Below are 57,671 nucleotides of genomic sequence, written 5' to 3'. Positions count from 1 at the left end.
TCAACTGGTTCCAGCGCGACGCCGAGAGTGGCGCGTACCTCTGGCCCGGGTACCGCGAGAACCTGCGCGCGCTCCTCTGGCTGCTCCGGCACCACGACGGCGCGGCCGATGGCCAGCGCACCCCAGTGGGCACTGTTCCCCTGCCCGAGGAGCTCGATCTCACGGGCCTCGCGCTCCCGGAGGGCGTGCTCGATCGGCTGCTCGCCGTCGATGTCGACCGGTGGCAGGAGGAGATGGGCTTCCGCGCGGCGCACCTCGCGCAGTTCGCGCGGGTGCCGGAGGAGATCTGGGCCGCGCACCGCCGGGTCGCCGGGGCGCTCGCGTCCGCGGACTGAATATTCCGCACGCGGCATGCGCGCACCCGGCGAATGCACACCGGTGCGCTGCTAGCGTGGGGGCCGCCGCGCCGGTGCTCGGCGGCCCCGCGAGCGAGCGGGCCCCCGAGCGCGTACGCGCTCCGCGTCGCGGCGTCGTCCGTCCGCCTCCCGGGGAGTGAACATGCTGTCGTTCGAAGGCGCGCCGCAGGGCGCCCACGCCCGCCTCGAAGCGCTCGGCCTCGCCGATCTCGTCGGCTTCGAGCCGGCGGTCGCCTCCCCGCTCGCCTGGCTCGCGATCCCCGTGCTGGCCGCCTACCTGCTCGGCGTGCTGCGCCTTCGCGCGCAGGGGCGGCGCTGGCCCGTGATGCGCTCGATCTCGTTCGCCCTCGGCTGCCTCGTCTGGTTCCTCGCGTGCGGGCTCGCGGTCAACGGCGCGGCCGCGGAGCTCGTCTCCGCACTGCTCTTCCAGCAGATCACGCTCATGGTGGTCGTGCCGCCCCTGCTCCTCATGGGCGGCCCAGGAAGCCTGGTGCTCCGGGCGACCCCGCATCGCGGCCCGGGCCGCTGGCTGCTGCGCGCCGCGCTCGGCGGGGCGCGCTCCCGCACCGCCCGGGTGCTGCTGCACCCGGCGACGGCGATCGTCATCGCCCTGCTCGCCTTTCCCGCGCTCTACTTCAGCGATGCGATCAGCGCCCTGCTCGCGGTGCCCGGCGGCCACACAATCGCGCTCGCGGTCTTCCTCGGCGCCGGCATCGTGGCGGCAGGACCGCTCTGGGCGATCGACCCGCTGCCGCGGACGCCCTCGTACGTCGTGCGCCTCATCGACGTGCTGATCGAGATCCAGGTCCACGCCATCTTCGGGCTCATCCTCTTGCTCAGCACGGGGCCGATGTTCCGCTGGTTCGCCGCGGATCCCGGTGCGTGGGGGATCACGCGAGCGCTCGACCAGGCGATCGCCGGAGGCCTGATCTGGTCGTACGGCGAGCTTCCGTTGCTCCTCGTGCTGATCGTCACCCTCTCGAAGTGGCGCCGCTCGGATCAGCTCCGCTCGAAGCGGCGCCGTGCGGAGGAGGACGCCGAACTCGACGCGTACAACGCGGTTCTTGCGGAGCGCTTCGGCGGCGGGGACGCGGGAGCCGCGGGCGCGGGCGGGGGAACGGCCGCCGCCGGAGGAGCGTGCGGCAGCGACAGCCGCGGCTGAGGGTGATCCTGGGGGTGAAACCCGCGCCTGCGAATCAGAGTAACCCCTGATCAGGTAGATCAAACGCGGAATTCGCGCGCCGGGCGACGCGCCCGGGAAGTCGGACAACTCGAGGGCCTGCGTGCTACTGTCGAACGGGGCAATTGCGCCCGTGTGCCAGCTCTCGGCCACGCGATGGGGATCGCGAGGCCACGGCTCGGGGGATCGAGTCGCGCTGCACACACTTGACAGGGGTATTCGGTGTGCCCGCCCACTCTGGCGCGCCGAAACACAGTATTTGGGGGATACATGCCGACGGCATATCCGGGTGCGTTCGTCGCGCCCAAACGGGGCTGGAGGGGGCTTTCGGCTCTGCTCGCCGGCCTGCTGACCGCGCTGCTCGTCGTGACGGGGCTGAACGCCGCTCCCGCGATGGCCGCGCCGACCGGGACGGTGGACGTGCAGTTCCCGACCGGTTCCGGGAGCTGGAACGGGACGCCCGTCTTCGAAGAGGGCCAGTCCTACCTGATGCGCGTGAAGTACGACAACTCGAAGGTGCCCGGCGGCCACGAGGCCGTCATCGTGGTGCCCCAGGGCTTCACGATCGGCAGCATCCCCGCCGAGAACAAGGCGGTCGAGTCGTTCACGCTGGAGAACGGCGAGCTGCGGATCAAGTTCAAGGACCCCATCACGGTCGCGCAGGGCGTGATCGACGTGAACTTCACCGTGGACACGCTCACCGAGTCCACCGAGAAGGAGATCAGCTGGGGCGTCAAGGGCCAGGAGCAGACGACGACGATCGTCGTCAAGCAGGGCGGCGACAACTTCACGACCGTGACCCCGGCCACCTCGAAGACCTCCACCGGGTCCACGCTGCCGCAGGCGCGGATCGTCGACGGCCAGGTCGTGCTCGGTGATGAGTTCCTGGACGCGACCATCAGCTACCAGATCACGGTCGACAGCGGCGCCGCGCGCACCGTCTCGATCGCGGATCAGCTCGGCGAGCACCTCACCCTCGTTCCCGGATCCTTCGGGCTCCAGAAGACGGTCTGGGACGCGAAGGGCATGAACGAGACCGGCCCGACTGCCGAGACCGTCGAGCAGTTCACGGGCACCGGCTTCTCCTTCGACCTCGACGCAGATGCGAACTCGAAGTACGTGCTCACCTACCAGGCGAAGATCGCGGATGCGCAGGCGCTCGCGAAGCTCCGCGCGAAGCTGCAGGCCGAGTACGAGGCCGTGGAGGCCGAGGAGGGCGCCTTCTACGGCGTGACCCTCGGCAACTCCGCAACCGTCGCGGGCGAGACCCACACCACGGGCACCTGGCTCGGCGGCTACACCCCGGTCGACCCCAAGCCGAACGTGGGCTCCGCCTTCACCAAGAAGAGCACGGTCGGCTCGACCCGTGTCGAGCTCGAGGCCGACGGCGTGACCCTCGTCGAGCCGAAGGACGTGATCTACACGCTGCAGGCCGACCTCCGCGAGTTCAACGCCTTCGCGGGCGGCAAGTACGCCCTCACCAGCAACGTCGTCATCACGGATATCCTCCCGGCGCAGCTGCGCTGGCTCGGGTCCGAGGCCGACTTCCTGGACCCGACGTTTGAGCAGGTCACCGGGGTGAGCGCGGCTGACTTCGGCGGCGACGCCTACGTCGGCAAGTACCAGCTCGACGGCCAGACCCTGCGGATCAACGTCGGCAAGGACACCACGCAGAAGTTCGAGATCAAGGTACGCGCGCAGCTCTTCTCCGTCGCGGGTCTCACGAAGGTCGCCAACTCGTCGAACCAGTACGCGGAGATCGAGTTCTCGAAGATCACGAACCGCGCCACCTTCGCCTACGGCGATGGCCTCACGAAGGACGCGGAGACGAGCCACACCCCCTTCACCCCGAAGGATCCGGGCAGCGTCATCGACGACGGCAACCGCTTCGACAAGCGGGCCGAGCGCAACGTGATCGAGCTCGAGAAGGGCAAGGATGTCGCGCAGGTGCCCTTCACGTTCACCGTGGGCAAGGGCCTCGGCGACGCGGCGAAGTCGCGAGTGGTCGACGTGATCGATCACACGGCGCTCAACGTCACCGAGGACACGCTCGCGGACATCGCACAGACCCTCACCGGGCGGAGCGACAGCGGCGTGAAGCTCGACGGCACGATGTTCGATCTGTCGCTGAACGCCGACGAGCACCTCGTGTTCCAGCCGAACGCGGCCTTCCCGGCTGAGATCGGCAAGGACGGCTACCACTTCACGGTGACGATCCCGACGCACAAGATCACGGGCAACACCGCGCTCGTGGTGAAGAACTCGGCCTCCTACTCGGGCGACGACATCGAGTACGAGTACACCTCGACCACGCAGTCGAAGGCCGGCGTCGCGGGTAGCGAGATCCAGATCACGAAGACCGTCTACGACCCCAAGCGTGACGGCTACACGACGAACCTCCGCGCGGAGGTCGACGAGGACACCAAGGAGCTCATCCAGGACGAGTTCGTCTACCGGGTGCAGCTGCTCCCCACGATGAGCTTCACCGAGCTCCTCTACGACGTGAGCGATCAGCTCGACTCGAAGCTCGAGTTCCTCGGCTTCGTCGAGAAGTCCGACATCCAGAACGGCACGGCGACGCCGGCCGACAGCTACACGATTCCGGGCACGCAGATCGTCGTGACCTACAACGCTGCGGGGAACACGCTCAACATCGTCTCGGGCCAGCCGGTTCCCGGCGGTGAGAAGATCGAGCTCTTCTTCAAGGTGAAGGTCAAGGACTACACCTACGGCGAGGGCGTCGAGAACGTGATCGGCTCCTCCAAGGTGACGATCACGCCGACGAACGAGTTCCCGCTCGACATCTCGAAGCTCGACGCGATCGTTCCCGAGGGCCCCGCGATCACCGATCGGGACGCGCGCTTCGAGCTGCGCAACGCCGCGGGCGACGTGGTGCTCAGCGACCTCTACGTCGTGGGCGGCAAGCTCCGACTGGCGGGCCCGAACGGCACGGACCTCGTGCCGACCGTGAAGACTGCCGGGACCTACACGATCCACGAGCTGCGCGCCCCCGCCGGGTACGTGCGCAACAACGAGCCCGTGGAGCTCGTCGTCGACAGCGAGGGCAACTCGCCGGAGACGAAGTTCTTCAACACCCCGATGAGCGCGGTCAAGAAGGTGTCGGTGGGCGATTACGTCTGGCTCGACGTCGACCGCGACGGCATCCAGGGCACGAGCCCCGACGAGCGGCCGATCGAGGGCGTGAAGCTCGTGCTCACCGGTCCCGACGGGAAGCCCGTCACGGACATCAACGGCGACCCCGTTGCACCCGTGTGGACCGATGCGAACGGCTTCTACGAGTTCACCCTCCTGCCCGCACTCCAGGACGGCGAGACGTACACGGTCTCGATCGACCGCACGGATGACCGCACGAAGCAGGCGCTCACGGGCCTCACGCCGACGGAGGAGCACGCGGGCACCGACCGCGAGCAGGATTCCTCCTCGTGGACGGCCGTCTCGCGCGACGACCTCGTGAACGACGGCGACCGCGACCCCTCGCTCGACTTCGGCTTCTTCGCGAAGCAGGTGTCGGTGGGCGACTACGTGTGGCTCGACGTCGACCGCGACGGCATCCAGGGCACGAGCCCCGACGAGCGGCCGATCGAGGGCGTGAAGCTCGTGCTCACCGGTCCCGACGGGAAGCCCGTCACGGACATCAACGGCGACCCCGTCGAGCCCGTGTGGACCGATGCGAGCGGCTTCTACGAGTTCACGCAGCTGCCCGCCCTCGAGCCCGGCCAGAAGTACACGGTGTCGATCGACCGCGAGGACCCGCGCACGCAGGAGGCCCTCACGGGCCTCACCCCCACGAAGGAGCACGCGGGCGATGACCGCGCGCAGGATTCCTCCTCGTGGACCGCGAACTCGGGCGATCTCGTCAACGACGGCGACCGCGATCCCACGCTCGACTTCGGCTTCCAGGTGAAGTCGTACGCGATCGGCGATGTCGTGTGGATCGATACGAACAAGGACGGCCTCCAGGACGACAGCGAGTACACCCTCGCCGACGTCATCGTGCGGCTGTACCAGGAGGTCGTGAACGACAACGGTGAGACCGAGGCGGTGCTGGTCGGCGAGACCACCACCAACGAGTACGGACTGTACGTCTTCGACGAGCTGCCCGCGGGCACGTACCGGGTGCAGTTCGAGCTGACCCCGGCGCAGGCGAAGATCTACGCGTTCACGAAGGTCACGGCCGGCAAGACCGCGCTCGACTCGAACGCCGGCGAGAACGGCTTCAGCGAGTGGTTCGTGCTCGACGACACCAACACGGATCTCACGACGGACTACCCGTACAGCGATCTCGTCGGCGGTGTGCGCGCGACGCAGGGCATCGATCCCACGTGGGATGCCGGCGTCATCGTGCTGAAGCCCGTGAACCCGGGCCCCGGCCCGGGTCCCGTGGATCCCACGAAGCCGGTGAAGCCGACGCCCGGCACGCCTGAGGCGCCGCACGGCGGAACGACCCTGGGCGGCCTCGCCGTCACGGGCGGATCGTCGGCCTGGGGCTTCGTCGCGGGCGGAGCCGCGCTGCTCCTGCTCGGCGCCGGAGCGCTGCTCCTCAGCCGCCGTCGCGCGGCGCGTCACGGCTGACGCCGTGAGCTCCGGGTGACCTCGCCCGGAGCGCCGTGACCGAGGGGCCCGCATCGATTGATGCGGGCCCCTCGTGCGTGTGCGGGGAGCGCTCTCGGAGCGGCCCGTGTCCGCGCCGGGTGTACGCGGGGCCCAACTTCGCATACGCTGATGCTCGAATCGTCTTCCGCAACGGCTGCGGAGGGCAGACCGGACGATGGGGGCATTGTGGGGCGGATTCAGAGATTCAGGCGACGCTGCGCGACGGTCGTGGCGCTCGCGCTCGGCACGGCGCTGACACTGGGGATGGCGGTCGCCGCGCCGCAGGCCGCGCTCGCGGCCGAGCAGACGGCGGCGCTCGAGGTGCAGAAGTCCGCCTCGAAGGCGGAGATCGCACCGGGCGAGACGATGGAGTACCGGATCGAGATCGGCTGCTCGTCGATCACCGATCTCGGCTGCCGCGACGCGGTGCTCTCCGACCTGATCCCCGCGGAGTTCGAGATCATCCCCGGGTCGATCTCGGTGTCGAACGCGCACGCGAACGATCCCGCGGTCAACGGCAACCGGGTGACCGTGGAGTTCATCGACGAGCTCGGCGACGGCACGATCGGGCTCGTCGAGAACACCGACGTCGTCGTCACGATCCAGGTGCGCCTGCGCGACGACCTCCCCTTCGAGGCGAGCGGCGTGCCGATCGTGAACACGGCGAGCGTCAGCGCGGACAACGCGACGGAGGTCTCCGATCAGGCCACCGTGACGCCGACCATCCCGCTCGCGCTCGGCACCGAGGTGTCGAAGGGCTACGAGCCCGAGCTGGGGCAGGCCGAGCCGGGCACTGCGACGCAGCTCTCCGTCACCGCGGGGAACCGCTCGAACGCGGGTGTCGATGCGCTCGTCATCACCGATCCGGTGGATCCCGAAGCGGCGCCGAACCCCTTCGAGCTGCTCGAGATCACGGGCGTCTCCGAACTCGACTTCCCCGCGGGCGCCGCGGGCGCGACGGTGGAGTACTTCATCGGGGGCGTCTGGGTCGCCGTGGAGGTTGCGCCCGGCGCCCTGCCGCCCGCCCCGAACGGCGATGCTCGCGGGGTGCGTGTCACCTTCACGGCAGCGGACGGGAGCGCGATCCCCGCCGGGGCCGAGGGCGGTTTCGTCCTCGACCTCGTGCAGCGCCCCGAGGTGGCCGATCTCGACGCGACCACGGTCGTGCACAACACGGTCGAGAGCGCGGTGACCCTCGGCGACGCGCGCGAGGAGGCGACGAACGACGCCGACTACACGCTCGTCACCGAGCTGATCGCCGTTTCCGCGACGAAGAGCTTCGAACCCGACCTCCTCGTCGAGGGGCAGAGCACCGAGGTGACCCTCACCGGGACGAACGACAGCCTCGTCCCGCTCGATTCGCTCTCGATCCGAGAGCCCGAGAGCGGCGACTTCGCGGAGGAACTCGACTTCACGGGCTTCACGGGGCCCGTGCAGTTCCCCGCCGGCGCGACGGGCGGCTCCCTCACGCTCGTCTACTTCGACTCGGCGGGCATCGAGCGCACCTTCGGCCCCGTGCCGCTCACGGCGGACGGCGACTACCCCGATCTGCCGAGCGACTTCGGCAGTCTCCGCTCCTTCACGGTCGACTTCGCCGGCCCGATCACGCCGGGCGGCGCCACGGAGATCTCCTTCGGCGCCACCGCGAACGAGCGGATCCACGACGACGACGGCGCGCTCGTGCCCGGCGTCACGAACGTCGTCGGCGTGACGGGCGAGAAGGCCGGCGAGGAGCCCGCACACGGCACCGCGACCGACGAGGTCTCCTTCGAGGAGAAGACGCTCGAGATCGTCACCGAGAAGCACATCACCCCGGATCAGATCTGGGGCGTCGCCGGGGAGGGCGTGCTCGTCCAGCTGCCCACGACCGTGGTGAAGCCCGGCTCGAACGTGCCGGCGACGGAGATCGTCGTGACCGATCCCGAGCTGAGCGATCCGAGCGACCCCGAGAGCGCGCCGCTTCCCTCCGCATTCTGGGACGCCGTGACGCCGAGTGCCGTGACCCACACGGACGTGCCCGCGGGCGCGACGCTTACCGTGCGCTACTGGGACACGACGCTTCGCGCGTGGGTCGTGGTGCCGGGCTTCGACGGCCTCACGGGCACTGTCAACCAGGACCTCCCCCCGGAGATCCTCGACCACATCGGCGGCCTGCAGTTCATCTTCACGAACCCGGACCCGGGCTTCGAGCCGCACGAGGCGGGCGAATTCAACGTCAACCCGAACTTCACCGCGACGCTCGACGAGAGCCGGCCCGAAGGGGCCGAGCCCCTCGACCTCGCGAACTGCGCCTCCTCGGCCGGCACCGCGGTCTCCCGCGGCGCCGTGATCGCCGAGGACACGAGCGAGGCCGCCTGCGACGAGGTGACCGTCATCGCGCCGACGCCGGGCGAGTACGACCTCTTCTCGAAGGAGTGGATCGACGCGGGCAACCCCGCGCAGCTCGTGCAGCGCACGGGCGACCACACGACCACACGCCTCCACTGGTCGACCGAGAACCTGAGCCTCACGAGCATGACGCTCGCGGAGACGCGCCTCGGCGCCGATCCCGAGGCGGGCCCGGCGGATCCGGTGGCGCAGACCACCTTCGAGGCGTTCGACCTCGTCTCGGTGCACGCCGTCACGGAGGATCTCGGCTTCACCTCCGGCTGGGACCGCATCGCGGCGATCGAACTCTGGATCGGCGGGGCCTGGGTCCCCGCGAGCCAGGCCACCGGCCTGCCCTATACGCGCACCATGAGCGACATCCCGCTCACTTCGGACGAGCAGCGCGACGCGACCGGCGTCCGCGTGGTCTTCGAGGAGAACCTCGCCGGGCGCACGGGGGCCGACGCGCCGCCCGTCGGCAGCGGACTCACGAAGTCGACGGGGCGCGACCGCCAGCTCGACCTCGAGTGGGAGCTCCGCGACGTGCGCCGGAGCGACCCGGGCCTCGCGGTCATCGCCTCCGAGATCTACAACGTTCCCGGCCAGGAGGGCCTCGTGCGGAACTGGGGCAGCGCGACGGGCACGCAGCCCGGCGGCGGCACCGAGCGCGACCAGGACGACGACGACCTGACGATCGTGCCGCGTCCCCTCGCGGTCGCGGTCTCGAAGGGCTGGAGCGGCGGACCGATCGGCGTCCCGCCGGGCGACGTCCCCGAGTCCTCGTTCCCGACGAGCCGGGTGACGATCACGGCGACGAACGAGTCCGTGCAGCGCGTGGACCGGCTCTCGATCCTCGACCCCGGCTCCGCTGCCGGGAGCCCCTTCGAGATCTTCACGCTCCGCAAGATCGTCTCCGTCGGGAACGCCGTTCCCGGCGCGGACCCCGCGCAGACCCTCGTCGTCCTGCGCGACACGAGCGGCGCGGTGATCGACCGGACCGGCACGGGCGGCGTGACCCCCGCGCAGGCGACCGCGCTCACCCCGGCGGAGCTCGCCGACATCGTCTCGGTCGAGGTGCAGTACGCGGGCCGGATCGCTTCGCAGGCCTCCGCGGCCGTGCAGTTCGATCTGCAACTGCGGAAGACGCACCGGAGCGATCCCGCGAAGCTCGTGAGCGTCGTCGATTCGCCCGTGAAGAACGTCACGACCGCGACCGTCACGGACCTCGCGGGCCTCGAGCAGGAGCACTCGGTCGATCAGAGCAGCAGCGCCCAGATCAAGATCGACACCTTCGAGCTCGGCGTCTCCACGACGAAGAAGTTCACCCCCGACACCCAGCGGGTTGAGTGGCTCGACAGCGACCCCGAGTACGCGGCCGAGGAGTGGGATCCGATCCGGATGGAGCTCACCGCGCGCCCGACCGGAACCGCGCGCGCCGACCGCCTGATCGTGACCGACTCGGGTGAGAACCGCACGCCGGGGACGCCCTCCGCCACGAGCTTCTGGAACTCGTTCCGCTTCGTCGGCTTCTCGGGCGACTCGCTCGCGGTGCCCGCGCCGATCAACCGGGTGACCGCGGAGGTGCTCTACGGTGACTTCGACGCGCAGAGCGCGAACCGGCTGAACTTCACCCCCGATGCGAGCACGCCCGCCGGCGACGGCTGGGTGCCCGGCACCGCGGCGCCCGTCGCGGTGACCGGCGGCCGCGTCGACAACGCGGCGGCGACGCTTCTCGCGAGCATCCCTGCAGGGGACTACGACCGCATCCGCGGCATCCGCTTCGTCTTCGAGCGCGTCGACGCCGACGGGGCCGCCGCCGCGTTCGAGAACCCCGCGAACCCGCAGGTGAAGATCGCACTCGACGTGAAGCGCCGGGCCTACCTCGTGTCCGATCCGAACGAGCCGGTGCCCTCATCGGCCGCGCCCGTGAGCGCCCCGGGCGAGCCGGTGCGCGCGCCCGGCGGCCAGTTCACGAACACGGTCGACGCCGACGCCGAGAGCCACGTGAAGTTCCCCGTGGCCGGCTCCGACGAGCGCTTCCCGCTCGTCGCATCCGACGACGCGACGGATCAGGCGTTCTACCTCGAGGGCGGGATCGAGGTCGCCGTGCGCAAGACCCCGGTCGGCGCGCAGGATCCCGGCGTCGTCATCCCGTTCAAGTTGCAGACGACGAACACGAGCAAGGTGAGCGCCGACCCGCACGAGAACACCGAGCGCGCGATTGTCGATCCCGTGATCATCGACTACCTGCCGGTGCAGGACGGGAAGCCGCAGCTCATCTTCGACCCGGACATGGATCCCGCGCAGCGCTTCAGTTACACGCTCGAGAACCCGCTGGCCGGGACGGCCCACCCCATCACGGTGGATCCCGCGCTCGTGCAGGTGAGCTACCTCGATGAGCTGATGGCGGAGATCCCCGCGGGGTCCGCGATCGAGCCGAGCGCGATCAAGTTCACGTTCCCCGAGTCGATGAGCCTCTACCCGGGCGAGGTGTACACCGTGACCGCCAACATGATGTTCCGGCCGGGCGTGCTCGCAGGCGCGGAGAACGCCCTCACGAACCGATTCTTCGTGAACTCCGAGCAGCGGTGGTTCACGGGCTGCAACTTCGAGTACACCGAGGACAGCCCCGTGCCCGACTGTGGCACGAGCACCGAGGTCTACCCGACCGAGCAGGGCGCGCTCCGCGGCAAGAAGTACGTGCGCGCGAACGATCCCGAGCTCGGCCTCGCCGACGTGCCGAACCCGAGCGCGGGCCGCAGCTGCGTGCCCCAGTTCGGCGACGCCGGGCCCGCGTACTCGGTGAGCAATTGCGTGCCGATCACGAAGCCGCTCGGCGTCGAGACCTGGCGCGAGGAGCTCCAGAACACGGGCACCTTGCCGATGGACACCGTCGTGACGATCGACTCGCTCCCGCGCGTCGGCGATCAGGGCTCCGTGGTGCTCCTCCCGCGCGGCTCCGAGTGGGCCCCGAGCTGGGTGGGCAACACCCGGCTCGTGACGGCGACGGGACCGGACGGCGCGGCCTACCGTGACGACGTGACCCCGACGCTGTTCTTCTCGAGCTCGGACGCCGCTGCCTGCGTCGCCGACCTGAAGCCCACCGGGCCGCAGTGCGACGGCTTCTGGCAGCCGCTCACGGAGGCAGTCGATCCCGCGAGCGTGCGGCATGTCAAGCTCGTCTTCGACTTCTCCGCGCAGCCGCTCGCCCCGGGTGAGCGCCTGGCCTACACCTTCGAGACGCGCACGCCCGCGCAGGCGGAGCGGATGACCGCCGACACCGTGGCGTGGAACACCGTCGCGGTTGGCGCGAGCACGCTCGACTCGGGCGGAGCACGCGCGAGCGTGCTGCCGACCGAGGGCATCCGCGTGGGCGTCGCGCTCGCGTCGGGACCGCTCGCGGTCGAGAAGCGCGTCGATGGCCCCGGGGCGGCATTCGCCCCCGACGAGTTCACACTCGAGGTCGTCTGCGTGGTGCCCGAGCGCGAGGGCTCGGGCGGCGGCGCGCAGACCCTCGACCCGGTGCTCGTCACCGTGCCGAAGAACCAGCAGGTGACGCTTGCCGAGCAGTTCCCGTGGGGTGCCGAGTGCACCGTGCGCGACCGGAGCGGGGCGAACGGCGAGACCTCGTCCTCCGAGAGCAACCTCGTGACGATCGGCCGCGCCGAGGATCCCGTGCCCGTCCTGCGCCTCACGAACACCTACGAGCTCGGCGCATTCGCGGTCGAGAAGCAGGTGGCGGGCGCGACGGACGCGGAGGGCACGGCCGTCGACTACGGCGAGTTCCCGGTGGCGGTCTCGTGCACCTTCCTCGGGGAGCCGCTCGCGATCGACCCGGCGGAGACCACGCTCAGCGCCGACGGCCCCGCCTGGCTCGTCGACGGCCTGCCCGTCGGCGCCGAGTGCACCCTCACCGAGCGGGACGCCCGCGGTGCGACCGCGGAGCTCCTCCTCGGCGGCGCCCCGCTCCAGCCGAACGCGGACGGGTCCTGGACCTTCACGGTGCCGGCGGGCGAGCGCCCCCTCGCGCTCGTCCTGGTGAACGAGTTCGAGCTCGGCGCGATCGAGATCGAGAAGCTCGTCGAGGGCCCCGCGGCCGCGGCGGTCGCCGACGACACGGTCTTCAGCTTTGCCGTGAGCTGCTCGCTCGACGGGGCGCCCGTCTACACGGGCACCGTCGAGCTCACGAAGCGCGCAGCCGCGGCGGGCGAGCGCATCGTGATCGACACGCTCCCCGCCGGCGCCGCGTGCACCGTCACCGAGTCGGGGACGGGCGGCGCGACGAGCACCGTGCTCGTGCCGGATCCCGCCGACGGGCCCGTGCTCGTCGGCGCCGTGGACGAGCCCGTGCGCTTCACCGCGACGAACCGCTACGAGTCGGGCGGCCTGGTCGTCACGAAGGAGTTCGCCGGCGCGGGCGCCGAAGCGTGGAGCATACTGGGGCCGATCGAGGTGACCCTCAGCTGCACGCTCGACGGCGCGGAGCTCACGATCCCGGGCGGCGGCGCCCGCGAGGTGAGCGCGCAGACCGGCTTCGTCGTGAGCTACGACGACCTCCCGATCGGCGCGCGCTGCGAGCTCGCCGAGACCCGCACCGGCGCGGCGACCTCCTCCGAGATCGTCGACGCCGCGGGTGAGCCGATCACGGGGCCGTTCGAGATCACGACAGGCGACGCGTTCGCGCTCCGGGTCATCAACACCTATGAGGTGGGCGGTATCACGGTGACGAAGCGGATCTCCGGGGCGGGCGCAGCCCTCGCCGAGGATCGCGTCTTCACGGTCGCGCTCGCCTGCGTCTTCGAGCGCGATGGCGTGCGCCACGAGCTCGCGGTGCCCGGCGGCGCCGAGCGCAAGCTGTCGCTGCGCGACGGCCTCACCGCGGAGTACGCCGGGATCATCGCGGGCGCCGAGTGCGAGCTGCGCGAGACCGGGCGCGGCGGCGCAGCTGCCGTGACGATCACGCCGAATCGCGGCGACGCCTCGGTCGGCGTCGTGACCGTCGCGCCCGGGGCCGCCGCGGCCCTCACGGTCGTGAACGAGTTCGACGCACCGCCCGTGACGCCGCCGACCGGGCCGGGCACCACGCCGGGCGGGCTGCCGATCACGGGCGGCGACGGCAACGTCGGCTGGCTCATCGGCGGCGGTGCGCTGCTGATCGTCGGGGCGGTGCTCATCGCCCTGCGCCTCCGCCGTCGCGGCGCGGACGCTGAGGAGCGCCCGGGCTCCGCCGAGTCGAGCGGACCGGGCGAACCGGGCGGCGGGAGCGGCGTGTAGCGCACGCGCGCACGGCGGGGCGGCACCGGGTCTCCGGTGCCGCCCCGCCGTGCGTTCGGGGACCCGGCCGTGAGGAAACCGTAAGGATTCGGGGTCGAATCGCGCCCCGCCGTTCGGATCCCGTGAGGGGGCGCCGCGCAGACCCCCGCGCCGTGCTGCACTGGCTGCGGCGCCCCGTTCGGGGGCCCCGCGGGCGGCAGCCGCTCCGCGGTCGTTCTTTGATCGGAGCTCCTCGTGCTCGACGTCGTCTACATCCTCGGCGCGCTCGTCCTCTTCGCGATCGTCGCGGTGGTCGGGAAGGCGGTGGCGAAGCTGTGATCGTGTTCGAAGCGCTCGCCGCGGCCCTCGGCCTCGCGGCCATCGTGTTCCTCGTCATCGCCCTCGTGAAGCCGGAGCGGTTCTGATGGCCTGGCTCTCATTCGCGGCCACGCTCGCGACCGTCATCCTCGTGCTCGTTGTCACGCACCGCCCGCTCGGCGACTACATGGCGCACGTCTATTCGAGCCGGAAGGACTGGGCCGTGGAGCGCGGCATCTACCGGGTGATCGGGGTCGATCCGCGCGCCGGCCAGTCCTGGCAGGCCTACCTCCGCGCCGTGCTCGCCTTCTCGCTGCTCGGCGTGCTGTTCCTGTATCTCCTGCAGCGCACGCAGCACCTCCTCCCGTACGCGCTCGGCCTGCCGCCCGTTCCCGAGGGGATCGCCTTCAACACGGCCATCTCCTTCGTGGCGAACACGAACTGGCAGGCGTACTCGCCCGAGGCGACCGTGGGCTACACGGTGCAGCTCGCCGGTCTCGCCGTGCAGAACTTCGTCTCGGCCGCGACGGGGATGGCCGTCGCGATCGCGCTCGTGCGCGGCTTCGCCGCCCGCCGCTCCGGCACGCTCGGCAACTTCTGGGTCGACCTCGTGCGCGGCTGCCTCCGGATCCTCCTCCCCATCTCGGTCCTCGGCGCGCTCGTGCTCCTCGCGGGCGGCGTCGTGCAGAACTTCTCGGGCTTCACCGAGGTGGGCACGCTCGCGGGCGGCGCTCAGCAGATCCCGGGCGGCCCGGTCGCCTCGCAGGAGGTCATCAAGCTGCTCGGCACGAACGGCGGCGGCTTCTTCAACGCGAACTCCTCGCACCCGTTCGAGAACCCCACCCCGTGGACGAACGCCGTGCAGGTGATCCTGATCCTGCTCATCCCGTTCGCGCTGCCGCGCACGCTCGGCACGATGATCGGCGATCGCCGGCAGGGCCGCGCCGTGGCCGCCGTGATGGCGCTCCTCGCGCTCCTGTCGACGACCGCGCTCACGGCGCTCGAGCTCGCCGGCCGTGGCACGGCGCCGATGCTCGCAGGCGGCGCGCTCGAAGGGAAGGAGCTCCGCTTCGACGTGGTCGGCTCCGCGCTCTTCGGCTCGGCGTCCACGCTCACCTCGACGGGCGCCGTGAACTCGATGCACGACTCCTACACCGCGATCGGCGGCATGGTCCCCATGCTCAACATGATGCTCGGCGAGATCGCACCCGGCGGGGTCGGCTCCGGCCTCTACGGGATGCTCGTCATCGCGATCATCGCGGTCTTCCTCGCCGGCCTCCTTGTGGGGCGCACCCCCGAGTACCTCGGCAAGAAGATCGGCCCGCGCGAGATGAAGCTCGCGAGCCTCACGATCCTCGTCATGCCGCTGCTCGTGCTCACGGGCGTCGCACTGAGCTTCGCCGTGCCGGGCATCCGCGAGAGCGTGATCGGGGAGTCGATCGCGAACCCCGGCGTGCACGGCCTGTCCGAGGTGATCTACGCCTTCGCCTCGGGCGCGAACAACAACGGCTCCGCGTTCGCCGGCCTCACGGCGAGCACGCCGTGGTTCACCGCCGCGATCGGCGTGGCGATGCTGCTCGGCCGCTTCCTCCCCATCGCGCTCGTGCTGGCGCTCGCCGGCGCCCTCGCGGCGCAGGATCCGGTGCCCGAGACCGCGGGCACGCTGCAGACGCACCGCCCGCTCTTCATCGGGCTCATGGCGGGCACCGCGGTGCTCGTCACGGCCCTCGTGTTCTTCCCGATTCTCACGCTGGGACCCCTAGCGGAAGGGCTGATCTAAGCCATGTCCACCCTCACCCACACTCCCGCAGAGGCGGCCGCCCAGGCCGCCGAACGGGCCGCGGCGGCGAAGGCCGCCCGCGCCCCGAAGACCCTCACGCTCGCGCAGGTGCGCGCAGCCCTGCCCGGGGCGCTGCGCAAGCTCCACCCGCGCGCGCAGTGGCGCAACCCGGTCATGCTCATCGTCTGGGTCGGCGCCGTGCTCACGACCGCGCTCGCCGTCGCCGAGCCGTTCCTCGGCGGCCCAGAGCCCTCGGGTGGCTCGCCCGTGCCCGCGCCCTTCACGGCGATTATCGCGGCGTGGCTCTGGCTCACGGTGCTGTTCGCGAACCTCGCCGAGTCGATCGCCGAGGGGCGCGGCAAGGCGCAGGCCGACTCGCTCCGGCAGACCCGCGCGAGCACCGCGGCGCACCGCATCGAGCGCTACGACGCGGCGGCCGATCCCGCGGCCGAGCGCGCCGAGCTCGTCGAGGTGTCCTCCGCGGAGCTCGGGCTCGGCGACCTCGTCGTCGTCTCGGCGGGCGAGGCGATCCCGGGCGACGGCGACATCGTGTGGGGCATCGCCTCCGTCGACGAGTCGGCGATCACGGGGGAGTCGGCGCCCGTCGTCCGCGAATCGGGCGGCGACCGCTCGGCCGTGACGGGCGGCACTCGCGTGCTCTCCGACCGGATCGTGGTGCGCATCACGGCGCGGCCGGGCGAGACGTTCGTCGACCGCATGATCGCGCTCGTCGAGGGCGCGGCGCGGCAGCGCACCCCGAACGAGGTCGCGCTGAACATCCTGCTCGCGGCCCTGTCGATCGTCTTCGTGACGGTCGCGCTCACGCTCGGGCCGATCGCCTCGTACGCGGCGGCGCCCGTGAGCATCACCGTGCTCGTGGCGCTCCTCGTCTGCCTCATCCCCACGACGATCGGCGCGCTGCTCTCGGCGATCGGCATCGCGGGGATGGACCGCCTCGTGCAGCGGAACGTGCTCGCGATGTCGGGCCGGGCCGTCGAGGCCGCGGGCGACGTGACCACCCTGCTGCTCGACAAGACGGGGACGATCACCTACGGCAATCGCCGCGCGAGCGCGTTCGTGCGGATGGGCGGGGTCGGCGAGCAGGAGTTCGTGCGCGCGGCGGCGAGCTCCTCGCTCGCGGACCCCACGCCGGAGGGCACGTCGATCGTCGACCTCGCCCGCCTGCAGGGCTGCGACGTCGAGGCGGATCCCGCCGCCGTGGTCGTGCCGTTCACCGCGCAGACGCGCATGTCCGGCCTCGACCTCCCCGACGGCACCGAGCTGCGGAAGGGTGCGGGCTCGGCCGTCGCCGCCTGGCTCGAGGCGGCCGGCCGCGCGCTGTCTGCGGGGGAGTCCGCCGAGCTGCGGGCCGTGGTCGAGCGCATTTCGGAGTCGGGCGGCACCCCGCTCGTCGTCGCGGAGAAGTCCGCGGCGGGCGGCGCGCGCGTCCTCGGCGTGATCCACCTGAAGGACGTCGTGAAGGAGGGGCTCACCGAGCGCTTCCGCGAGCTTCGCGCCATGGGGATCCGCACCGTCATGGTGACGGGCGACAACCCGCTCACGGCGGCTGCGATCGCCCGCGAGGCGGGCGTCGACGACTTCCTCGCCGAGGCGACGCCGGAGGACAAGCTCGCCTACATCCGGCGCGAGCAGGAGGGCGGCCGGCTCGTCGCGATGACGGGCGACGGCACGAACGACGCGCCCGCGCTCGCGCAGGCCGACGTCGGGGTCGCGATGAACACGGGCACCTCCGCGGCGAAGGAAGCGGGCAACATGGTCGACCTCGACTCGGACCCGACGAAGCTCATCGACATCGTCGCGATCGGGAAGCAGCTGCTCATCACGCGCGGCGCGCTCACGACCTTCTCGATCGCGAACGACATCGCGAAGTACTTTGCCATCATCCCCGCGCTGTTCATGGGGGTGTTCCCCGGCCTCCAGGTGCTGAACCTCATGGGGCTCCACTCGCCCGCCTCGGCGGTGCTCTCGGCCGTCATCTTCAACGCGATCGTGATCGTGTTCCTCGTGCCGCTCGCGCTCCGCGGCGTGCGGTACCGGCCGGCGAGCGCGGCGCAGCTCCTCGGCCGCAACCTCGCCGTGTACGGCCTCGGCGGCATCGTCACCCCCTTCATCGGGATCTGGGCGATCGACCAGCTCGTCCGGCTGATCCCCGGTTTCTGACCCGCACTGCAAGAGAAAGAACGCATCATGAACGCACGATCCCGGGCAACCGGACAGACGCTCTGGGTCGCGGCGCGCACCCTCCTCGTGTGCACGCTCGCGCTCGGCGTCGGCTACACCGCCCTCGTCACGGGTCTCGGGCAGCTGCTGCTGCCCGCGCAGGCGAACGGCTCGCTCGTCGCCGGGCCGGGCGGCGCGGCGACCGTCGGCTCCGCGCTGCTTGGCCAGCGCTTCGTCGACGCGGCGGGCGAGCCGCTGCCGCAGTACTTCCAGCCGCGCCCCTCCGCTGCGGGCGAGGGCTACGACGGAGCCGCGTCGGGAGCGAGCAACCTCGGTCCGGAGAACCCCGAGCTCGTCGAGGCGATCGCCGATCGCCGGGCGGCGATCGCGGCGCGCGACGGGGTGCCGGCCGCGGCGATTCCGGCCGACGCGGTCACGGCGTCGAGCTCGGGCCTCGACCCGCACATCAGCCCGGCGTACGCCGCGCTGCAGGCGGAGCGCGTGGCCGCGGCGCGGGGCATCCCGGTCGCCCAGGTGCGCGCGCTCGTCGCGGAGTGCACGGAGACGCCGGATCTCGGCTTCCTCGGGTCCCCGCGCGTCAACGTGCTGCGGATTAATCTGGAGCTGGACGAACGGGAGGCCGCGGCATGACGACACGGGGGCGACTGCGGGTGCTGCTCGGGGCCGCCCCCGGTGTGGGCAAGACCTACGCGATGCTCGAGGAGGGGCGACGGCTCCTCGGCACGGGCGCGGACGTGGTGATCGGGATCGTGGAGACCCACGGTCGCGCCGCCACCGCGGCGATGACGGCGGGGCTTCCGGCGCTGCCGCGCCGCACCGTCGCCCACCGCGGGGTCGCGCTCGAGGAGATGGATCTCGACGCGGTGCTCGCCCGCCGCCCGCAGATCGCCCTCGTCGACGAGCTCGCCCACACGAACGCGCCGGGCTCCCGCAACGAGAAGCGGTGGCAGGACGTCGAGGAGCTGCTCGCCGCGGGGATCGACGTGCTCTCGACGCTCAACATCCAGCACATTGCCTCCCTGAACGACGTGGTCGAGCAGATCACGGGAGTGCCCCAGCGGGAGACGGTGCCGGATCGCTTCCTCCGGGCCGCCGATCAGATCGAGGTGATCGACCTCGCGCCGCAGGCGCTCCGCGACCGCCTCGCCGGCGGCGTCGTCTACCCGGCCGAGCGGATCGACGCGGCCCTCTCGAACTACTTCCGACTGGGCAACCTGACCGCGCTCCGCGAGCTCGCGCTCCTGTGGCTCGCGGACGAGGTCGATCAGGCCCTCACGAACTACCGCAGCGCGCACGGCATCGACCGCACCTGGGAGGCGCGCGAGCGCGTGGTGGTCGCCCTGACGGGCGGGCCGGAGGGCGAGACGCTGCTGCGCCGGGGGGCGCGGATCGCCGCGCGCGCGTCGGGTGGCGCCCTCGTCGCCGTGCATGCCACGAGCCCGGACGGGCTCCGGAGCGGCAACCCCGCCGCGCTCGCGGAGCAGCGCGCGCTCGCCGAGCAGCTCGGCGGCACCTACCACCAGGTGCTCGGCGCGGACGTGCCGACCGCGCTCGTCGAGTTCGCCCGCTCGCAGAACGCCACGCAGCTCGTGCTCGGCGCGAGCCGGCGCGGCCGCATCGCGACGGCGCTCACGGGGCCGGGGATCGGGGCGACCGTCATCCGCGAGTCTGGCGACATCGACGTGCACATCGTGAACCACGCCGCGGCCGGGCGCACGCGCGCGCTCCCGCGGCTCGGCGGCGGGCTGACGCTGCGGCGGCGGATGGCGGGCTTCCTGCTCGCCCTCGTCGCCGGGCCGCTCCTCACCTGGCTGCTCGTGGCGCTGCGCAGCCCCGAGTCGATCACGGGCGACGTGCTGAGCTACCAGCTGCTCGTCGTGGTGGTCGCCCTCGTCGGCGGACTGTGGCCAGCGCTCTTCGCCGCGGTGCTCTCGGGCATCACGCTCGACTTCCTGTTCATCGCGCCGCTCTACACCGTGACCATCACGGATCCGCTGCACGTCGTCGCGCTGCTGCTGTACACGACGATCGCTGCGCTCGTGAGCTTCGTCGTCGACCGGGCCGCGCGCACCGCGCGCACGGCGCAGCGCGCGGCGGCCGAGTCCGAGCTGATCCAGACCGTCGCGGGGAGTGTGCTGCGCGGCGACAGCGCGGTCGAGGCGCTCGTCGAGCACGCGCGCGAGGCCTTCGCGCTGCGCGGGGTGCGGCTCGTCGAGGACGGGGAGGTCGTCGCGGCCTCCGGTGACGCCGAGGCGCGCGTCACCTCGCGGCTCCCGGTCGGCGAGCGCGGCGAGCTGCTCCTCGCTGGCCCCGATCTGCCCGCCTCCGAGCAGCGCCTGCTCGCGGTCATCACGGCCCAGCTCGCGGCGGCGCTCGAGCACCAGCACCTCGCGGAGACGGCGAGCGAGATCGCGCCGATCGCCGCATCGGACCGCGTGCGCGGCGCCCTGCTCTCGGCGCTCAGCCACGACCTCCGCCGCCCGCTCGCCGCGGCGACGACGGCCGTGGGTGGCCTGCGCGCCGCGGGCGCCGCGCTCTCGGTCGAGGACCGGCGCGCCCTGCTCGAGACCGCGGAGGAGAGCCTCGGTGCGCTCACGGCGCTCGTCACGGATCTCCTCGACGTGAGCCGCTTGCAGGCGGACGCCCTCACGATCGAGACGGGTCCGGTCGATCCCGCGGACGTGGTCGGCCCCGCGCTCGACGAGCTTGGCCTCGGGCCCGCCGAGGTGGAGCTCGCCCTCGAGCACGGGGAGCGGCAGGCGGTCGCGGATCCCGTGCTGCTTCAGCGCGTGCTCGTGAACCTCCTCGCGAACGCCACGCGCTTCTCACCGGCCAGCAGCGCCGTGCGGATCGCGACGAGCACCTTCGCCGACCGCGTCGAGGTGCGGGTGATCGATCACGGCCCCGGGATCCCTGCGGCCCGGCGCGGCGAGGTGTTCGTGCCGTTCCAGCGGCTCGGTGACACGGACAACAGCACGGGGCTCGGTCTCGGCCTCGCGCTCTCGAAGGGCTTCGTCGAGGCGATGGGTGGCACACTGGAGCCGGAGGACACCCCGGGCGGGGGCCTCACCATGGTCGTCTCGCTCGCGGCGACCGCCGGGCAGGAGCGGGGGCTGGCGTGAAGATCCTCATCGCGGACGACGATCCGCAGTTGCTGCGCGCCCTGCGCATCACCCTCACCGCCCAGGGCTACGAGATCCTGACGGCGGTCGACGGGGCGAGCGCGATCCGCATCGCGATCGCCGAGCACCCCGAGCTGCTGATCCTCGATCTCGGCATGCCGCACCTCGACGGCGTCGAGGTGATCCACGCCGTGCGCGGGTGGTCGCGCGCGCCCATCCTCGTGGTGTCGGGGCGGGCGGGCACGGCCGACAAGGTCGGCGCGCTCGACGCGGGCGCCGACGACTACCTCACGAAGCCCTTCTCCGTCGAGGAGCTCCTCGCGCGGGTGCGCGCGCTCACGCGGCGCGTGCCCCGCGCGGAGGCCCCCGACGCCCCCGAGCTCGTGGTCGTCCTCGGCGACATCACGATCGATCTCGCCGCCCGCAGCGTTGTCGACGCCTCGGGTGGCGGGCGGCGCCAGATCCGTCTCACGCCGACCGAGTGGCAGGTGATCGAGCTGCTCGCCAGGAACCCCGGCAGGCTCGTGACCCGGCAGACGCTCCTCACGCACATCTGGGGGAGCGAGCACGTCACGGACACGGGGTACCTGCGGCTCTACATCTCGCAGCTGCGGAAGAAGCTCGAGCGCGACGCGAGCGCGCCGCGCTTCCTCATCACCGAGCCCGGAATGGGCTACCGGCTCGAGCTCGACGCGCGCTAGCCGGGCCGCGTCACCAGAACGTTATCCGGGCTCCGAGCTGCGGAAACTCCCGCGGATTCGCGGGAAGACGGGGACTTCCGCACCGGGCTCCAGACGCTCTCTGGAGCCGGGTAGAGACTCTGTAGTCATGCTGAGACCGGAGCGCAGTACACTCGGATCGACATGACGCACTGAGGCTCTGTCCGGTTTCCCATTGGAGGGATCAATGAAGATTCGATACGCGCTTCCCGCGCTCGCCGCCGCCGCCCTGCTGACCCTCACGGGCTGTGTGACCAACGAGGAGGGACCGCAGCACGAGTCCACCGACACCTCGAAGATCACGGTCGATGAGGCCGCAGCGGCGCTCGTCCCCGCAGACATCAAGGAGTCGGGCAAGCTGATCCTCGGCACCGACGCCTCCTACCCGCCCAACGAGTACAAGAACTCCTCGGGCGAGATCGTCGGCTGGGGCGTCGACCTCGCAGGCGCCGTGTCCGCTCGGCTCGGGCTCGAGCCCGTCTGGGAGGAGGCCGGCTTCGACACGATCATCCCGAGCATCCAGGGCGGCAAGATGAACATGGGCTCGTCCTCGTTCACCGACAACGCCGAGCGCCAGAAGACGGTCGACTTCGTGAACTTCTACGAGGCCGGCGTCCTCTGGGCCGCGCCCATCGGCGCCGACGTCGACCCGAACAACGCCTGCGGCCTGAAGGTTGCGGTGCAGGCGGGCACCTTCGAGCACACCGATGAGCTCCCCGCGAAGTCGGCCGAGTGCGAGGCCGCCGGCAAGCCGAAGATCGAGATCATGCCGTTCGAGGGCCAGGCCGAGGCGACCAACGCCGTTGTGCTCGGGCAGGCCGAGGCCTTCAGCGCCGACTCCCCGGTGACGCTCGACGCGATCGCCGCGCAGAGCGAGAAGATCGAGGCCGCTGGCGAGACCTTCGACGTGGCCCCGTACGGCTACGCCCTCCCGAAGGACACCGATCTCACGAAGGCCGTGCAGGCCGCGCTGCAGTCCCTCATGGACGACGGCACGTACCTCGAGATCCTGACGAAGGCGGGCGTCGAGGACGGCGCGATCGCCAAGGCGACGATCAACGCCGGATCCTGATCCGGATCCCAGCGTCCGCCGCATCCGAACCCACAGCGAAGTAGGAACCCACCGTCATGTCTGAGAACATGGGCGGGGCTTCGGGGACTACCCCGAAGCCCCAGCCCTTCTTCGAGTCCGAACCCATCGAGGCGATCAAGCTCAAGCACCCCGGACGCATCGTGTTCGCGGTCGTGCTCGTCATCCTCGCCGTCCTGTTCGTCATCGACACTGCGAGCCGCGAGGCCTTCGACTGGCCCGAGGTCGGCAAGTACCTGTTCGATACGCGCATCGTCGCCGCCGCGGGGTACACCCTGCAGCTCACCGTCTACTCGATGGTCATCGCCATCGTGCTGGGCATCATCCTCGCCGTCATGCGGCTCTCCCCGAACCCCGTGGTGAAGGCCATCGCCTGGGTGTACCTGTGGATCTTCCGCGGCACCCCGGTCTACGTGCAGCTCACCTTCTGGGGGCTGTTCGCGGTGATCTACCCGAAGCTCGGCATCGGGATCCCGTTCACGGAGCCGTTCTTCGAGTTCGACACGAAGACGATCATGACGGCGTTCACGCTCGCGATCGTCGGTCTCGCGCTCAACGAGGCCGCTTACATGGCCGAGATCGTGCGCGCCGGCCTCCTCTCCGTCGAGAAGGGGCAGGACGAGGCGGCCGTCGCCCTCGGCCTCGGCTGGTGGCACACGATGACGCGGGTGATCCTCCCGCAGGCGATGCGCGTCATCATCCCGCCCACGGGCAACGAGGTCATCTCGATGCTCAAGACCACCTCGCTCGTGAACGCGGTGCCGTTCACGCTCGAGCTCTTCATGAAGCAGAAGGACATCGCGGCCGTCACGTACAAGCCCGTGCCCATGCTGATCGTCGCGTCGATCTGGTACCTCGCGGTCACCTCGATCCTGATGGTGGGCCAGTACTACCTCGAGCGGCACTTCGCCCGCGGGGTCGCCCAGCGCCCCGACGTCATGAAGCCGAGCATCGAGACCGGGGTCGTCGGCGTCATCGGCGAGGAACTCGACGACGTGACACCGACGCAGCAGCGACCAGGGGAGCAAGAGCGATGAACGCGAACGCGACGACCACGCCCATGGTGCGTGCGGAAGGGGTCTCGAAGGCCTACGGCTCGAACCTCGTGCTGAAGTCGATCTCGCTCGAGGTGCAGCGCGGCGAGGTGCTCTGCCTCGTCGGCCCCTCGGGATCCGGCAAATCGACCTTCCTCCGCTGCATCAACCACCTCGAGACCGTGAACGCCGGCCGGCTCTTCGTCGACGGCGAGATCGTGGGCTACCGCCAGCAGGGCGAGAAGCTCTACGAGATGCACGCGCGCGAGGCGGCGCGGCAGCGCCGGGACATCGGCATGGTGTTCCAGCGCTTCAACCTCTTCCCGCATATGACCGCCCTCGAGAACGTCATGCTCGCGCCCACGCTCCTCAAGAAGGGCAACAAGGCGGCGCTCAAGGCTCGGGCCATGGAGCTCCTCGCCCGCGTGGGCCTCGCCGAGCGGCACGACTACTACCCGGCGCACCTCTCGGGCGGCCAGCAGCAGCGCGTCGCGATCGCCCGGGCGCTCGCGATGGAGCCGAAGCTCATGCTGTTCGACGAGCCGACCTCGGCGCTTGATCCCGAGCTCGTGGGCGAAGTGCTCGACGTCATGAAGACGCTCGCCGAGAGCGGCATGACGATGATCGTCGTGACCCACGAGATGGGGTTCGCGCGCGAGGTCGCCGACAAGCTCGTCTTCATGGACGGCGGCGTCGTCGTCGAGTCGGGCGATCCCGTCGAGGTGCTGTCGAACCCGCAGCGCGAGCGCACGAAGGCGTTCCTCTCGAAGGTGCTGTAGCGCGGAGCGCTGCCGCGCCCCGTGAGCGCACGATGGCCCCGGCCTCCCTTCGGGGGAGCCGGGGCCATCGTGCGCTCGCGGGAGGGTCAGGCGTTGACGCCGAGGTCCCGCTTGATCTTCGTGGTCGAGACGCCCTCGGTGCGGTCGAGGTAGATGACCTCGCAGTAGTCGCGCAGCACCTCGAAGCGCGGGTCGCCCTCCCAGTCGCCGCCCATCACGACGGCGTCGATCTCGTACTTCTGTACGTCGCTGATCTTCTGATCCCAGGCATCCTCCGGGATCACGAGGTCGACGTACCGCACGGCCTCGAGCATGTTCTTCCGCGTGTCGAAGTCGTGGTACGTCTGCTTGCCCTTGCCGGCGTTGAACTCCTCCGTGGAGGCGGCGACGACGAGGTAGTCCCCGAGTGCGCGCGCACGGCGCAGCAGCCGGATGTGCCCCCAGTGCAGGAGGTCGAACGTTCCGTAGGTCAGGATCCGCTTCATCCCTCCAGTCTACGCACTGGCCGTCTGAATACCGCCGCCGGGGTTCCCTGGTGCCCTTCGGCGGTCGCGGGCGTAAGCTGGAGGGGAGGTTCCGCGCGGCGGCGCCGCGCATCGACGGAGATGGAGGGCATGATGTCAGAGCACCCAGACCAGAGAGTTCCGGATCACGACTCCGATCCCGCGCGCACGCCCGGAGACGGGTGGGTCGGCGAGGGCGGCGCATCGCACCTCGGACCCGCGACGCACCTGAGCTCGGGCCACCCGGCCTCCGCGGAGGACGAAGCGGACGAGACGGACGAGGCGGACGCCGAGGAGGCGTAGCCCCGCGCGGGCGCCTCGAACGGGGCGCCCGCGCGGCCCGGCCTACGCCTGGACGAGCGCGATGACGCCGGCCACGGCGGAGGCCGCGGCGATGAGCAGCGCGATCCCGATCAGCACCGCGTGCACCGTGAGGAAGCGCGTGGGGCGCCCCTGCTCGTCGCGGGCGCGGGGATCCTTCGCCACCCGGGTCCAGAACCGCGGCCACACCACGATGTTGTACACGGCGTTCACGAGCAGCAGGATTCCGGCGAGGGTCAGCATGCCCCAAGTCTACGGTCCGGCGCGTAGGCTGGCGCCATGAGCGACTACCGGCACATCGTGCGCAAGTGGGTCAAGCCCGAGGATCTCAACCAGCACGGCGCCCTGTTCGGCGGACGCCTCCTGCAGTGGGTCGACGAGGAAGCGGCGATCATGGCGATCACGCAGCTCGGCACGATCGATGTGGTGACCCGGCACGTCTCGGCGATCGACTTCATCTCGCGCGCCGATCGGGGCGACCTGCTCGAGCTCGAGTACGCGGTCGTGAAGTTCGGGCGCACGTCGATCACGCTGCGCTGCCGCGTGACGAACGCCGTCACCGACGAGGCCATCCTCACGCTCGACGAGATCGTGTTCGTCGCGGTCGATCGCGAGGGCCGCGCGATCGTGCACGGCCAGTCGGAGGCGACCCCCGGCCTGGAGCGGGTGCGGGCCGCCGCCGACTGAGCGCTGCCCTACTCCGCCGGCGCGAGGTCGTACGTGACCCAGGGGGTCTGCGCGGCCACGCGGTCGTAGAGACTGCGCGCGGTGGCGTTGCTCTCCGCCGTGATCCACCGGACGAGCGCCGCGCCCTCGTCGCGCGCGATCTCCGCGAGGCGGTGCAGGATGGCGCTGCCCGCGCCGGAACCGCGCGCCTCCTCCGAGGTGAACAGGTCGTCGAGGTAGATGCCGTGCGAGCCGTCGATGGGCCGCGCGAAGCGGCGGAAGTGGCCGATGCCGACGGGCACCCCGGCGCGCTCGGCGATGAGGCCGCGCGTCTCGTGCGCGGGATCCTGCAGCCAGCCCCACACGGTCTCGTACACCGCGGGGTCGTGCGGCTTGCCGTAGAAGTCGCGGTAGCCGCGGTAGAGGGTCGCCCAGGCCTCGCGGTCGTCCGCCGCGACGGGGCGAACGGTCACGGCGCTCACGCGAGCTTCTCCACCTCGACGAACACCACGTCCGCCGCGTCGCCGCGGTTCTCGACCTGGTGCTCCGAGCCGGCGGGGCGGGTGTAGCTCTGCCCGGCCGTGAGCTCGGCGATGATCTCGGTGCCGTCGGCGTTCGTCACGTGCATCGTGTCGGTGACGAGCGGAATGACGACGTACTCGAAGTCGTGGCGGTGCATCGGAATGACGCCGCCCGGGGAGATCGTCCACTTCGTCACCCGGAAGTGCTCGTTCTCCAGCTGGATGTCGCCGTGCGCGCCTGTGCTCATGATCCTCCTTGATGCGTGGAGCCCGGGATCCCGGGCATCGCCGATGCGTAGCCTCAGCCTAGGGGATCGGCGGGCTCCCGCAGCTCCGACCAGCGGCCGATGAGCGCGGGGTAGAGCGCGAGGATGAGGTTCGACGCCGCGAACGCGGAGGTGATGGGCTGGCCGATCGCCTCCTCGATGCGCGCGAGCCGGTAGCGGATCGTGTTCGGGTGCACGAAGAGCGCCTCGGCGGTGCGGCTGATGTTCTGCTCCGCGGCGAAGTAGGCGACGAGGGTCTCGTGGAGCTGGGCGGAGGCGAGCGGCGCGAGCGTGCGGGCGATGCGGTCCTCGAGCTGGCGCTGATCGACGTGCGAGAGCAGCCAGGTGGCGAGGTCGATGCGGTCGATGAGCACGGCGCCGAGTGCTTCGGGCGCGGGGGCCGCGGCGGCCCACTGCCGTGCGATCCCGAGCGCCGTCTCGGCCTCGCGCACGCACTCCGAGACGCGCGAGAGCGCCGCGAAGGGACCCGAGGCGCCGAGGAGGAACTGGCGGGAGGCCGCCGCAATCCAGGTCTCGGCCGCGGGTGAGTCGGGCACGAGGGCGGCGATCGTCGCGGGGGAGTCCATGTCGGCGCGACGCAGCATGACGAGGAGCGGGACGTCCTCGGAGCGGGCACGCCCGATCAAGTGCGTGAGCTGGGCCTCCGTGGCGGAGGCGCCGTCGAGCGGCGCGAGCTCGAGCGCGCGCACGGGGGCGTAGGCCGGGAAGCGGAACTGCGTGAGCCGGCTCCAGAAGCGGTGCTCCCGCGCGGGGACGACGCCGTCGTGGAGGGCGGCGATCAGCTGCTCGTTGTCGCGCCGATCCCGCTGCGTCGCGCCGTACTGGATTCCGTGGACCGCGCCGAGCAGCCGCTCGGAGGTGTCGAGCAGCTGATCGCCGATCTCCTCGATCGTCTCGGGGCCGCGGCTCGCGATCGCGATGACGTGCACGCCGTCGCGCAGGGAGACACGGCGGGTGCGCACGTGCCAGCGGCCGATGCGGATGCCGAGCTCGCGCTGGTGCGTGGCGGCGACCTCGTTCCAGATGAGCTGCGTGGGCGCCTCGCCCGTGCTCGCCACGATCGAGCCCTCGAAGTCGTAGATGACAGCCGTGCCGCGGCAGAGCGTCGCGATGCGCGCGGTGAGCGCGTGCACGGGATCGGTCGAGGAGACGGCGGAGAGGAGCGTATTCGTGAGCTCGAGCGTCACCTGCACGCGCGCGAGCTCCGCCTGCGTCGCGGCGGGATCCAGCATCGGATTTGCCATGCCACACCTTCGTGGATTGTATGAACGGGAGGTTTTCGATCCCGCATTTCCGGGATTTTTGGAGATTCTACAGTCCAGAATCGTCAAAGCTTCGAATTCTCCAGTGACCCCGACCGGGACGGGCACGAAGGTTGGATGCATCCGGAACTCAATGACGAACTTCAGGAGGAAGCCCATGAGCAGTGTCCGTGTCGCGGTCGACGTCGGAGGGACGTTCACCGACGTCTGCATCTTCGACGATGACACCCAGCAGATGCGCGTGACGAAGGTCCCGTCGACGCCGAGCGATCCGATGGTCGCGGTGATGAACGGCGTCGAGCGCGGGGAGATCGACCTCACCGAGGTCTCGCTCTTCTCCCACGGCACGACCGTCGCCACCAACGCGCTCATCACCCGCAACTTCCCGGCGGCCGCGCTCGTGACCACTCGCGGCTTCCGCGACGTGCTCGAGATCCGCGACGGCACGAAGGACGACCTCTGGGACGCGTACAACGACGTCTCCGAGCCCTACATCCGTCGCCGCGATCGCTTCGAGGTGACCGAGCGGATCGACTACTCCGGCCACACCGTCACGCCGCTCGACGAGCAGGAGGCCCGGCAGCTCGCCGAGCTGCTGCGCCGCCGCGGGGTGAAGACGATCGCGGTGTGCTTCCTGAACTCGTACGCGAACCCCGCCCACGAGACCCGCATGCGCGAGATCCTCGAGGAGGTCATCCCGGACGCGACCGTCTCGACCTCGGCCGAGGTGCTCCCCGAGATCTTCGAGTACCCGCGCTTCAACACGGCCGTCGCGAACGCCGTGCTCGCACCGCTCGTCTCGGGCTACGTGAACCGCCTCGCGACCAGGCTGCGCGACGGCGGCTACCGCGGCGACCTCCTGCTGCTCCACTCGGGCGGCGGATCCATGACGCCGCGCCTCGTCGAGAAGTTCCCCGTGCGCCTCGCGGCCTCCGGGATCGCGGCGGGCGCCATCTCCGCGAAGCACATCGCGCAGCAGTGCGGCTACGAGAACGCGGTGAGCCTCGACATGGGCGGCACCTCGACCGACATCGCGCTCGTCGCCGACGGCGAGCTCCGCGTCTCGCAGGAGTGGCAGGTCGAGTACGGCCACCCGATCATCTTTCCCTCGATCGAGGTGCTCACGATCGGCGCGGGCGGCGGATCTCTCGCCCACATTGACATCGCGGGCTCGCTGCGCAACGGCCCCCAGTCGGCCGGCGCGGATCCCGGGCCCGCGTGCTACGACACGGGCGGCGAGCAGCCGACGAACACCGACGCGAACGTGGTGCTCGGCCGGCTCGGCATCTCGCTCGCCGGCGGCGTGAAGCAGCTCGATCGCTCCCTCTCGGAGGAGGCGATCCGGCGCGTGATCGCCGAGCCGCTCGGCATGGGGCTCGAGGAGGCCGCGCAGGCGATCGTCTCGGTGGCCAACGCCAACATGGCCGACGCCGTGCGCCTCGTGTCGATCCGCCGCGGCTACGACCCCCGCGACTTCGCGCTCCTCGCTTTCGGCGGGGCGGGCGCGCTCCACGGCGCGGACGTCGCCCGCGAGCTCGGGATCCCGACCGTCGTCGTGCCGCCGAGCCCCGGCGTCACCTCGGCGATGGGCTGCCTGCTCGTCGACATCCAGCACGACTTCGCGCAGATGTACACGGGCCTCGCCTCCGGCGCCGACGAGGAGGGGATCGAGCAGGCCTTCGTCGAGCTCGAGACCGAGGCCTCGGCCCGGCTGCGCCACGAGGGCGTCGCGGAGGAGAACGCGATCCTCCAGCGCAAGATCTCGATGCGCTACCAGGGCCAGTGGCGTTCGCTGCAGGTGCCCATGGGCTCGGGCCCGGGCGCGCTCGTGCAGGCGGTGCGCACGTTCCACGAGCAGTACGAGCGCGAGTTCGCGTTCCGGCAGGATGACGCTCCCGTCGAGGTCTACCAGCTGCACCTCGGCGCGGTCGGGAAGATCCCGAAGCCCTCGTTCCGCCCCGCGGAGCCGGTGCCGCAGGCGCCCGGCGCCCCCGCCGAGCGCCGCCCCGTCTACTTCGGCGGAGACGGCTGGCTCGACACCCCCGTCTACGCGCGCGACGCACTCCCCGCGGGCACGGCCTTCGCGGGCCCCGCCATCATCACCCAGCTGGACTCCACCACGGTCGTGCCGCCGCACACGCGCGCCGAGATCGACGAGTGGCTGAACATCCGCATCCACCTCGAGGAGGTCACCCGATGAACACCCCGACCGGTACCCTCGCCGCGCCGGCCCCCGCGGCCGCACGGCGCGACTCCGCCCTCGACCCCGTCACCTTCGAGGTGCTGAAGAACGCCTTCGCGACGAGCGTCGACCTGATGAGCGAGCAGATCCTGCGCACCTGCTACTCGTTCGTGATCTACTCGCGCGACTTCTCCTCGGCGCTCTGCGACGCGCACGGCAACACCGTGATGCAGGGCTCGGGCGACATCGCCGTCCACGTCGGCACGCTCCACTTCCAGGCGAAAGCCGTGATCGAGCAGTTCGGCGAGGACATCCATCCCGGCGACGTGTTCGCGATCAACGACCCCTACCGCGGCGGCACGCACTTCAACGACGTGTCGTTCGTGCGGCCCATCTTCTCCGAGGGGCGCATCATCGCCTTCGCGCAGAACAAGGGCCACTGGGCCGACATCGGCGGCAAGGTGCCCGGCTCCTTCGACGTCTCCGCCTCGGAGCACTTCGGGGAGGGGCTCCGGATCACACCCATCCGCGTCTGGTCGCGGGGCACGTTCCTCCACGACGTCGCCCAGCTGCTCGTGGCCAACACCCGCGCCCCGGAGCAGGCGCTCGGCGATCTGCACGCCCAGTCCGAGGCGACCGCCGTGTGCGAGCGCGAGGTGCTGCGCCTCGTCGATCGCTACGGCACGGGCACGGTCGAGCTCGCGATGCAGGAGACGCAGGACTACGTCGAGCGCACCGTGCGCCGGCGCCTCGCGGAGCTGCCGCAGGGCCGCTGGGAGACGGTGGACTACCTCGATCTGGATCCGGGGAAGTCGGAGGGGCTCGTGCCCATCAAGATCGTGATGACGCTCGACGGCGAGGGGATCCACTACGACCTCGAGGGCAGCGCCGACGTCGTCGACACGTTCCTCAACTCGGGCTACGGCACGACCTTCTCGGCGATCTACGCCGGCACGAAGACGTTCTTCCCCGATGTGCCGCTGAACTCCGGGTTCTACGCGGCCGTGACGGCCGACATCGGGCCGGAGGGCACGGTGGTGAACGCCGGCTGGCCGTACGCCGTGACCGGCTTCTGCTCGGGCCCGTACGAGAAGCTCATGAACGGGATCTTCGAGATCTGGTCGCAGATCATGCCCGAGCGGGCCATGGCGTGCGCGTTCAACCTCGAGTACCTCCTCGTCGGCGGCCGCGACGCCCGGAGCGAGGAGAACCCGTACTTCATGTGGTACGACTGGATGGCCGGCGGCTGGGGCGGCCGCTCCTCGAAGGACGGCTCGAGCGCCACGGCGCCCGTCTTCGGCGTTGGCCTCGCCGTGCAGGCCTGCGAGGGCCAGGAGCGCCTTACCCCCGTGCTCACCACGATGCACCAGATCGGCACCGACTCGGGCGGCCCCGGCCGGTTCCGCGGCGGCTGCGGCGTGGAGAAGGGCGGCACGCTCACCGACGCCGACGCCTCGGTGATGAGCTACTGCTGCGACCGCGCGCGCTCCATCACGTGGGGCATCGAGGGCGGGCTGCCCTCGATTCCGCACGGCGTGTGGCTCAACCGCGACACCGAGAACGAGCGCTTCCTCGGCTCGATCTTCTCCTCGGTGCCCGTGCAGCCCGGCGACACCTTCTACCGCCCCTCGGCGGGCGGCGGCGGCTTCGGCGATCCCCTGGAGCGCACGCCCGAGGAGGTGCTCGAGGACGTGATCGACGAGTACGTGTCCGTCGGCCGCGCCGCAGCGGACTACGGCGTGGTGATCGAGCCGATCGATCCCGAGCTGGACCGCTACGCGATCGACCACGAGGCGACCGCCGCGCTCCGCGCCGAGATCCGCGCGAACCGCGCGGGCTGGCTCGAGGCCGACCCTGCCGGGGTGGCCGAGCGCTACCGCGCGGGCGAGCTCGACCTGCTCGACGTGATCCGCCGCTACGGCGTGATCCTCGACTGGGGCACGGGCGAGCTGTTCGCCGAGACGACGCGCCAGCACCGCGCGCAGATGCAGCGCCGCTCCGCCGCAGGCTGGGCCCGCTAGCCAGCGTGGACCCGGGGCCCGCGCCCCGGGTCCACGGGTCGGGCCCACTCGGCCCGCCCCGCCCCGCGGCCGCGCGCGATCCGCACGGCCGCCCCGCACCACCGCAATTCCCGCACCACCGCAGTTCCGCATCATGGATCGATCCCTCGTCGGCGCCCCTGCCGACGATGCTCCACTCTCCCGGCTCCCGCCCCGCGCAGCGTCGCGCGGCGCGCGAGGAGCCGCTCTCGCCGCGGCGCCCGCCCGGCGTCACTGAGCCGTGCCCGCGTGCAGCAGAGCCGCTGCGCGGGGTCGGCGCTCACTCAGGAGGACCCACTCCCATGCTCAATCTCACTGGATCCAACACCGACGTGGAGGCGACCGACGCGCTCGCCCGCGAGGGCGACGACTCCGACCAGATGTCGCGGGGCTCCCTCGCGATGGCCTGGTACGGCGTCGCGAGCGCCTTCTTCTTCGTCTACATCGGCGCCGCGATGGCGATGGCCTACGGCGTCCTCGACGCGCTCATCGGCGTCGCGCTCTCCATCGTGGTCTACGGCCTCATCAACGCGGTGCTCGCGCGCTACGCACTCAACAACCGGACCACGGTGGCCGCGTTCTCGCGCACCATCCTCGGCAACGCCGGATCCGCCATCGCGATGGTCATCTTCGCGCTGATCGCGATCTACTACGCCGTCTTCGAGGGCTCGCTCGTGGCCTACGCGCTCATGACGGCCTTCGGTGGCGAGATGTGGTTCTGGAGCCTCGTCGTCGTCGCCGCGACCACGCCGCTCATCATCGGCGGCGTGCGCCGCTTCCTCGACAAGATCAACGGCATCCTGCTGCCCATCTACTTCTTCGGGCTCATCGCCGCGGTGATCTGGGCCGGCGTGCAGTACGGCTTCGGCGGCGGGGCCGAGGCACCCCTCTCGGTCGAGCTGCCGCTCGCGGCGGGCGGCCCCGGGTGGCTGGCCACCTTCTCCGGCTACATGGGGGTCTGGATCCTCATGATGTACACGATGGACTATGCCGCGCTCGGCAAGCGCCGGGACACCCGGTTCCACCAAGCGTTCACCTTCGGGATCCCGTTCTACCTCGTGGCCTTCGGGTTCTCCGCCGTGGTGGGCATCGTGCTCGCCGTCACGATCCCGGGCGTCGAAGCCTCCGAGACCGGCATCGTGGGCGGCGTCGTGAGCATGATGGGCGGCTTCGGGCTCCTCGTCGTGATCGCCACGCAGACCCGGATCAACACCGCGAACTACTACCTGGGGGCCGCCAATCTGCGGGCCTTCGGCGAGAAGGTGTTCCGCATCTCCCTGCCGAACCTCGTGTGGGTGCTGCTCTCCTCCGCGATCATCTACCTGCTCATGCTGCTCCCCGTCGTGCAGTACATCCTCATCGCGCTCGCCTGGCAGGGCGTGCTCGTGACCGCGTGGGTCGCCATCGCGCTCACGCACGTGCTGCTGGCGCGCGGGGGCCACCAGGAGCACTCGGCGATCGGGGATCAGCACTACCGTGCGATCAACGCGAACGGCCTCGCCTCCTGGACGATCGCTACGCTCATCGGGCTCGGGATGCTGCAGCTCGGCGGGCTCGACCCCGCGCTGGCCGGGGTGGGCGCGACCTGGGGGCCGATCCTCACCGCGCTCGCCGCAGCGGTCAGCTACGCCGTGCTGTGGCGGGTGCGGCCGACGAGCCGTACGGGCCTCATCGAGGTGGTCGGCGTCGCGGACGCGCGCGGCTGATCCCGCTCCCGGCGCACGCCGGGGCCGCGGCGGATTCCCGAGCGGAGCCCGCCGCGGCATTGCGTCGCGGCATTGCGGCGCGGGGCCTAGTGAATTTTGCCCTGATGCGGTACAGATGAGACATAGCCACTTCTTGGAATGTGGTGGCCCAGTGTGAGGAGTGCCCATGACCGAGAACACCACCGCGACCGAGCCGTCGCTGGAGGCCCGCTTCACCGACGGTGTGCGCACCGCGTTCGGCGTCGGCGGCCTCATCGCCCTCGTGCTCGGCCTGCTGATCATCTTCAACCCCGCCAAGTCCGGCGCGGTCGCCATGCAGGTGCTCGCCGTCATCATGGCGGCCTACGCCCTCGTGGTCGGCGTCGTCTACCTCGGCTCGTCGATCTTCAGCCGCACGCTCGGCGGCTGGGCGCGCGTCGGGCACATCCTGCTCGGCCTGCTCTACATCGCGGGCGGCATCATTATGATGATGAACATCGGCAGCGCCGCAGTCGTGCTCGCGCTGTTCCTGTCGATCACCATCGGTGTGCTGTGGCTCTTCGAGGGCATCATGGCCTTCACCGTCGCGAGCAAGAGCGATAGCAAGGTCTGGACCATCGTCTACGGCATCATCAGCGTGATCGCCGGCGTCACCCTCATGGTCTCCCCGATGCTCGGCGCGGTCACCCTGTGGCTGCTCCTCGGCATCTCGATGATCGTCATGGGCGTCGTCCAGGTGATTCGCGCGTTCAGCGTGAAGTCGGTCTGATCGACTCCGCGAAGACGCAGACGGCCCGCTCCCCGATCAGGGAGCGGGCCGTCGCTCGTTTCGGGGCCGGATCAGCGCATCGCGGCGAGCGACTCGGCCGTGATCGGCTCCTCGCCCGCGGCGAGGGAGACGTACTTCCGCAGCACCACGAGCGCCGCGGAGGCCTTGTCGAACTCGGCCGCGGCGAAGCGGTCCGAAGAGATCAGCGCGAGCGCCTCGCGCGCCGGGAGCACGGCCCCGCGGAGTTCCTCGCGGCGTCCGGCCGGGACGACCGCGCGCAGCTCGTCCATCGAGGTGAACAGCGGGAGCACGAGCTGCCCCGTCGTTGAGCGGATCGTGCGCAGGCGCGGCCCGCGCTTCGAGCGCTGGGTGCCCGAGACATCGACCACGAGGTACCCCTCGCGGAGCGCCGTGAGGAACGCGGCGAGGTGCGGGTAGTCGGGCGTCGCCTGGAGCGCCTGCAGCGCGGCCCGCGCCTCCTCGTTCGCGTAGTCCGCGTGCACGTCCTCGGGAATCTCCGCCTCAGCCATGCCCTCCAGCCTACGGGGTGCGGGGCTCCGGCTCGTCGTCGCCGATGCCGCGCGCGACGAGCGCCTCGCCCGTGAGCTGGGCGTGCGCCACCGAGCGGATCACGAAGGGCACGAGGCGCGCTCGCGGGCTCCGCTCGAGTCCGCGGGCGCGGGCGGCGGCCCGGGTCTCCGCCGCGAGCTCGAGGAGGCTCGGAATCGCGCGGATCACGAGCGAGAACGCGAACGCCACCCGCTCGGGGTCGACGCCGAGCGGGCGGAGCGGCCCGAGCGCCCAGGTGAGCGTGTCGAGCAGATCGTCGATCGCCGTGCTCGCGGTCACGGCGCTCGCGGCGAGGATCAGCGCGAAGAGGTCCCCGACAACCTCGACGCCGCGCTCCCACCCCTGCTGCCAGGCCTGGAACGCGAACAGCGGGATCGCGATCAGGGCGAAGCCCCGGGCCACGCGCCAGAAGTCGCGCCCGCGGAGCCCCGCGAGCACCGCGAGCAGCACGGCCGCGCCGAGCAGGATCACGGTGCTCGTCGCGCCGCGGAGGGAGACGACGATCGTGGCGAACGCGAGCAGCCCGAGCAGCTTGGCGCCGGGCCGCAGGCGGTGCAGGGGCCCGTCGCCCGGCACGTAGGCGCCGAGCGGATTCACGCCGCTCACGGCGCGGGCTCCGCGGCGGCCCAGGAGCGGTAGTGGGCGATCGCGTCGGCCGGCGGGCCGTCGAACGCCACGCGCCCGTTTGCGATCACGAGGGTGCGGTCGGCGCGAGCCGCGAGCTCGAGATCGTGCGTGACCACCACGAGCTGCTGGGGGATCCCCAGGAGGAGATCACCGATCCGGATCGCGTTGCGCAGGTCGAGCAGCGTCGTCGGCTCGTCGGCCACGACGATCTCCGGCTCCGTCGCGAGCACGGTCGCGATCGCGAGCAGCTGCTTCTGGCCGCCCGAGAGCGTGTGGACGCTCCGCTCCGCAAGAGCCGCCAGGCCGAAGCGTTCGAGCACGGCGCGGGCGGCGTCGTTCCGCTCGGCCTTCGCGCGGATCCGGCGCCGCAGCGAGAGCGCCACGTCCTCCAGCACGGTCGGCATGATGAGCTGCGCCGCGGGGTCCGTGAAGACGAAGCCGACCGCGCGCCGCACCGCGGCGCCGTTCGCCCGGGTGTCGAGCGCCGCGCCACCCCCCTCGGGGGTGAGCCGCACGGCGCCCGAGCTCGGCTCGACGAGCCCGTTGATGAGGCGGGCGAGCGTCGACTTCCCCGAACCGTTCGCGCCGATGATCGAGATCCGGCGCTCGGTGAGCGTGAGCGTCGTGGGGTGCAGCACCGTCGTCTCCCCGTCGGGGGTGGGGGCGACGACGGCGGCTGCGCGGAACTCGATCACTCGGCGATCCTACGCGGTGCGCTGCGCGGATGCGTCGTCGGCCGTCGCGTCTGCAGGTGCTGCTGCGGTCGCGGTCGCGTCTGCGGGCGTGCCGTCCGCCGTCACGGCGTCGACGGGGGCCCCGCCGCGGCGCGCGCGGCGGGGGAGCAGCCCGGGGAACGCGCGGTGCACGGCCGTGGCCACGATCCCCATCAGGATGTTCTTCACCACGTCGCCCGGCCAGAACGGCAGATCGGCGATGAGCGCCTGCCCGAGCGTGAGGTCGGCCCGCCAGGCCATGCCGAGGATGCCGAGCGGGTGGATGAAGAGGAAGCTCGCGGCGAGGCCGGAGAGCACGATGAGCGGAACGCGCGCGGCGATGCGGGTGCGCGGCAGGCGCTCGACGAAGAAGCCCGTGGCGAAGGCTGCGAAGGGGAAGGCCACGAGGTAGCCGACCGTGGGGCCGGCGAAGGGGGCGAGGCCCGCCGAGCCGCCGGCGAAGACGGGGATGCCGATCGCGCCGACCGCGAGGTAGAGCAGCGTGGCGAGGAAGCCGCGGCGGGCGCCGAGCACCGCGCCCGAGAGCATGACGCCGAAGGTCTGGAGGGTGATGGGCACGGCGCCGCCGATGTTGATGGCGGGGAGCAGCGCGCACGCCGCGATGAGCCCGGCGAAGGTCGCGATGAGCGCGAGATCGGTCGCCGGGCTGGTGCGGCGCCGGGGGGCTGAGGCGGTGGGGGTCATGAGATTCCTTCTGCGTCCGGGCGACCTGGGGGCGGGCCGCGGGCGGGTCACCTGAACACTGTTCTGGTGAATGGTGTTTAGGTTAGCGTTAGGCTGAGCGAATGCGCAACTCTCTCGCCGATGTCGTCGCCGCGGCGCTGCGGGTGCTCGACGCGCAGGGGCTCGAGAACTGCTCGATGCGCCGGGTCGCCGCCGAGCTCGACGTGCAGCCCAGCGCGCTCTACCACCACGTGCCCAACAAGCAGAGCCTGCTCGCGCTCATGGCCGACGAGATCGTGCGCGGCGTGGGCGTCGCGCAGGCCCGCGCCGGCGCCGAGACCCCGGAGGCCGCTGCCGCAGCAGCCCGCCGGCTCTGCGTGGACCTCCGCACGGCCATGCTCGCGGTGCGCGACGGCGCGGACGTGGTCGCCACCGCGGCGGCGTTCCGGCTCGGGCGGTCCCGGGTGGAGGAGCGCCTCGCCCGGCTCGTGGGCGGCGACGGCGCACGCACCCTCCTGCTCTTCACCTTCGGCCACGCGCAGTCCACGCAGACGCACCGCCAGGCTGCGGCGCTCGGCGCGCTCGTCGCCGATCCCGAGCCGGGGGGCGGCCCGGCGGCCGCGGCGGGTGCTGCCGGGGAGGACGGTGGCGCGGAGGACGGTGGCGCCGCGGGTGATGCCGCGGAGGCGCCGCTCGGCGCCGACCTCGACGCCTCGTTCGGGCGCGGCCTCGACCTCATCCTCGCGGGGCTCGCCCAGCTCGCCTAGGCCGCGGGCGCCCGGTTTCCGGGGATCCGGCCTCCCGGGTTCCAGGGGCCCGGGGCGCCGCGGCTTCGGGCGCCGAGACGCCTACCAGGGGCTCGGCTCGTAGTCCTTCAGGAAGCAGCCGAAGAGGTCCTCGCCGGCCTCGCCGCGCACGATCGGGTCGTAGACGCGGGCGGCGCCGTCGACGAGGTCGAGCGGGGCGTGGAAGCCCTCCTCGGCCAGCCGCACCTTCGTGTAGTGCGGGCGCTCGTCCGTGATCCAGCCCGTATCGACCGCCGTCATGAGGATCCCGTCGCTCTCGAGCATCTCGCCCGCGCTCGTGCGGGTGAGCATGTTCAGCGCGGCCTTCGCCATGTTCGTGTGCGGGTGGCCCGGCCCCTTGTAGCGGCGCGAGAACTGACCCTCCATGGCCGAGACGTTCACCACGTAGGTGCGCCGCGCCGGTGCGGACGCCATCGCCGCGCGCAGGCGGCTGATCAGGATGAACGGTGCCGTCGTGTTGCACAGCTGCACCTCGAGCATCTCGAGGGGATCGACGTCCTGCACGTTCTGCACCCAGCTGTTCACGTGCGTCACATCGGGCACGAGCCCGCCCGCGTCGATCGCCGAGCCGTCCGCGTGCTTCTCGAGCGACGAGGAGCCGGGCGCCATAGCGAGCTCGGTGAGCTCAGTCGCCGAGCGGTGCTGCGCGAGGCCGGCCGCGATCGTGCCCGTGAGGGATGAAGGCAGCGTGGCGTCGATCGACACGGCGCCCGCGGCGTCCACCGACGACTGGATCGCCTTCGGGTGGAGCTCGCTCGGGTGCCCGAACACCTCCATCTCGGGCAGGACGCCCGCGGGGAGCGGCTGGGCCTCCGCGTCGGCGAGCAGCGAGTACGAGCCGGGGGAGCGGCGCACGGTCTGCGCCGCGTTGTTGATGAGGATGTCGAGCGGGCCGCGGGCGGCCACCGAGTCGGCGAGGGCGATCACCTGTGAGGGATCCCGCAGGTCGATTCCCACGATGTGGAGTCGGTCGATCCAGTCCGCGGAGTCCGGGAGCGAGGCGAAGCGCCGGGCTGCGTCCCGGGGGAAGCGCGTCGTGATGGTCGTGTGCGCGCCGTCCCGGAGCAGCCGCAGGGCGATGTGCATGCCGATCTTCGCCCGGCCGCCCGTGAGGAGCGCCCGCTTGCCCGTGAGATCCGCCCGCGCATTCCGCTTCTCGTGGCTGAACGCCGCGCAGGCGGGGCAGAGCTGATGGTAGAACGCGTCGACCCGCGTGTACGGCTGCTTGCAGATGTAGCAGTTGCGGGGCTTCAGCAGCTCGCCCGCGGAGGCCGCCGTCGTGCCCGAGGTGAGCGGGAGGCCGCGCGTCTCATCGTCGATGCGGTCGGACGCCCCCGTCGCGGTTGCGGCGATCACGGCCCGGTCGGCCGCGGCGATCGTCTCGCGCTTCGTGCGCCGGCGCTCGCGCTTCTGCGCCTTGAACATCGACGACGTCGCCTGGCGCAGCGCGGCGTGATCGGGATGCTCGGGGTCGAGCGTGTGCGCCTGCGCGAGCACGCGCAGCGCGATCTCGAGTTCGGCCGGATCGACGGAGCTGCCGGGCTGCGCCTGGCCAGTCGGAGTATCGGTCATTGGGTCGATTTTACTGGAGGATCCTGGGCGGGGGCGCCGCGTCAAAATACACCCCGCACCTCCACGCGCATTCAGCGGATGTTGCTGGTTCTTCCAGTTCGGGTCGCAACACTGGTGGTCCACCAACCGGGAACGAATGGGGGCACATCATGGGTTTTCTTGACGATGCGAAGGCGAACGCCGAGGCAGCAGCGAAGAAGGTCGGTCAGGCCGTCGAGGACGGCATCGACAAGGCCAAGGACAAGATCGACGAGTTCCAGGCAGAGGCCGAGGTGAAGAAGGCCGAGGCCGAGCGCGACGCCGTGAAGGCGCGGAACGACGTGAAGGACGAGATGCGCGACAACTGATCGCGTGATCGTGTGATCGTGTGATCGTGTGATCACTGCTCGGCGCGGGGCGAGACGCCCGGCCCGAGCCACGGCGCCGCTCCGTTTCCACGGAGAAATCCGAAATATCGGAGGGATTCAGGGGAATCCGACCGAGTTTCGAGATTTCTCCGTGGAAAGGGGCGGCGCAGTGCTGTGCGCCGCGCGAGCCGGGCCGCGCGAGCCGGCACCCGGGCGCCGCGCCCGCGAGCCGCCGCCCGGCTAGAACAGCGTGTTCTTGTCCTCCATGCCGCGCATCGCGTCATAGTCGAGCACGAGGCAGCGGATCCCGCGGTCCTCGGCGAGCGTGCGCGCCTGCGGCTTGATCTCCTGCGCTGCGAACACGCCCTGGACGGGCGCGAGCTTCGGGTCGCGGTTCATGAGCTCGAGGTAGCGCGTGAGCTGCTCGACGCCGTCGATGCCGCCCCGGCGCTTGATCTCGATCGCGACCGAGCCGCCGTTAGCGTCCTTCGCGAGGATGTCGACGGGACCGATCGCGGTCATGTACTCGCGGCGCACGAGCGTGTGGCCCTCGCCCGCGAGCTCGATCTGCTCGGCGAGCAGCTCCTGCAGGTGAGCCTCGACGCCGTCCTTGATGAGACCCGGGTCGACGCCCAGGTCGTAGGCCGAGTCGTGGATGATCTCGAAGAGCGAGACGACGAGCTTGTCGGCGGTCTTCTTGTGCGTGACCTGCCACTGCTCGACGACGCCGGCCTCGCGGTGATCGTCCTCCAGCTCGAGCGTCTCGAGGGAGCAGGGCGGGCTCATCCAGTTCAGCGGCTTGTACGAGCCGCCGTCGGAGTGGACGAGGATGCTGCCGTCGTTTTTGAGCATGAGCACGCGCTTCGCGCGCGGCAGGTGGGCCGAGAGACGGCCGGCATAGTCGACAGAGCAGTCAGCAACAACGATTCGCACCCGCCGTAGTTTACCGGGTGATCCCGCCGCTCGGTGCTGTGCCCGATCCGCCCGCAGATTCGCGTCCCGTGCCCGGTCCGGGCGGAGCGGGATCGACGCGCTTCGGCTCCCGCGCGGTGCCCGCGAAGACGAGCGCGAAGACGGCGAACGCGACGAGCGGCCAGAACGCCTGGAGCAGGCCGAAGTGCTCGCCCAGGAAGCCGATGAGCATGGGGCCGAGCAGGTAGGCCGTGTAGGCGATCGCGGAGACCGCCGCGACGTCGCGGACGGCGGTGCGCGGGTTGTCCGCGGCCGCGGAGATCCCCACCGGGAAGCCGAACGCGCAGCCGATGCCCCAGAGCACGGCGCCCGCGACGCTCGCCCAGGTGGCGGGGACGAGGATCGTGAGGATCACCCCGGCGATGACGAGCAGCGCGCCGCCACGCAGCACGTGCACGCGCCCGAAGCGGCCGAGCAGCCACGAGCCGGCGACGCGGGTGAGGGTCATCGACACGAAGAACGCGCCGAGCGTGAGCGCGGCGGTCTCGTTCGCGAAGCCGCGGCCGTCGGTGAGGGCGAGCGGCAGCCAGTCGCTCGCCGTGCCCTCCGCGAGGCTCATGCTCATGGCGATGCCGCCGATGATGAGGATCCGCGGATCGCGCCAGGGGCTGTACGGGCGCCGCTCGGCCGCGCGCGCCGCCTGCGCGGCCGCCGCCGCGGCCTGATCCGCGGCGGTGACGGTCGGGATCGGGCCCGTGTGCACGCTCGCGTGCGGCTCGACATCGCTCGCCTGCGCGGCGTTCGGCACGACCCGGAGTGCGAGGAGCACGCCGACGAGGAGCAGTACGAAGAGCGCGGAGAGGTGGAGCGGCACGGGGACCCCGAGCGTCTCCATGAGCGCGCCGATCCCCATCGAGCTCACGCTGCCGAGGCTGTAGGCGGCGTGGAAGAGGGGCATCCGGGGCTGGCCGAGTTCGCGCTCGGCCGCCGCGCCGCTCACGTTCATGGCGACGTCGGAGGTGGCGAACATGATCCCGAACAGGGCGAGGCAGGCGGCTGCGGGGATCGGCGCCCCGATCCAGAAGAGCGACGCGGCCGCGGGCATCGCGATCGCCTGGCCCACGATGCCGACCGCGAGCGTGCGCTGCGGCCCGAGCCACGTCACGGTGCGGCCCGAGAAGATGAGGCCCGTGAGCGAGCCGAGCGCGAGGGTGAGCCCGAACACGCTCATCTCGATCGTCGTAGCGCCGAGGTGATCCCGCACCGCGGGCAGGCGGCTCAGCCAGCTGCCGAATCCCGTACCCAGGAGGGCGAAGACGACGAGGACGCCGAGCGTCCAGCGGCGGGCGGCACGGGCGCGGAGCGCGTCGTTCGGGGTGATCATCAGAAGAGTCTAGGGGCCGCCGGTGTCCACTCGGTGCCGCACCCCTGCGCCCGCGCGGTCACACCCCGAGCCGCACCCAGCGATCGCTCCGCGCGCGCAGGCCGAGCGTGATGGCGCGGGCGAGCATGAACACGATCGTGAAGCCGGCCGTGAGCGCGATGAGCGCGGGCGTTCCGCTCGGCACGGCGACCGTGAGCGCCCACAGCACCGGGAGGTAAGCCGCGAGGTTGACCATGCTCGTCCACGCGAGGTACCGGGCGTCGCCCGCCCCCATGAGGATGCCGTCGAGCACGAACACGAGCCCGCCGAGCGGCAGCGAGATGCCGAGCACGAGGAGCGCGGGCGGCAGGATCTCGAGCACCGCGGCATCGCTCGTGAAGACGCGCCCCAGCACCGGGCTCGCGAGCGCCAGGATGAGCCCGATCGCGGCCCCGCAGGCGACGCCCCAGAACACCGTGCGCCGCGTGATGAGACGCGCACGCGCGGCGTTCCGCGCGCCGAGCGCGTCCCCGACGAGGGCCTGCGCGGCGATCGCGAGCGCGTCGAGGGCGAAGGCCGCCGTCGAGAAGATGGTGAAGACGATCTGGTATCCCGCCGTGGCAGCCGTGCCGTGGCTCGTCGCGGCGAACACCGTTGCGAGCAGCGCCGCGCGCAGCCCGATGGTGCGGATGAAGAGCCACCCGCCCGTGCGCCCGGCGTTCGAGAGGCCATCGCGCCGGGGCAGGAAGCCCGCGCCCGCCCGCCGCGCGTGCCGCACGATCACGGCGAGGTACACGAGCACCATGCCCCACTGCGCGAGCACCGTGCCCCACGCGCTGCCCGCGATCCCGAAGCCGAGCCCGTAGATGAACCACCAGTTCAGCAGTGCATTCACGGCGAAGCCGATGGTGGCGACCACGAGCGGCGTCCGCGTGTCCTGGAGGCCGCGGAGGAGGCCGCTCGCGGCGAACACGACGAGCATGGCCGGGATGCCGAAGCAGGAGACGGAGAGGAAGATGCGCGCCTGCTCGGCCGCGGCCGCGTCGACGCCGAACGCGCCGACGAGCGACCCGCTGACGAGCCACATGAGCGCGCCGACGACCGCGCCGATGCCGAGCGCGAGCCAGAGCCCGTCGATGCCGGCCTGCACGGCGCCCCGGAGATCGCCGGCGCCCCGGCGGCGGGCGACGAGCGGCGTGGTCGAGTAGGCGAGGAACACCATGAGCCCGACTGCGGTCTGCAGGATCGCGCTCGCCACCGCGAGACCCGCGAGGGCGGACATGCCCAGGTGGCCGACGAGCGCCGAGTCGACGAGGAGGAAGAGCGGCTCCGCGACGAGCGCGCCGAGCGCGGGCACGGCGAGACCCGCGATGCGGCGGTCGATCTGGCGCCGCGCGGTGCGCGGCTGCGGTTCGGAGGGCATGGGAGTACGGTACCGGGAACCACGGACACGGGGGAGCGGCGCTGCGGCGCATCCGGGACAAGCGTCAGGGGGCGCGGCTAGGCTGTGCGCATGAGCAACGTAGCGCCCGTCTCCGGCATCGACCTCGCTGAACTCGACCCTGCGATCCGTCCGCAGGACGATCTCTTCCGCCACGTCAACGGCAAGTGGATCGCGCGCACCGAGATCCCCGCGGACAAGGCGCGCTACGGCTCCTTCGCCGTGCTCGCGGAGAACGCCGAGGAGGCGGTGCGCGACATCATCACGGGCACCCCGGCCCCGGCTCCCGGCGCGCCCGTCGCGGGCGAGAGCGACCAGGTGGCCGCCCTCTACGCGAGCTTCATGGACACCGAGCGCGTCGACGCGCTCGGCGCCGGCCCGATCCAGGAGGAGCTCGCCGAGGCGCTCGCCGTCGCGTCGATCCCCGAGCTGATCGCGTTCCAGGCCCGCTCTGAGCGGCGGGGGCTCGGCGGCTTCTTCGGCATGTTCGTCGACAACGACCCGGGCGACCCCGCGCGCTACATCGTCTTCGTCATGCAGAGCGGGATCGGCCTGCCGGACGAGTCGTACTACCGCGAGGAGCAGTTCGCCGAGATCCGCGAGCAGTACCGCGCCCACATCGCGCGCATGCTCGGGCTCGCGGGCGTCGCCGACGCGGAGCGCCTCGCCGAGCTGAGCTACGAGCTCGAGCGCCGGATCGCGGCCTCCCACTGGGACAAGGTGGCGAGCCGCGACATCCAGAAGCTCTACAACCTGCGCACGCTCGCCGAGCTCGGCGAGCTCACGCCGCAGATCGACTGGCCCGGCTACCTCGCCGAGATGGGCGCCCCCGAGGCCGCGTTCGCCGAGGTCGTCGCGGCGCAGCCGGACGCGCTCACGGGGCTCGCCGCCCTCCTCGTGGAGGAGGAGCTCGAGGCCTGGAAGGCGTGGAGCGTCTGGAACATCGTGCGCTCCTCCGCGGCGCTCCTCTCACAGGAGATCTCGCGCGCCAACTTCGACTTCTACGGCACCGCGCTCACGGGCGCCCCCGAGCAGCGCGAGCGCTGGCGGCGGGGCGTCTCCTTCGTGGAGGGCGCCATGGGCGAGGCGGTGGGGCGCATCTACGTCGAGCGCCACTTCGACGAGGACGCGAAGGCGGAGATGGACGGCCTGGTCGCGCACCTCATCGAGGCGTACCGCGACTCGATCGAGCAGCTGTCCTGGATGGGGGCGGACACCCGCGCTCGCGCGATCGACAAGCTGAACAGCTTCACCCCGAAGATCGGGTACCCCGTGAAGTGGCGCGACTACTCCGCGCTCGTCGTCGATGCCGGCGACCTCGTGGGCAACTCGCGCCGCGTCTCCGAGGCGGAGTTCGTGCGCGAGCTCGGCAAGGTGGGCAAGCCGATCGACCGCGACGAGTGGTTCATGACCCCGCAGACGGTCAACGCGTACTACAACCCCGGCTTCAACGAGATCGTGTTCCCCGCCGCGATCCTGCAGCCCCCGTTCTTCGACAAGCGTGCGGAGGCCGCGGCGAACTTCGGGGCGATCGGCGCCGTGATCGGGCACGAGATCGGCCACGGCTTCGACGACCAGGGCTCGCGCTACGACGGCGAGGGGCGCCTCACCGACTGGTGGACCGAGGAGGACCGGGCGGCGTTCGAGCAGCTGACGAGCGCGCTCATCGGCCAGTACAACGCACTCTCGCCCGAGGGCGCGGACGGGCAGAAGGTGAACGGCGAGCTGACGATCGGAGAGAACATCGGCGATCTGTCGGGCCTCGAGATCGCCTGGAAGGCCTACCTCCGCTCGCTCGAGGGCGCCGAGCCGCCGGTGATCGACGGCCTGAGCGGCGCCGAGCGGTTCTTCCTCTCGTGGGCGCAGGCGTGGCAGCAGAAGTCGCGGCCCGAGGAGACGGTGCGCCTCCTCACGATCGACCCGCACTCGCCCAACGAGTTCCGCTGCAACCAGATCCTGCGCAACCTCGACGCATTCCACGAGGCCTACGGCACGCAGCCGGGTGATGAGCTGTGGCTCGATCCGGCCGAGCGCGTCAGCATCTGGTAGATCGGCGGCTCCCGTGGGGCGGTTCCGTGCGGCGTGGCTCTCCCAGCTCGGGATCGGCGCCGCGCGCTTCGCCTCCGAGACGGGCGAGGCGCTCGCGCCCGCCCCGCTGAGCGCCCGGCTGCCGGTCGGGGAGCTCGCCGCCGACGCCGTGTCCGTGCTGGCCGCAGCGATGGACCTCGCCCGCTCGGCCCGAGCCGGTGCGCCGAGTGAGGCCGTGATCCGGCTGGATCCGCAGCGCATCGCCGACTCGTTCCGCAGCGATCAGCTGGGCAGGCTCGGTGGAGCGCCGTTCCCCGCGTGGGCGCCGCTCAGCGGATTCTTCGCCGCGGGGGACGGGTGGGTGCGCACGCACGCGAACTATCCGTGGCACGCGGCCGCGCTCGCCGGGGTGCTCCGCATCGATGCCGAGGGGCCGGACGCGGCCGTGCGTGCGGCGGAGGCGATCCGGGACCGCTCGGCGCGCGAGCTCGAGGCCGCGGTGTTCGCGGCTGGCGGCCTCGCCGTCGCGGTGCGCGACGCGTCGACGTGGGCCGCCGAGCGCGCCGCCGAGCGCGCCGCCGAGCGCGCCGCCGAGCGCGCCGCCGAGCGCGCCCCCGAACGGGCGGCCGGGCCCCCGGGCGGGCTGCAGGTGACTCCGAGCGGGCACCCCGCCGCGCGCCGCACCCCAGCGTCGCGAACCCCCGTGTCGCGAACCCCCGTACCCCGCCCGCCCGCGGAGCTCCCGCTGCGGGGCGTGCGGGTGCTCGATCTCACCCGCGTGATCGCGGGCCCCGTCGGCACCCGGGCGCTCGCGAGTCTCGGCGCCGAAGTGCTGCGTGTTGACGCCCCGGATCGCGCGGAGCCGCTCTGGCAGTGGTTGGACACGGGGCGCGGGAAGCGCTCCGCGCTGCTCGATCTCCGGGCGCGGGCCGATGCCCGCACGCTGCGCGAGCTCGCAGCCGGGGCTGATGTGATCGTGTGCGGGGCCCGTCCGGGGGCTCTTGCGCACGCCGGCTGCGATCCCGAGCAGCTCGCGGCCGCGTACCCGGGCGCGGTGGTTGCCCGGGTCGCGGCCTGGGAGGACGGCGGCGCGTGGGGATCGCGGCGCGGCTTCGACAGCCTGGTCCAGGCCGCGAGCGGCATCGCGTGGCACGAGGCGGGCGCGGGCGGGGAACCGGGGAAACTCCCCGCTCAGGCGCTCGATCACTCCGCGGGAGCGCTCCTTGCCGCGGGGGTGCTGAGCCTCCTCGCGCGCGGCACGGGCGGCCGGGTGGAGACGGTGCTGGAGGGGATCGCCCGGGCGCTGCTCCGCGCGGAGCATGCGCCGAGCCCGGAGCGGGGCGCGGGCGAACCGCAGCCCTCGCGCGATCCGAGCCTGGCGCAGCCGTCCGCGCCGAGCCCGTGGGGCGCGCTCGCGCTCGCCGGTCCGCCGTACCGGCCGAGCTGGCAGCCCGAACCCGAGCCCTGGGCCGGGCGTCCGTGGGGCGAGGATCAGGCCGTCTGGCTGGCCTGAGTCACTCCGCCGGGGCGTCGGCCGAGCGGAGCGCGCGGCGCACCCGTCGCTCCGCCGAGCGTTCCGCATTCCGTTGGCGCAGGGACGGCTTCGCCGCCGTTGCGGCCCGCAGCTCGGCGAGCTCCAGCGGGAGCGCGTGCGGGGCGGGCCCGAACGCGGTGCGGGAGCGTGCCACCACGCGCCGCGCCATCACGTAGTTCCCCGAGCCGCCGAGCACGGCGCCCACGCCGAACGGGATCGCCTTGCTCACCACCGAGGCGCCGCCGGTCTTCGCCGCCTTGCGGATGAACATGTCTTTCAGTTGCCCCGCGAGCGGCCCGACGAGCTGGCGCGGCAGCGACGACGAGACGAGCTCACCCCAGAAGGAGGAGCGGGAGGCGCCGCCGCCCGCCTGCTGCGAGATCTGGCGCAGGAGCGTGATGCCCTCGTCGCCGAGCAACAGGGTGAGCACGAGGGCGCGGGCCCGGTCAGGATCCCGCAGCGTGATGCCGTGCACCTCGGCGAGCGAGTGCGCGTAGAGCGCGGTCGCCTCGAGGAAGCCCACGGTCTCCGCGCTCGCGATCCCGAGCGCGGCGATCGTTCCGACGCCGGGGATCGCCGCGGCCGCACCGACCCCGCCGCCGCCCGCCGTCACGGCGGCGACGTAGCGCCGCTCCAGCGCGCGCGAGAGGAGCGCTGGGGTCATGCCAGGCTTCTTCGCGCCGAGGCGGCGGAGGTGCGCGAGCACGAGGGGCCGCTGGATCGCGAGCACGCGGTCGACCGCGCGGTCGACGAGGGTGAGCGTCGCGGCCGAGGGCTGCTCGGGCGGCCACGGCTCGGGCGGGAGCCAGCGCGGCTCGGGCCGGACCTCGGGGGCGGCGGCCGAACGGTGTTCGTGCTCTGGGTTCACACGTGCAGGATAGGCGACGCGTCTGAGCGCGGCGGCATGCGATCGCTCAGAGCGTCACGACGGCGGTCCGCCCGCGCATCCCGCGCGCCCAGGCGTGCGGCCCAGTCGAGCCACCGCGCGATCCGGCGCTCGCCCGCCGTGCCGACGCCGAGCAGCCGGTGCACGCGGAACGGCCGCACGCCCACGAAGCGCATGGTGTGCCTCGCCACCTGCCCGGCCGCGGCGTTGCCGGTGACGGGGAGGCCGAGGGCCGGAGTGTCGGCGAGCATGAGGAACCGGCCCGGCCGTCCGCGCAGCAGGCCGACGGGGAGCCCGCGCGGCGACATCCGGTACTCGTCGCCCGGGAGCAGCGCCCGGTCGAAGAAGCCCTTGAGGAGCGCGGGCACGCCGCCCCACCACATGGGCGCGACGATCACGATCCGCGTGGCCGCGTGCAGCGCATCGCGCGCCTCCTGCAGCTCGGGCTCGATCGGGATCCTGCCCCGGTACCCGAGCCGGAGGTTCGGATCGTAGTCGAGCTCGCGGAGCGCCAGCACGCGGGCGTCGCCGTGCGCCGCCGCGTAGCGCCGGGCCAGTTCGGCGGTCAGCGAATCCGGGTTGGGGTGGCCGTCGATCACGAGGGCAGGGGGCATGCGCGCACCTATCTTGACAGTGTCAACTAATGTGGACAACGCCAAGATAGGAGACAATGTTGCGCATGTCAAGTTCACGCGGGACGTACCACCACGGCAATCTCGCCGAGGTGCTCGAGGGCGCGGCGCTGCAGCTGCTCGAGCGCATGCCGGCCGCCGAGATCAGCCTGCGCGAGGTCGCGCGCGCGGCAGACGTGAGCCACAACGCGCCGTATCACCACTTCCGCGACCGCCTGGGCCTCCTGCGGGTACTCGCCGAGCGCAGCATGGCCGAGCTCACCGATGCGGTCGAGCGCGCGATCGCGGCCGAGACCTCGCCCGCCGCGGCGCTGCGGGCCGGTGGCGCCGCCTACCTCCGCTTCGCCGTGGAGCGCCCGCACGCCTTCGCCGTCGTTTATGACCCGCAGGTGTGCATCCCGGGGCGGCCCACCGCGACCATGGCGCCGCTGATCGATCGGCTCGAGGGCGCGCTCGCGGCGAGCTGCGCTGCGGCGGGGCTCGGCACGGCCGCGGACATCCGCGCGGCGTGGGGGCTCGTGCACGGCCTCGGCACGCTGAGCGCTGCTGGCCACTTCACCGAGCCCGAGGCGCTCGCCGCCGCCGAGGCGGCGCTCGCCCGCATGCTCGCACCGGAACCAGCCGCCCCGGGCGGGGGCGCCGCGGGGGTGCCGGGCCGCCTCGCTTAGACCGCGGCCGACTCGTGCGCCGGGCAGCGCACCGCGCCGTGAGCGGCGCAGGCCACGAAGCGGGCCCGGCACTCTGGATCCGCGCAGTTCGGCAGCTCGGTCGAGTGCTCGCCGCAGACCGTGCAGCGGCCGAGCCGGGCGGCGCCCGGGGCGAAGTCCATCGCTTCGCGCCCGTCGAACACCGCGAGCGAGCCCTCCCACAGGCCATCGTTGCCGAACGCCTCGCCGTACTTCACGATGCCGCCCTCGACCTGGTACACCTCGGAGAAGCCGCGCTCGATCATCGCCGCCGAGAGGATCTCGCAGCGGATGCCGCCCGTGCAGTACGTCACGACGGGGCGCCCCTTGAGCGCGTCGAAGGCGCCGCTCTCGATCTGCGTGATGAAGTCGTGGGTGGTGCGCGTCTCGGGCACCACGGCGCCGCGGAAGCGGCCGATCTCGGCCTCCCACGCGTTGCGGCCGTCGAAGAACACGACGTCGTCGCCGCGCTCGGCCACGAGGGCGTTCACGGCCGCGGGGGAGAGGTGCGTGCCGCCGCCCACCACGCCATTCTCGTCGACCACGGTCTCGTCCGGGATGCCGAACGCGACGAGCTCGTCGCGCACCTTGACGCTCAGCTTCGGGAAATCGGCGGAGCGCTTCCAGGGCGCCCCGCGATCCACGCCGTGGAGCAGCTCGGGCTCGCTCGCGACGAAGCCCGTGCCGTCGCTCCACTTGACCTCGAGGCCGGAGAGCGGCCCGTACTCGCGGGTGCGCCTGGCGTACTGCTTGCAGGCGTCGAGCTCGCCGCCGACGGTGCCGTTGATGCCGTGCTTCGAGATGATGATGCGCCCGCGCAGGCCGAGCGACTCGCACAGCTCGCGCTGCCACAGGCGGACGGCCTCCGGGTCCGTGATGGGGGCGAAGGCGTAGTAGAGCAGGATCTTGGCGGTCACCCGATCATGGTACGCGCCCGGGCCGGGGCGGGGCTGCGCGCACGGGGCTTGACCTTGACGTAACGTCAACTCGTACGGTGAGTGCGACGGCGCCGCAGGGGCGCCGCCCGGAGGAAGGGGGAGCGCATGGAACGCTCGATCCAGGAGGTGGCGCGCGCCGCGGGGACAACCTCGCGCACGCTGCGCCACTACGACCGGATCGGCCTCGTGCCCCCGAGCCGGATCGGCGCGAGCGGCTATCGCTTCTACGACGATCGCGCGCTCGTGCGGCTGCAGCGCGTGTTGCTGCTGCGCGGGCTCGGGCTCGGGCTCGCCGCGATCGGGGAGGTGCTCGCCGCGCAGGACGCGGAGGCGGCGCACCGGGCCGCCCGCGGGGAGACCGCCGAGGCCGCGGAAGCGCGGATCCTCGGCGCCCATCTGGAACTGCTGCGCGGCGAGCGCGATCGCGTCGACGCGCAGATCGGTGCCGTCGAGCGCACGATCGCGGCCCTCGGCCGCGCCCCGTCCTCCGCACCGCACACCGAAGGAGATCTGATGTCCGAGAACATGTTCGATGGCTTCGACCACGCGCAGCACCGCGAGGAGGTGGCCGCCCGCTGGGGCGAGGACGCCGCCCGGGCGGGGGAGCGCTGGTGGGGCGGGCTCGCCGAGGCCGACCGCGGCGCGTGGATGCGGCGCGTGGCCGCGCTCAACGCCGACTGGATCGCGGCGGCCGAGGCCGGCGCGGCGCCCGAGGGAGCTGCCGGCCAGGAGCTCGCCGCGCGCCACGTGGCCTGGCTGCGCAGCGTGCCGGGGACCCCGGCGGCGAGCCCCGAGGGCGACCTGGCCGCGTACCTGCGGGGCCTCGGGACGATGTACGTCGCCGACGAGCGGTTCGCCGCCAACTACGGAGGGGCGGCGGGCGCCGCGTTCGTGCGCGACGCGCTCGAGGCCTACGCAGCCCGCGAGCTCGATCCCCGCTGAGCGCGGGGAGCGGCCCCGGGTCGCTAGACCTGGGCCCGCTCGGCCGCCTCGCGCGCGCTGTCGATGCGCTGCTGCTGCTCGGGCGTGCGCGTGAGCGGCGGCACGACCTCGTGCTGGTCGTTCACGATCACGACATCGTGATCGACGTGGTCGACCATCGCGTGGACGGCGTCGATGAAGTCGCGGCGGCGGATCGCGTCGAGGACGCGGGCGTGATCCCGCTCCATCTCGGCGCCCGTCGCGACGTTCGCGAGACGCCCGCGGTGCTCGGGCGTGCGCAGGCGGTCGTTGATCCCCGCGTAGAGCGAGGCGAGGAGGCGGTTCTTCGCCGCGTCGAAGACGAGCCGATGGAACTTGCTGTCGAACGCCGAGTCGGCGCCGTCGGCGAAGCCGAGCACGGGGCAGCGGGTGCACCCCACCTCCTCGGCGGCCGCCTGCTCGAGCGCGGCGACGTCCTCCTCGGTGCGGTGGATCGCCGCCTGCTGCGCCGCCTCGATCTCGAGCGCGCGGCGGTAGCTGAGGATCTCTTCGAGCGTGAAGTCGGTGAGGAACTCGTTGAGGAGCGTGCTCGTGGGCGCCGCGGAGCGCACGAAGGTGCCGCGCCCCGGGAGCGTCTCGATCATGCCGATGCTCGCGAGCGAGCGCACGGCCTCGCGCACCGTGGAGCGCCCGACGCCGGTCTGCTCGGCGAGCTCGGGCTCGATCGGGATCCGGCTGCCCACCGGCCACTCGCCCGTCGTGATCTTGCGGCGCAGGAAGGCGAGCGTCGCGCGAGCGCGCTCGGAGCCAGTCGTCACTGCCATGGTCACCCCGGAATTCTTCGGCGCAGGCACGCCGATCCGAGGCCCAGTATACCGGGCGCGGCCTCTCGCCTTCGGGGTACGCAGGCCCGTATGCTGAGCCCCACGACACCAGCGCCGGAAGCGGATCCCGCCCCCGGGGTCGCGCCCGGCGCCCGAGCATTGAGGCCATGAATATGACGCATGCACAGCAGGGGCGCGGCGCGCTCAACCCGTACGCGGGGATGCGCCAGGTCCCGAGTTTCACCCTCGCGAGCACCGATATCCAGGACGGCGAGCCGCTGCCCGCCGAGCTCTACGCGGCCGGGGCGGGCGGCTCGAACCGCTCGCCGCAGCTCAGCTGGTCCGGCTTCCCCGAGGAGACCCGCAGCTTCGTGGTGACCTGCTTCGATCCGGACGCCCCGACGGGCTCCGGGTTCTGGCACTGGTCGGTGGCGAATCTGCCGGCCTCGGTCACCGAGCTCGCCGCGGGTGCGGGCGCCCCGGGCGGCGAGTTGCTCCCCGAGGGCGCGGTGACGATGCCGAACGAGCTCCGCGAGCCCGCCTTCACGGGTGCGGCGCCGCCCGAGGGCACGGGGGTGCACCACTACTGGTTCGTGGTGCACGCGCTCGACGTCGAGCACATCGACGTCGACCCGCAGGCGACGCCCGCCGTGCTGGGCTTCCTGATGCGCGACGCCGTGCTGGCCCGCGCGATCATCGTGGCGACCGGGGAGTACGGCCAGGCGGCCTAGCTCTCGGGAGCGGTGCTGCGCACGAGCGGCAGCGTCCGGTTCTTGAAGTGGCTCTCGAGTGCGAGCCGCGTCGAGGCCCGGGCAACGCCCTCGGTGTGCGAGATCAGGTCGAGCACGCGCTGCAGATCGTGCGTCGAGCGCGAGACGATCGTCGCCATCATGTCGTAGTCGCCCGTGATCGTGTGCAGCTCGAGCAGCTCCGGGATCCGCGCGAGGCCCTCGGCGACCCGCTGGTGGCCCACCGACTGGAGGATCTGGATCGTGCAGAAAGTGCGGAGCGGGTAGCCGAGCGCGGCCGGGTCGATCTGTGGCGCCTCGGACGCGATCACGCCCGTGCGGCGGAGGCGGTCGAGACGGCCCTGGGCGGTGGCGCGGGCGACGCCGAGGCGGCGGGCGCACTCCACGACGGAGATCCCCGCGTTCTCGCTGATGAGCGTGATGAGCCTGGCATCCAGTTGGTCGATGCTCATGATCCTCCTTGACGTGGCATTCTGTACCAAGATTCCGTGATCAGGCTATACGAACTGAGCACAATGTCGAGCGTTTCTTGTACCGTTTGACGTGCCGCTGCGGGCTCCCTAGAGTGGCTCGGTCAGCAGGCTCGCCCCGGTGGGGCGCGGCAACGATGCAATCTGAAGGAGTGAGCATGTCGAAGGTGACGCAGTTCCGGCCGGGGCTCGAACTGGTCGCGGCGTACCGCGCGGGGAAGCCGGCGCCCGTCGGCCCGGACGGGCGGAGCGTGAAGCTCTCGTCGAACGAGAACCCCTACGCGCCCCTGCCCTCGGTCGTGCGTCGCCTCGCCGCGGCGCTCCCGGAGTCGATCAGCCGCTACCCGAGCATCGCCGCCGCGGAGCTCACGGAGGCGCTCGCCGCTCGCTTCGACGTCTCGCCCGACAACCTCGCGCTCGGCTCCGGCTCGGTCGAGGTCGCCGCGCAGCTGATCCACGCGCTCGCCGGTCCCGGCGACGAGGTGATGTTCGCCTGGCGCTCGTTCGAGGCCTACCCGATCCTCGTCCGCGTCGCGGGCGCCGTGCCCGTCGAGGTGCCCCTCGACGCGGACGCGCGCCACGATCTCGCGGCCATGGCCGATGCCATCACGGACCGCACGCGCCTGATCTTCGTGTGCAACCCGAACAACCCGACCGGCACGGTCGTGTCGGCGGAGGAGCTCGAGGCGTTCATGGCGCGCGTGCCGAGCGACGTGCTCGTCGTGGTGGACGAGGCGTACGTGCACTTCGACGTGGACGCCGACTCCCCGAGCGGGATCGACTTCTTCCGCCGCTACGACAACGTCGCGGTGCTCCACACCTTCTCGAAGGCGTACGGGCTCGCGGGCCTCCGCGTCGGGTACGCGATCGCGCCCGACGCCGTCGCGGAGGCGCTCCGGAAGGTCGCCATCCCGTTCGCGGTGACGCGCCTCGCGCAGGAGGCCGCCGTCGCCTCGCTCGAGGCGGAGGGCGAGCTCCAGGTGCGCATCGACGAGATGGTGCTCGAGCGGGATCGCCTCACGCGCGCGCTCCGCGATGCCGGGGTCGCCGTGGTGCCCTCGCAGGCGAACTTCGTGTGGCTCCCGCTCGGCGAGGCGACGGCCGACGCGGCCGCGGCGCTCGAACGGCACGGGATCTCGGCGCGCGCGTTCGCGGGCGAGGGCGTGCGCATCTCGATCGGGGATCCCTCGGAGAACGATCTCGTGATCGAGGCCGTGCGCGCCGAGGGCATCGGCGGCGCAGCCTAACCGGCGCGGCGGCCGGCGCGCGGGCGGACAGGGAGGTCCGCTCGGTACTCCGGCCGCCGGGGCCCGCCGCGCGCTCGGCTCGGCGCCGCACTGAACGAGATGCGGAAAACCGAGCAACTTGACTAGCAATATCTCGATTGTGCTGTCCGATTTGTCATATCTGTCTACCGTTTACCTGTCAGGTTTACTCGGAATCGGAAGCTCACTACGATCGAGCAACGGACATCGATGTCACCATGGCGTCGAGCAGGAACCCTCGGCGCAGCATCGCCCGAGGATCATCACACTGGAGTGAGGAACACCCATGGCAAGCACACGCTTTCGGACCCGGGCGCTCGGTGTCGCCGGACTGGCCGCGGCGGCTGCGCTCGTACTGAGCGGCTGCACCTCGGGTGCGGGGGAGCAGGGCGGCGGGGACGCCGACTCGGTCACGATCGGCATCAGCCAGTTCGTGCAGCACCCCGCGCTCGACGCGGCGGCGGAGGGCTTCAAGCAGGCCTTCATCGACGCCGGCTACGTCGAGGGCGAGACCGTCACCTTCGATGTGAAGAACGCGAACGCCGAGGTCGCGACCGCGACGACGATCGCGCAGACCTTCGCGAGCGACGGCGTGGACCTGGCCCTCGCCATCGCGACGCCCTCGGCTCAGGCCGCGGCCCAGAACCTCACCGACGTGCCGGTGCTCTTCACCGCCGTCACCGACGCGGTTGCAGCCGACCTCGTCGCCTCGAACGAGAAGCCCGGCGGCAACGTGACGGGCACGAGCGACCTCAGCCCCGTCGCGGAGCAGATCGACCTCATCACCGAGATCAAGCCCGACACGAAGAAGATCGGCATGGTCTACGGCTCGGGCGAGGTCAACTCGCAGGTGCAGGTGGAGCTCGCCCGCGAGGCGGCGAAGAAGCACGGCATCGAGGTCGTCGAAGCAACCGTCACGAACGCGTCCGAGCTGATGCAGGCGACCGAGTCGCTCGGCGACGTCGACGCGATCTACACGCCGAGCGACAACCTCGTCGCCTCGGGCATCGGCGCCATCGTGGGTGTCGCCGAGGACAAGGGGATCCTCGTGGTCGGCTCCGACTCGACGCACGTCGAGGGCGGCGCGGCCGCAACGGTCGGCATCGACTACACGAAGCTCGGCATGCAGACGGGCGAGATGGCGATCCGGATCCTGAAGGACGGCGCCGATCCCGCGACCATGCCGGTGGAGACCTCGAAGGACCTCGAGCTCACCATCAACCCGGACGCGGCGAAGCGCTTCGGCGTCGAGCTGCCCGCGGCGCTCGTCGAGCGCGCAGGAAACGTGGTGAAGTAACCATGATCGGCGCAATCGAGCTTGGCCTCATCTATGGCGTGATGGCGCTGGGCGTGTACCTCACCTTCCGCGTCCTCAACTTCCCCGACCTCACGGTCGACGGCAGCTTCACGACCGGCGCGGCCGTGGCCGCCTCCCTCATCACCGCGGGGCAGAACCCCGTGCTCGCCACGCTCGCGGGCGGCGCCGCCGGCCTCGTCGCTGGCGCCATCACGGGCCTCCTGCACACAAAGGGCCGGATCGACGGCCTGCTCGCCGGTATCCTCACGATGATCGCGCTGTGGTCGATCAACCTCCGCATCATGGGGAAGGCCAATCTGCCCCTGTTGCGCGCGGAGACGATCTTCACGCCGCTCAAGGACGCGGGCGTACTCGGCACCTGGGCGGGCATCGGCATCATCCTGGTCGCCGTCATCCTCCTCAAGATCGTGATCGACTGGTTCCTCTCGACCGACCTCGGGCTCTCGATCCAGGCCACGGGCAACAACGAGCAGATGATCCGCAGCTTCGGCGTCAACACCGACGGCACGAAGATCCTCACCCTCGCGCTCTCGAACGGGCTCGTGGCCCTCTGCGGCGCGCTCGTGGCGCAGTACCAGGGCTTCGCCGACATCAGCATGGGCATTGGCCTCATCCTGATCGGCCTCGCCTCCGTGATTCTCGGGCAGGCGATCTTCGGCCAGCGCTTCATCTGGCTCGCGAGCCTCGCCGTCGTGCTGGGCGCCATCATCTACCGCCTCATCATCTTCTTCGCACTGCAGGCCGGGCTCAACCCGAACGACATGAAGCTCGTCACCGCGGTCCTCGTGGTCGCGGCGCTGCTGCTCCCGCGCTGGGGCTTCCTGAAGAAGCTACCCTCGCTGCGCGACCGCGGCAACAAGCGCGGCGGGGATCCGGCACCGGACCCGGTGGCATCGGCAACTACGGGCGTGACCGTCCCGGTGGAGAGGTAAGAGACCATGCTGAACATTGACCGGATCTCGAAGACGTTCTTCGCCGGCACGATCAACGAGCGCAAGGCGCTCGTTGACCTCAGCCTGAAGCTTGATGAGGGCGACTTCGTCACCGTGATCGGCTCGAACGGCGCGGGCAAGTCGACGCTGCTCAACGCGATCGCCGGCCGCTACACCGTCGACACGGGGGAACTGAGCATCGACGGCAACCCCGTTTCGAAGCTCAAGGAGTACCAGCGGGCGCGCTACGTCGGCCGCGTGTTCCAGGACCCGATGGCGGGCACGGCACCGGATCTCACGATCGAGCAGAACCTCGCGCTCGCGCTCCAGCGCGGCAAGTCGCGCGGCCTCGGCCTCGGACTCACGAAGGCGCGCCGCGAGCTGTTCATCGAGGAGCTGAAGTC

Annotated in this window: 48 protein-coding genes (1 of these 48 running past the window's edge); 30 read left to right on the top strand and 18 right to left on the bottom strand. The window is 71.6% G+C overall.

Going from position 1 to position 57,671, the window contains the following annotated elements:
* The 13 genes from U874_RS0111385 to U874_RS0111320 form a co-directional block, all read left to right on the top strand.
* Positions 1-335: the final stretch of a phosphoenolpyruvate carboxykinase (GTP) gene (locus tag U874_RS0111385; protein WP_025134663.1), read on the top strand. 1,504 nt of this gene lie to the left of the window's left edge; 335 of the gene's 1,839 nt are visible here — the last part of the coding sequence; the start codon falls outside the window, past its left edge; it ends in the stop codon at positions 333-335.
* A 163-nt stretch (positions 336-498) separates the two neighbouring features.
* The gene (locus U874_RS0111380) at positions 499-1,518 is read left to right on the top strand and encodes a cytochrome c oxidase assembly protein (protein ID WP_025134662.1); all 1,020 of its coding nucleotides are present in this window, start codon (positions 499-501) and stop codon (positions 1,516-1,518) included.
* A 288-nt stretch (positions 1,519-1,806) separates the two neighbouring features.
* Positions 1,807-6,129: an SdrD B-like domain-containing protein gene (locus U874_RS0111375; RefSeq protein ID WP_025134661.1), complete on the top strand. Its 4,323-nt coding sequence runs from the start codon at positions 1,807-1,809 to the stop codon at positions 6,127-6,129.
* Between the two features lie 249 nt (positions 6,130-6,378).
* Entirely contained in the window at positions 6,379-13,791 is a 7,413-nt protein-coding gene (locus U874_RS0111370; protein WP_025134660.1) for a DUF5979 domain-containing protein, read from the top strand.
* Between the two features lie 314 nt (positions 13,792-14,105).
* Positions 14,106-14,195, top strand: a complete 90-nt coding sequence (locus U874_RS14430) for a potassium-transporting ATPase subunit F (RefSeq protein ID WP_036058129.1) — start codon at positions 14,106-14,108, stop codon at positions 14,193-14,195.
* A complete protein-coding gene (gene kdpA, locus U874_RS0111355; RefSeq protein ID WP_025134659.1) occupies positions 14,195-15,868 on the top strand; it encodes a potassium-transporting ATPase subunit KdpA in 1,674 nt (557 codons plus the stop codon). Before U874_RS14430 ends, kdpA begins: the two co-directional genes overlap by 1 nt.
* 3 nt (positions 15,869-15,871) lie before the next feature.
* The gene (kdpB, locus tag U874_RS0111350) at positions 15,872-18,049 is read left to right on the top strand and encodes a potassium-transporting ATPase subunit KdpB (RefSeq protein ID WP_025134658.1); all 2,178 of its coding nucleotides are present in this window, start codon (positions 15,872-15,874) and stop codon (positions 18,047-18,049) included.
* A gap of 27 nt (positions 18,050-18,076) precedes the next feature.
* The gene (gene kdpC / locus U874_RS0111345) at positions 18,077-18,700 is read left to right on the top strand and encodes a potassium-transporting ATPase subunit KdpC (protein WP_025134657.1); all 624 of its coding nucleotides are present in this window, start codon (positions 18,077-18,079) and stop codon (positions 18,698-18,700) included.
* Positions 18,697-21,192 (top strand): ATP-binding protein, encoded by a 2,496-nt coding sequence (locus U874_RS0111340; RefSeq protein ID WP_025134656.1) that lies wholly within the window; start codon positions 18,697-18,699, stop codon positions 21,190-21,192. The genes kdpC and U874_RS0111340 overlap by 4 nt, the downstream gene beginning before the upstream one ends.
* Entirely contained in the window at positions 21,189-21,893 is a 705-nt protein-coding gene (locus tag U874_RS0111335) for a response regulator transcription factor (RefSeq protein ID WP_025134655.1), read from the top strand. Before U874_RS0111340 ends, U874_RS0111335 begins: the two co-directional genes overlap by 4 nt.
* 205 nt (positions 21,894-22,098) lie before the next feature.
* Positions 22,099-22,983, top strand: a complete 885-nt coding sequence (locus U874_RS0111330) for an ABC transporter substrate-binding protein (RefSeq protein ID WP_025134654.1) — start codon at positions 22,099-22,101, stop codon at positions 22,981-22,983.
* 56 nt (positions 22,984-23,039) lie between these two features.
* Positions 23,040-24,038 (top strand): amino acid ABC transporter permease, encoded by a 999-nt coding sequence (locus U874_RS0111325; RefSeq protein WP_025134653.1) that lies wholly within the window; start codon positions 23,040-23,042, stop codon positions 24,036-24,038.
* A complete protein-coding gene (locus U874_RS0111320; protein WP_025134652.1) occupies positions 24,035-24,814 on the top strand; it encodes an amino acid ABC transporter ATP-binding protein in 780 nt (259 codons plus the stop codon). Before U874_RS0111325 ends, U874_RS0111320 begins: the two co-directional genes overlap by 4 nt.
* A gap of 86 nt (positions 24,815-24,900) precedes the next feature.
* Here the strand turns inward: U874_RS0111320 and tagD are convergent, their stop codons facing one another.
* On the bottom strand, positions 24,901-25,299 hold the full coding sequence (gene tagD / locus U874_RS0111315; protein WP_025134651.1) for a glycerol-3-phosphate cytidylyltransferase: 399 nt from the start codon (positions 25,297-25,299) through the stop codon (positions 24,901-24,903).
* 132 nt (positions 25,300-25,431) lie between these two features.
* On the opposite strand from tagD, the gene U874_RS0111310 reads away from it, so the two are divergent.
* Positions 25,432-25,620, top strand: a complete 189-nt coding sequence (locus U874_RS0111310; protein WP_157834254.1) for a hypothetical protein — start codon at positions 25,432-25,434, stop codon at positions 25,618-25,620.
* Positions 25,621-25,662: 42 nt separating this feature from the next.
* Here the strand turns inward: U874_RS0111310 and U874_RS0111305 are convergent, their stop codons facing one another.
* Positions 25,663-25,881: an SCO4848 family membrane protein gene (locus U874_RS0111305; protein WP_025134649.1), complete on the bottom strand. Its 219-nt coding sequence runs from the start codon at positions 25,879-25,881 to the stop codon at positions 25,663-25,665.
* 36 nt (positions 25,882-25,917) lie between these two features.
* Here U874_RS0111305 and U874_RS0111300 point away from each other — a divergent pair, with 36 nt between their 5' ends.
* Positions 25,918-26,325 carry an acyl-CoA thioesterase gene (locus tag U874_RS0111300; protein ID WP_025134648.1) on the top strand — a complete coding sequence of 136 codons (408 nt, stop codon included), beginning with the start codon at positions 25,918-25,920 and terminating at the stop codon, positions 26,323-26,325.
* A gap of 8 nt (positions 26,326-26,333) precedes the next feature.
* On the opposite strand, the gene U874_RS0111295 is transcribed toward U874_RS0111300, so the two are convergent.
* Genes U874_RS0111295 through U874_RS0111285 form a run of 3 tightly spaced genes read right to left on the bottom strand, consistent with a single transcriptional unit; the run spans position 26,334 to position 28,356 of the window.
* Positions 26,334-26,786, bottom strand: a complete 453-nt coding sequence (locus U874_RS0111295; RefSeq protein WP_025134647.1) for a GNAT family N-acetyltransferase — start codon at positions 26,784-26,786, stop codon at positions 26,334-26,336.
* Positions 26,783-27,073: a cupin domain-containing protein gene (locus tag U874_RS0111290; RefSeq protein WP_025134646.1), complete on the bottom strand. Its 291-nt coding sequence runs from the start codon at positions 27,071-27,073 to the stop codon at positions 26,783-26,785. The genes U874_RS0111295 and U874_RS0111290 overlap by 4 nt, the downstream gene beginning before the upstream one ends.
* Before the next feature lie 53 nt (positions 27,074-27,126).
* Positions 27,127-28,356 carry a CdaR family transcriptional regulator gene (locus U874_RS0111285; protein ID WP_025134645.1) on the bottom strand — a complete coding sequence of 410 codons (1,230 nt, stop codon included), beginning with the start codon at positions 28,354-28,356 and terminating at the stop codon, positions 27,127-27,129.
* Between the two features lie 175 nt (positions 28,357-28,531).
* On the opposite strand from U874_RS0111285, the gene U874_RS0111280 reads away from it, so the two are divergent.
* The 4 genes from U874_RS0111280 (at position 28,532) to U874_RS0111265 (ending at position 35,049) form a co-directional block, all read left to right on the top strand.
* Positions 28,532-30,574, top strand: coding sequence for a hydantoinase/oxoprolinase family protein (locus U874_RS0111280; RefSeq protein ID WP_025134644.1), 2,043 nt, complete (start codon positions 28,532-28,534; stop codon positions 30,572-30,574).
* Positions 30,571-32,577, top strand: a complete 2,007-nt coding sequence (locus U874_RS0111275; RefSeq protein WP_025134643.1) for a hydantoinase B/oxoprolinase family protein — start codon at positions 30,571-30,573, stop codon at positions 32,575-32,577. The genes U874_RS0111280 and U874_RS0111275 overlap by 4 nt, the downstream gene beginning before the upstream one ends.
* Positions 32,578-32,897: 320 nt before the next feature.
* Positions 32,898-34,301, top strand: a complete 1,404-nt coding sequence (locus U874_RS0111270; RefSeq protein WP_025134642.1) for a cytosine permease — start codon at positions 32,898-32,900, stop codon at positions 34,299-34,301.
* Between the two features lie 166 nt (positions 34,302-34,467).
* Positions 34,468-35,049 carry an HdeD family acid-resistance protein gene (locus U874_RS0111265; protein ID WP_025134641.1) on the top strand — a complete coding sequence of 194 codons (582 nt, stop codon included), beginning with the start codon at positions 34,468-34,470 and terminating at the stop codon, positions 35,047-35,049.
* A 71-nt stretch (positions 35,050-35,120) separates the two neighbouring features.
* On the opposite strand, the gene U874_RS0111260 is transcribed toward U874_RS0111265, so the two are convergent.
* From U874_RS0111260 to U874_RS0111245, 4 genes are read right to left on the bottom strand one after another with little or no spacing between them, the layout of a single operon-like run.
* Positions 35,121-35,579 carry an SseB family protein gene (locus U874_RS0111260; protein WP_025134640.1) on the bottom strand — a complete coding sequence of 153 codons (459 nt, stop codon included), beginning with the start codon at positions 35,577-35,579 and terminating at the stop codon, positions 35,121-35,123.
* 10 nt (positions 35,580-35,589) lie between these two features.
* Positions 35,590-36,225, bottom strand: a complete 636-nt coding sequence (locus U874_RS0111255; RefSeq protein WP_025134639.1) for an energy-coupling factor transporter transmembrane protein EcfT — start codon at positions 36,223-36,225, stop codon at positions 35,590-35,592.
* Entirely contained in the window at positions 36,222-36,941 is a 720-nt protein-coding gene (locus U874_RS0111250) for an energy-coupling factor ABC transporter ATP-binding protein (protein WP_025134638.1), read from the bottom strand. Before U874_RS0111250 ends, U874_RS0111255 begins: the two co-directional genes overlap by 4 nt.
* 9 nt (positions 36,942-36,950) lie before the next feature.
* Positions 36,951-37,664: a biotin transporter BioY gene (locus tag U874_RS0111245; protein ID WP_025134637.1), complete on the bottom strand. Its 714-nt coding sequence runs from the start codon at positions 37,662-37,664 to the stop codon at positions 36,951-36,953.
* 101 nt (positions 37,665-37,765) lie between these two features.
* On the opposite strand from U874_RS0111245, the gene U874_RS14425 reads away from it, so the two are divergent.
* Positions 37,766-38,410, top strand: coding sequence for a TetR/AcrR family transcriptional regulator (locus tag U874_RS14425; protein WP_025134636.1), 645 nt, complete (start codon positions 37,766-37,768; stop codon positions 38,408-38,410).
* Between the two features lie 81 nt (positions 38,411-38,491).
* Here U874_RS14425 and U874_RS0111235 read toward each other — a convergent pair whose 3' ends face one another.
* Positions 38,492-40,021, bottom strand: coding sequence for an SDR family NAD(P)-dependent oxidoreductase (locus U874_RS0111235; RefSeq protein ID WP_025134635.1), 1,530 nt, complete (start codon positions 40,019-40,021; stop codon positions 38,492-38,494).
* Between the two features lie 149 nt (positions 40,022-40,170).
* Between U874_RS0111235 and U874_RS0111230 the strand changes: the two genes are divergently transcribed.
* A complete protein-coding gene (locus U874_RS0111230; RefSeq protein ID WP_025134634.1) occupies positions 40,171-40,368 on the top strand; it encodes a hypothetical protein in 198 nt (65 codons plus the stop codon).
* Positions 40,369-40,608: 240 nt separating this feature from the next.
* Here U874_RS0111230 and nucS read toward each other — a convergent pair whose 3' ends face one another.
* The 3 genes from nucS to U874_RS0111215 are packed head-to-tail and all read right to left on the bottom strand — an operon-like array spanning position 40,609 to position 44,066.
* Positions 40,609-41,301 carry an endonuclease NucS gene (gene nucS, locus U874_RS0111225; RefSeq protein ID WP_025134633.1) on the bottom strand — a complete coding sequence of 231 codons (693 nt, stop codon included), beginning with the start codon at positions 41,299-41,301 and terminating at the stop codon, positions 40,609-40,611.
* 10 nt (positions 41,302-41,311) lie between these two features.
* Entirely contained in the window at positions 41,312-42,664 is a 1,353-nt protein-coding gene (locus U874_RS0111220; protein ID WP_025134632.1) for an MFS transporter, read from the bottom strand.
* Positions 42,665-42,722: 58 nt separating this feature from the next.
* On the bottom strand, positions 42,723-44,066 hold the full coding sequence (locus U874_RS0111215) for an MATE family efflux transporter (protein ID WP_025134631.1): 1,344 nt from the start codon (positions 44,064-44,066) through the stop codon (positions 42,723-42,725).
* Positions 44,067-44,156: 90 nt separating this feature from the next.
* Between U874_RS0111215 and U874_RS0111210 the strand changes: the two genes are divergently transcribed.
* The gene (locus U874_RS0111210) at positions 44,157-46,133 is read left to right on the top strand and encodes a M13 family metallopeptidase (RefSeq protein ID WP_025134630.1); all 1,977 of its coding nucleotides are present in this window, start codon (positions 44,157-44,159) and stop codon (positions 46,131-46,133) included.
* 13 nt (positions 46,134-46,146) lie between these two features.
* Positions 46,147-47,625 (top strand): CoA transferase, encoded by a 1,479-nt coding sequence (locus U874_RS14420; RefSeq protein ID WP_025134629.1) that lies wholly within the window; start codon positions 46,147-46,149, stop codon positions 47,623-47,625.
* A gap of 1 nt (position 47,626) precedes the next feature.
* Here the strand turns inward: U874_RS14420 and U874_RS0111200 are convergent, their stop codons facing one another.
* Together U874_RS0111200 and U874_RS0111195 are read right to left on the bottom strand one after the other, a co-directional pair.
* Positions 47,627-48,514 carry a hypothetical protein gene (locus U874_RS0111200; RefSeq protein WP_025134628.1) on the bottom strand — a complete coding sequence of 296 codons (888 nt, stop codon included), beginning with the start codon at positions 48,512-48,514 and terminating at the stop codon, positions 47,627-47,629.
* Positions 48,511-49,146: an NAD(P)H-dependent oxidoreductase gene (locus U874_RS0111195; RefSeq protein WP_025134627.1), complete on the bottom strand. Its 636-nt coding sequence runs from the start codon at positions 49,144-49,146 to the stop codon at positions 48,511-48,513. The genes U874_RS0111200 and U874_RS0111195 overlap by 4 nt, the downstream gene beginning before the upstream one ends.
* Before the next feature lie 65 nt (positions 49,147-49,211).
* Here U874_RS0111195 and U874_RS0111190 point away from each other — a divergent pair, with 65 nt between their 5' ends.
* Positions 49,212-49,832: a TetR/AcrR family transcriptional regulator gene (locus tag U874_RS0111190; RefSeq protein ID WP_025134626.1), complete on the top strand. Its 621-nt coding sequence runs from the start codon at positions 49,212-49,214 to the stop codon at positions 49,830-49,832.
* Here U874_RS0111190 and U874_RS0111185 read toward each other — a convergent pair.
* The gene (locus U874_RS0111185) at positions 49,829-50,767 is read right to left on the bottom strand and encodes a rhodanese-related sulfurtransferase (RefSeq protein ID WP_025134625.1); all 939 of its coding nucleotides are present in this window, start codon (positions 50,765-50,767) and stop codon (positions 49,829-49,831) included. The two genes, U874_RS0111190 and U874_RS0111185, sit on opposite strands and share 4 nt — an antisense overlap.
* Before the next feature lie 126 nt (positions 50,768-50,893).
* On the opposite strand from U874_RS0111185, the gene U874_RS0111180 reads away from it, so the two are divergent.
* Positions 50,894-51,730, top strand: coding sequence for a TipAS antibiotic-recognition domain-containing protein (locus U874_RS0111180; RefSeq protein WP_025134624.1), 837 nt, complete (start codon positions 50,894-50,896; stop codon positions 51,728-51,730).
* Between the two features lie 23 nt (positions 51,731-51,753).
* Here U874_RS0111180 and U874_RS14415 read toward each other — a convergent pair whose 3' ends face one another.
* Positions 51,754-52,533 carry a FadR/GntR family transcriptional regulator gene (locus U874_RS14415; RefSeq protein WP_025134623.1) on the bottom strand — a complete coding sequence of 260 codons (780 nt, stop codon included), beginning with the start codon at positions 52,531-52,533 and terminating at the stop codon, positions 51,754-51,756.
* Positions 52,534-52,706: 173 nt separating this feature from the next.
* Here U874_RS14415 and U874_RS0111170 point away from each other — a divergent pair, with 173 nt between their 5' ends.
* On the top strand, positions 52,707-53,264 hold the full coding sequence (locus U874_RS0111170) for a YbhB/YbcL family Raf kinase inhibitor-like protein (RefSeq protein ID WP_025134622.1): 558 nt from the start codon (positions 52,707-52,709) through the stop codon (positions 53,262-53,264).
* On the opposite strand, the gene U874_RS0111165 is transcribed toward U874_RS0111170, so the two are convergent.
* Positions 53,261-53,734: an Lrp/AsnC family transcriptional regulator gene (locus tag U874_RS0111165; protein WP_025134621.1), complete on the bottom strand. Its 474-nt coding sequence runs from the start codon at positions 53,732-53,734 to the stop codon at positions 53,261-53,263. The genes U874_RS0111170 and U874_RS0111165 overlap by 4 nt on opposite strands.
* A gap of 176 nt (positions 53,735-53,910) precedes the next feature.
* Between U874_RS0111165 and hisC the strand changes: the two genes are divergently transcribed.
* The 4 genes from hisC to U874_RS0111145 form a co-directional block, all read left to right on the top strand.
* Complete coding sequence (hisC, locus tag U874_RS0111160) at positions 53,911-54,999, top strand: histidinol-phosphate transaminase (RefSeq protein WP_025134620.1); 1,089 nt, start codon at positions 53,911-53,913, stop codon at positions 54,997-54,999.
* Positions 55,000-55,303: 304 nt separating this feature from the next.
* Entirely contained in the window at positions 55,304-56,314 is a 1,011-nt protein-coding gene (locus U874_RS0111155) for an ABC transporter substrate-binding protein (protein WP_025134619.1), read from the top strand.
* A 2-nt stretch (positions 56,315-56,316) separates the two neighbouring features.
* The gene (locus U874_RS0111150; RefSeq protein WP_025134618.1) at positions 56,317-57,267 is read left to right on the top strand and encodes an ABC transporter permease; all 951 of its coding nucleotides are present in this window, start codon (positions 56,317-56,319) and stop codon (positions 57,265-57,267) included.
* 6 nt (positions 57,268-57,273) lie between these two features.
* A partial coding sequence (locus U874_RS0111145) for an ATP-binding cassette domain-containing protein (RefSeq protein ID WP_025134617.1) occupies positions 57,274-57,671 on the top strand: 398 nt, incomplete at its 3' end.

It is taken from the genome of Leucobacter sp. PH1c (genome assembly GCF_000633415.1).
GTDB lineage: Bacteria > Actinomycetota > Actinomycetes > Actinomycetales > Microbacteriaceae > Leucobacter.
Note: the sequence above shows the minus strand (reverse complement) of the source record. Positions and strands in the feature narration are given on the sequence as shown.

Excerpts from the sequence above, each read along its gene's own strand:
- U874_RS14425 (WP_025134636.1), top strand. The coding sequence starts at position 37,766 with ATGCGCAACTCTCTCGCCGATGTCGTCGCCGCGGCGCTGCGGGTGCTC.
- U874_RS0111195 (WP_025134627.1), bottom strand. The coding sequence starts at position 49,146 with ATGCCCCCTGCCCTCGTGATCGACGGCCACCCCAACCCGGATTCGCTG.
- U874_RS0111330 (WP_025134654.1), top strand. The coding sequence starts at position 22,099 with ATGAAGATTCGATACGCGCTTCCCGCGCTCGCCGCCGCCGCCCTGCTG.
- U874_RS0111215 (WP_025134631.1), bottom strand. The coding sequence starts at position 44,066 with ATGCCCTCCGAACCGCAGCCGCGCACCGCGCGGCGCCAGATCGACCGC.
- U874_RS0111210 (WP_025134630.1), top strand. The coding sequence starts at position 44,157 with ATGAGCAACGTAGCGCCCGTCTCCGGCATCGACCTCGCTGAACTCGAC.
- U874_RS0111170 (WP_025134622.1), top strand. The coding sequence starts at position 52,707 with ATGACGCATGCACAGCAGGGGCGCGGCGCGCTCAACCCGTACGCGGGG.
- U874_RS0111375 (WP_025134661.1), top strand. The coding sequence starts at position 1,807 with ATGCCGACGGCATATCCGGGTGCGTTCGTCGCGCCCAAACGGGGCTGG.
- U874_RS0111270 (WP_025134642.1), top strand. The coding sequence starts at position 32,898 with ATGCTCAATCTCACTGGATCCAACACCGACGTGGAGGCGACCGACGCG.
- U874_RS0111280 (WP_025134644.1), top strand. The coding sequence starts at position 28,532 with ATGAGCAGTGTCCGTGTCGCGGTCGACGTCGGAGGGACGTTCACCGAC.
- U874_RS0111235 (WP_025134635.1), bottom strand. The coding sequence starts at position 40,021 with ATGACCGATACTCCGACTGGCCAGGCGCAGCCCGGCAGCTCCGTCGAT.
- U874_RS0111155 (WP_025134619.1), top strand. The coding sequence starts at position 55,304 with ATGGCAAGCACACGCTTTCGGACCCGGGCGCTCGGTGTCGCCGGACTG.
- U874_RS0111325 (WP_025134653.1), top strand. The coding sequence starts at position 23,040 with ATGTCTGAGAACATGGGCGGGGCTTCGGGGACTACCCCGAAGCCCCAG.
- U874_RS0111230 (WP_025134634.1), top strand. The coding sequence starts at position 40,171 with ATGGGTTTTCTTGACGATGCGAAGGCGAACGCCGAGGCAGCAGCGAAG.
- U874_RS0111165 (WP_025134621.1), bottom strand. The coding sequence starts at position 53,734 with ATGAGCATCGACCAACTGGATGCCAGGCTCATCACGCTCATCAGCGAG.
- U874_RS0111290 (WP_025134646.1), bottom strand. The coding sequence starts at position 27,073 with ATGAGCACAGGCGCGCACGGCGACATCCAGCTGGAGAACGAGCACTTC.
- U874_RS0111300 (WP_025134648.1), top strand. The coding sequence starts at position 25,918 with ATGAGCGACTACCGGCACATCGTGCGCAAGTGGGTCAAGCCCGAGGAT.
- U874_RS14415 (WP_025134623.1), bottom strand. The coding sequence starts at position 52,533 with ATGGCAGTGACGACTGGCTCCGAGCGCGCTCGCGCGACGCTCGCCTTC.
- U874_RS0111275 (WP_025134643.1), top strand. The coding sequence starts at position 30,571 with ATGAACACCCCGACCGGTACCCTCGCCGCGCCGGCCCCCGCGGCCGCA.
- tagD (WP_025134651.1), bottom strand. The coding sequence starts at position 25,299 with ATGAAGCGGATCCTGACCTACGGAACGTTCGACCTCCTGCACTGGGGG.
- U874_RS0111190 (WP_025134626.1), top strand. The coding sequence starts at position 49,212 with ATGTCAAGTTCACGCGGGACGTACCACCACGGCAATCTCGCCGAGGTG.
- kdpB (WP_025134658.1), top strand. The coding sequence starts at position 15,872 with ATGTCCACCCTCACCCACACTCCCGCAGAGGCGGCCGCCCAGGCCGCC.
- kdpA (WP_025134659.1), top strand. The coding sequence starts at position 14,195 with ATGGCCTGGCTCTCATTCGCGGCCACGCTCGCGACCGTCATCCTCGTG.
- U874_RS0111340 (WP_025134656.1), top strand. The coding sequence starts at position 18,697 with ATGACGACACGGGGGCGACTGCGGGTGCTGCTCGGGGCCGCCCCCGGT.
- U874_RS0111380 (WP_025134662.1), top strand. The coding sequence starts at position 499 with ATGCTGTCGTTCGAAGGCGCGCCGCAGGGCGCCCACGCCCGCCTCGAA.
- U874_RS0111220 (WP_025134632.1), bottom strand. The coding sequence starts at position 42,664 with ATGATCACCCCGAACGACGCGCTCCGCGCCCGTGCCGCCCGCCGCTGG.
- U874_RS0111305 (WP_025134649.1), bottom strand. The coding sequence starts at position 25,881 with ATGCTGACCCTCGCCGGAATCCTGCTGCTCGTGAACGCCGTGTACAAC.
- U874_RS0111245 (WP_025134637.1), bottom strand. The coding sequence starts at position 37,664 with ATGACCCCCACCGCCTCAGCCCCCCGGCGCCGCACCAGCCCGGCGACC.
- U874_RS0111285 (WP_025134645.1), bottom strand. The coding sequence starts at position 28,356 with ATGGCAAATCCGATGCTGGATCCCGCCGCGACGCAGGCGGAGCTCGCG.
- kdpC (WP_025134657.1), top strand. The coding sequence starts at position 18,077 with ATGAACGCACGATCCCGGGCAACCGGACAGACGCTCTGGGTCGCGGCG.
- U874_RS0111320 (WP_025134652.1), top strand. The coding sequence starts at position 24,035 with ATGAACGCGAACGCGACGACCACGCCCATGGTGCGTGCGGAAGGGGTC.
- U874_RS0111260 (WP_025134640.1), bottom strand. The coding sequence starts at position 35,579 with ATGGCTGAGGCGGAGATTCCCGAGGACGTGCACGCGGACTACGCGAAC.
- U874_RS0111310 (WP_157834254.1), top strand. The coding sequence starts at position 25,432 with ATGTCAGAGCACCCAGACCAGAGAGTTCCGGATCACGACTCCGATCCC.
- U874_RS0111180 (WP_025134624.1), top strand. The coding sequence starts at position 50,894 with ATGGAACGCTCGATCCAGGAGGTGGCGCGCGCCGCGGGGACAACCTCG.
- hisC (WP_025134620.1), top strand. The coding sequence starts at position 53,911 with ATGTCGAAGGTGACGCAGTTCCGGCCGGGGCTCGAACTGGTCGCGGCG.
- U874_RS0111265 (WP_025134641.1), top strand. The coding sequence starts at position 34,468 with ATGACCGAGAACACCACCGCGACCGAGCCGTCGCTGGAGGCCCGCTTC.
- U874_RS0111150 (WP_025134618.1), top strand. The coding sequence starts at position 56,317 with ATGATCGGCGCAATCGAGCTTGGCCTCATCTATGGCGTGATGGCGCTG.